This window comes from Rhizobium sp. RSm-3, from assembly GCF_001854685.1.
In the GTDB taxonomy this organism is placed as follows: Bacteria; Pseudomonadota; Alphaproteobacteria; order Rhizobiales; family Rhizobiaceae; genus Rhizobium; species Rhizobium ecuadorense.
The window spans coordinates 556,846-611,830 of sequence record NZ_MAWZ01000001.1 but is presented as its reverse complement, the minus strand read 5'-3'; the positions used below and the strand labels follow the sequence as shown (position 1 = coordinate 611,830).

55 protein-coding genes, 1 tRNA gene and 1 riboswitch (2 of these 57 running past the window's edge) are annotated in these 54,985 nt (G+C 62.0%); of the genes, 30 read left to right on the top strand and 26 right to left on the bottom strand.

What is annotated here, in order from left to right:
• Together BBJ66_RS03000 and BBJ66_RS02995 are read right to left on the bottom strand one after the other, a co-directional pair.
• A protein-coding gene (locus tag BBJ66_RS03000; protein WP_071084867.1) for a methyl-accepting chemotaxis protein crosses the window boundary here: on the bottom strand, positions 1-2,270 show its 5' portion. The gene continues 88 nt to the left of window position 1, outside the view; the window shows 2,270 of its 2,358 coding nt (coding positions 1-2,270); it begins with the start codon at positions 2,268-2,270; its stop codon lies beyond the left edge, outside the window.
• Positions 2,271-2,551: 281 nt separating this feature from the next.
• Positions 2,552-3,100 (bottom strand): NUDIX domain-containing protein, encoded by a 549-nt coding sequence (locus BBJ66_RS02995; RefSeq protein WP_071085005.1) that lies wholly within the window; start codon positions 3,098-3,100, stop codon positions 2,552-2,554.
• 323 nt (positions 3,101-3,423) lie between these two features.
• Between BBJ66_RS02995 and BBJ66_RS02990 the strand changes: the two genes are divergently transcribed.
• Positions 3,424-4,515 (top strand): GHMP family kinase ATP-binding protein, encoded by a 1,092-nt coding sequence (locus BBJ66_RS02990; RefSeq protein ID WP_083335513.1) that lies wholly within the window; start codon positions 3,424-3,426, stop codon positions 4,513-4,515.
• Positions 4,516-4,535: 20 nt separating this feature from the next.
• Complete coding sequence (locus tag BBJ66_RS02985) at positions 4,536-5,711, top strand: MFS transporter (protein WP_161492666.1); 1,176 nt, start codon at positions 4,536-4,538, stop codon at positions 5,709-5,711.
• Between the two features lie 196 nt (positions 5,712-5,907).
• On the opposite strand, the gene BBJ66_RS02980 is transcribed toward BBJ66_RS02985, so the two are convergent.
• Both BBJ66_RS02980 and BBJ66_RS02975 read right to left on the bottom strand, forming a co-directional pair.
• Complete coding sequence (locus BBJ66_RS02980) at positions 5,908-6,372, bottom strand: YybH family protein (RefSeq protein ID WP_071084861.1); 465 nt, start codon at positions 6,370-6,372, stop codon at positions 5,908-5,910.
• An 83-nt stretch (positions 6,373-6,455) separates the two neighbouring features.
• Positions 6,456-6,860, bottom strand: a complete 405-nt coding sequence (locus tag BBJ66_RS02975; protein ID WP_071085003.1) for a GFA family protein — start codon at positions 6,858-6,860, stop codon at positions 6,456-6,458.
• Between the two features lie 57 nt (positions 6,861-6,917).
• On the opposite strand from BBJ66_RS02975, the gene BBJ66_RS02970 reads away from it, so the two are divergent.
• Complete coding sequence (locus BBJ66_RS02970) at positions 6,918-7,418, top strand: MarR family winged helix-turn-helix transcriptional regulator (RefSeq protein ID WP_082336818.1); 501 nt, start codon at positions 6,918-6,920, stop codon at positions 7,416-7,418.
• Positions 7,419-7,613: 195 nt separating this feature from the next.
• Here BBJ66_RS02970 and BBJ66_RS02965 read toward each other — a convergent pair whose 3' ends face one another.
• The 5 genes from BBJ66_RS02965 to BBJ66_RS02945 all read right to left on the bottom strand — a co-directional run bounded on the left by BBJ66_RS02965 (position 7,614) and on the right by BBJ66_RS02945 (position 13,919).
• Positions 7,614-7,823 (bottom strand): cold-shock protein, encoded by a 210-nt coding sequence (locus tag BBJ66_RS02965; RefSeq protein WP_003545273.1) that lies wholly within the window; start codon positions 7,821-7,823, stop codon positions 7,614-7,616.
• Positions 7,824-8,195: 372 nt separating this feature from the next.
• Entirely contained in the window at positions 8,196-10,409 is a 2,214-nt protein-coding gene (locus BBJ66_RS02960) for a 3-hydroxyacyl-CoA dehydrogenase NAD-binding domain-containing protein (protein ID WP_071084859.1), read from the bottom strand.
• 16 nt (positions 10,410-10,425) lie between these two features.
• Positions 10,426-10,809 carry a cupin domain-containing protein gene (locus tag BBJ66_RS02955; RefSeq protein ID WP_049732342.1) on the bottom strand — a complete coding sequence of 128 codons (384 nt, stop codon included), beginning with the start codon at positions 10,807-10,809 and terminating at the stop codon, positions 10,426-10,428.
• A gap of 2 nt (positions 10,810-10,811) precedes the next feature.
• Complete coding sequence (locus BBJ66_RS02950) at positions 10,812-12,020, bottom strand: acetyl-CoA C-acetyltransferase (protein WP_071084857.1); 1,209 nt, start codon at positions 12,018-12,020, stop codon at positions 10,812-10,814.
• A gap of 102 nt (positions 12,021-12,122) precedes the next feature.
• On the bottom strand, positions 12,123-13,919 hold the full coding sequence (locus BBJ66_RS02945; protein ID WP_071084855.1) for an acyl-CoA dehydrogenase C-terminal domain-containing protein: 1,797 nt from the start codon (positions 13,917-13,919) through the stop codon (positions 12,123-12,125).
• A gap of 241 nt (positions 13,920-14,160) precedes the next feature.
• Between BBJ66_RS02945 and BBJ66_RS02940 the strand changes: the two genes are divergently transcribed.
• The 7 genes from BBJ66_RS02940 (at position 14,161) to BBJ66_RS02910 (ending at position 23,259) form a co-directional block, all read left to right on the top strand.
• Positions 14,161-14,868 (top strand): DNA-3-methyladenine glycosylase I, encoded by a 708-nt coding sequence (locus BBJ66_RS02940; RefSeq protein WP_049732339.1) that lies wholly within the window; start codon positions 14,161-14,163, stop codon positions 14,866-14,868.
• 54 nt (positions 14,869-14,922) lie between these two features.
• Positions 14,923-15,624 (top strand): SDR family NAD(P)-dependent oxidoreductase, encoded by a 702-nt coding sequence (locus BBJ66_RS02935; protein WP_071084853.1) that lies wholly within the window; start codon positions 14,923-14,925, stop codon positions 15,622-15,624.
• A gap of 85 nt (positions 15,625-15,709) precedes the next feature.
• The gene (locus BBJ66_RS02930) at positions 15,710-16,075 is read left to right on the top strand and encodes a VOC family protein (protein ID WP_071084851.1); all 366 of its coding nucleotides are present in this window, start codon (positions 15,710-15,712) and stop codon (positions 16,073-16,075) included.
• A gap of 328 nt (positions 16,076-16,403) precedes the next feature.
• Positions 16,404-20,186 (top strand): peptidoglycan-binding protein, encoded by a 3,783-nt coding sequence (locus BBJ66_RS02925; protein WP_071085001.1) that lies wholly within the window; start codon positions 16,404-16,406, stop codon positions 20,184-20,186.
• A gap of 669 nt (positions 20,187-20,855) precedes the next feature.
• A complete protein-coding gene (locus BBJ66_RS02920; RefSeq protein ID WP_071084849.1) occupies positions 20,856-21,779 on the top strand; it encodes a sulfite exporter TauE/SafE family protein in 924 nt (307 codons plus the stop codon).
• Positions 21,779-22,579 carry a TIGR02186 family protein gene (locus BBJ66_RS02915; protein ID WP_049732335.1) on the top strand — a complete coding sequence of 267 codons (801 nt, stop codon included), beginning with the start codon at positions 21,779-21,781 and terminating at the stop codon, positions 22,577-22,579. Before BBJ66_RS02920 ends, BBJ66_RS02915 begins: the two co-directional genes overlap by 1 nt.
• A 98-nt stretch (positions 22,580-22,677) precedes the next feature.
• The gene (locus BBJ66_RS02910) at positions 22,678-23,259 is read left to right on the top strand and encodes a transglycosylase SLT domain-containing protein (RefSeq protein ID WP_049732334.1); all 582 of its coding nucleotides are present in this window, start codon (positions 22,678-22,680) and stop codon (positions 23,257-23,259) included.
• 42 nt (positions 23,260-23,301) lie between these two features.
• Here BBJ66_RS02910 and pdeM read toward each other — a convergent pair whose 3' ends face one another.
• The 3 genes from pdeM to BBJ66_RS02895 form a co-directional block, all read right to left on the bottom strand.
• A complete protein-coding gene (gene pdeM, locus BBJ66_RS02905) occupies positions 23,302-24,027 on the bottom strand; it encodes a ligase-associated DNA damage response endonuclease PdeM (RefSeq protein ID WP_071084999.1) in 726 nt (241 codons plus the stop codon).
• 26 nt (positions 24,028-24,053) lie between these two features.
• Entirely contained in the window at positions 24,054-26,579 is a 2,526-nt protein-coding gene (locus BBJ66_RS02900; protein WP_071084847.1) for a ligase-associated DNA damage response DEXH box helicase, read from the bottom strand.
• Positions 26,580-26,690: 111 nt separating this feature from the next.
• Positions 26,691-27,323 carry a YitT family protein gene (locus BBJ66_RS02895; protein WP_071084845.1) on the bottom strand — a complete coding sequence of 211 codons (633 nt, stop codon included), beginning with the start codon at positions 27,321-27,323 and terminating at the stop codon, positions 26,691-26,693.
• Between the two features lie 129 nt (positions 27,324-27,452).
• On the opposite strand from BBJ66_RS02895, the gene BBJ66_RS02890 reads away from it, so the two are divergent.
• On the top strand, positions 27,453-27,953 hold the full coding sequence (locus tag BBJ66_RS02890; protein WP_049732331.1) for an RrF2 family transcriptional regulator: 501 nt from the start codon (positions 27,453-27,455) through the stop codon (positions 27,951-27,953).
• Positions 27,954-27,974: 21 nt separating this feature from the next.
• A complete protein-coding gene (locus tag BBJ66_RS02885) occupies positions 27,975-28,436 on the top strand; it encodes a carboxymuconolactone decarboxylase family protein (protein WP_049732330.1) in 462 nt (153 codons plus the stop codon).
• A 372-nt stretch (positions 28,437-28,808) separates the two neighbouring features.
• Here the strand turns inward: BBJ66_RS02885 and BBJ66_RS35590 are convergent, their stop codons facing one another.
• From BBJ66_RS35590 to BBJ66_RS02875, 3 genes are all read right to left on the bottom strand, one after another.
• Positions 28,809-28,943, bottom strand: coding sequence for a hypothetical protein (locus tag BBJ66_RS35590; protein ID WP_274534063.1), 135 nt, complete (start codon positions 28,941-28,943; stop codon positions 28,809-28,811).
• A gap of 394 nt (positions 28,944-29,337) precedes the next feature.
• On the bottom strand, positions 29,338-29,973 hold the full coding sequence (locus tag BBJ66_RS02880) for a YitT family protein (RefSeq protein ID WP_071084843.1): 636 nt from the start codon (positions 29,971-29,973) through the stop codon (positions 29,338-29,340).
• Between the two features lie 212 nt (positions 29,974-30,185).
• Positions 30,186-31,118, bottom strand: coding sequence for a class I SAM-dependent DNA methyltransferase (locus BBJ66_RS02875; RefSeq protein WP_071084841.1), 933 nt, complete (start codon positions 31,116-31,118; stop codon positions 30,186-30,188).
• Positions 31,119-31,261: 143 nt separating this feature from the next.
• Here BBJ66_RS02875 and BBJ66_RS02870 point away from each other — a divergent pair, with 143 nt between their 5' ends.
• The 3 genes from BBJ66_RS02870 to BBJ66_RS02860 are packed head-to-tail and all read left to right on the top strand — an operon-like array spanning position 31,262 to position 33,402.
• Positions 31,262-31,528 (top strand): DUF6460 domain-containing protein, encoded by a 267-nt coding sequence (locus tag BBJ66_RS02870; protein ID WP_049734395.1) that lies wholly within the window; start codon positions 31,262-31,264, stop codon positions 31,526-31,528.
• 1 nt (position 31,529) lies between these two features.
• Complete coding sequence (locus BBJ66_RS02865; RefSeq protein WP_071084839.1) at positions 31,530-32,027, top strand: CAP domain-containing protein; 498 nt, start codon at positions 31,530-31,532, stop codon at positions 32,025-32,027.
• Positions 32,028-32,055: 28 nt separating this feature from the next.
• Entirely contained in the window at positions 32,056-33,402 is a 1,347-nt protein-coding gene (locus tag BBJ66_RS02860; RefSeq protein ID WP_071084837.1) for an MATE family efflux transporter, read from the top strand.
• Here BBJ66_RS02860 and BBJ66_RS02855 read toward each other — a convergent pair.
• Entirely contained in the window at positions 33,378-34,466 is a 1,089-nt protein-coding gene (locus BBJ66_RS02855; RefSeq protein ID WP_071084835.1) for a quinone-dependent dihydroorotate dehydrogenase, read from the bottom strand. The genes BBJ66_RS02860 and BBJ66_RS02855 overlap by 25 nt on opposite strands.
• Complete coding sequence (locus tag BBJ66_RS02850) at positions 34,463-34,816, bottom strand: DUF952 domain-containing protein (RefSeq protein WP_071084997.1); 354 nt, start codon at positions 34,814-34,816, stop codon at positions 34,463-34,465. Before BBJ66_RS02850 ends, BBJ66_RS02855 begins: the two co-directional genes overlap by 4 nt.
• Before the next feature lie 118 nt (positions 34,817-34,934).
• Here BBJ66_RS02850 and BBJ66_RS02845 point away from each other — a divergent pair, with 118 nt between their 5' ends.
• The 10 genes from BBJ66_RS02845 (at position 34,935) to BBJ66_RS02800 (ending at position 40,786) form a co-directional block, all read left to right on the top strand.
• Entirely contained in the window at positions 34,935-35,333 is a 399-nt protein-coding gene (locus tag BBJ66_RS02845) for a hypothetical protein (RefSeq protein WP_049734384.1), read from the top strand.
• A 92-nt stretch (positions 35,334-35,425) separates the two neighbouring features.
• Positions 35,426-36,073, top strand: a complete 648-nt coding sequence (locus tag BBJ66_RS02840) for a response regulator (protein WP_049734385.1) — start codon at positions 35,426-35,428, stop codon at positions 36,071-36,073.
• Positions 36,074-36,160: 87 nt separating this feature from the next.
• A complete protein-coding gene (locus tag BBJ66_RS02835; protein ID WP_071084833.1) occupies positions 36,161-36,442 on the top strand; it encodes a hypothetical protein in 282 nt (93 codons plus the stop codon).
• A 14-nt stretch (positions 36,443-36,456) separates the two neighbouring features.
• A complete protein-coding gene (locus BBJ66_RS02830) occupies positions 36,457-37,182 on the top strand; it encodes a hypothetical protein (protein ID WP_128146114.1) in 726 nt (241 codons plus the stop codon).
• On the top strand, positions 37,179-37,628 hold the full coding sequence (locus tag BBJ66_RS34515) for a hypothetical protein (protein ID WP_128146115.1): 450 nt from the start codon (positions 37,179-37,181) through the stop codon (positions 37,626-37,628). Before BBJ66_RS02830 ends, BBJ66_RS34515 begins: the two co-directional genes overlap by 4 nt.
• 126 nt (positions 37,629-37,754) lie before the next feature.
• Positions 37,755-38,207: a Panacea domain-containing protein gene (locus BBJ66_RS35845; protein ID WP_071084827.1), complete on the top strand. Its 453-nt coding sequence runs from the start codon at positions 37,755-37,757 to the stop codon at positions 38,205-38,207.
• Entirely contained in the window at positions 38,173-38,592 is a 420-nt protein-coding gene (locus BBJ66_RS02815; protein ID WP_071084825.1) for a hypothetical protein, read from the top strand. Before BBJ66_RS35845 ends, BBJ66_RS02815 begins: the two co-directional genes overlap by 35 nt.
• Before the next feature lie 286 nt (positions 38,593-38,878).
• The gene (locus tag BBJ66_RS02810; protein WP_071084823.1) at positions 38,879-39,568 is read left to right on the top strand and encodes a S24 family peptidase; all 690 of its coding nucleotides are present in this window, start codon (positions 38,879-38,881) and stop codon (positions 39,566-39,568) included.
• Positions 39,569-39,579: 11 nt separating this feature from the next.
• Positions 39,580-40,290 (top strand): thermonuclease family protein, encoded by a 711-nt coding sequence (locus BBJ66_RS02805; protein WP_071084821.1) that lies wholly within the window; start codon positions 39,580-39,582, stop codon positions 40,288-40,290.
• 82 nt (positions 40,291-40,372) lie between these two features.
• A complete protein-coding gene (locus BBJ66_RS02800; RefSeq protein WP_049734388.1) occupies positions 40,373-40,786 on the top strand; it encodes a tellurite resistance TerB family protein in 414 nt (137 codons plus the stop codon).
• Between the two features lie 10 nt (positions 40,787-40,796).
• Here the strand turns inward: BBJ66_RS02800 and BBJ66_RS02795 are convergent, their stop codons facing one another.
• The gene (locus BBJ66_RS02795; RefSeq protein ID WP_071084819.1) at positions 40,797-41,660 is read right to left on the bottom strand and encodes a transporter substrate-binding domain-containing protein; all 864 of its coding nucleotides are present in this window, start codon (positions 41,658-41,660) and stop codon (positions 40,797-40,799) included.
• A 531-nt stretch (positions 41,661-42,191) separates the two neighbouring features.
• On the opposite strand from BBJ66_RS02795, the gene BBJ66_RS02790 reads away from it, so the two are divergent.
• Entirely contained in the window at positions 42,192-44,195 is a 2,004-nt protein-coding gene (locus tag BBJ66_RS02790) for a methyl-accepting chemotaxis protein (RefSeq protein ID WP_071084817.1), read from the top strand.
• 205 nt (positions 44,196-44,400) lie between these two features.
• Here BBJ66_RS02790 and BBJ66_RS02785 read toward each other — a convergent pair whose 3' ends face one another.
• Entirely contained in the window at positions 44,401-44,781 is a 381-nt protein-coding gene (locus tag BBJ66_RS02785) for a VOC family protein (protein ID WP_071084815.1), read from the bottom strand.
• 334 nt (positions 44,782-45,115) lie between these two features.
• On the opposite strand from BBJ66_RS02785, the gene BBJ66_RS02780 reads away from it, so the two are divergent.
• Positions 45,116-45,394: a hypothetical protein gene (locus BBJ66_RS02780; RefSeq protein ID WP_003588766.1), complete on the top strand. Its 279-nt coding sequence runs from the start codon at positions 45,116-45,118 to the stop codon at positions 45,392-45,394.
• Positions 45,395-45,417: 23 nt separating this feature from the next.
• On the opposite strand, the gene BBJ66_RS02775 is transcribed toward BBJ66_RS02780, so the two are convergent.
• Both BBJ66_RS02775 and BBJ66_RS02770 read right to left on the bottom strand, forming a co-directional pair.
• Positions 45,418-45,491 (bottom strand) — tRNA-Gly (locus tag BBJ66_RS02775).
• A 59-nt stretch (positions 45,492-45,550) separates the two neighbouring features.
• A complete protein-coding gene (locus BBJ66_RS02770; protein WP_071084814.1) occupies positions 45,551-46,645 on the bottom strand; it encodes a 2'-deoxycytidine 5'-triphosphate deaminase in 1,095 nt (364 codons plus the stop codon).
• Between the two features lie 74 nt (positions 46,646-46,719).
• A riboswitch (SAM riboswitch) is annotated at positions 46,720-46,798 on the top strand.
• Between the two features lie 42 nt (positions 46,799-46,840).
• Here BBJ66_RS02770 and BBJ66_RS02765 point away from each other — a divergent pair.
• Both BBJ66_RS02765 and apaG read left to right on the top strand, forming a co-directional pair.
• Positions 46,841-48,025, top strand: coding sequence for an O-succinylhomoserine sulfhydrylase (locus BBJ66_RS02765; protein ID WP_071084813.1), 1,185 nt, complete (start codon positions 46,841-46,843; stop codon positions 48,023-48,025).
• Positions 48,026-48,281: 256 nt separating this feature from the next.
• Positions 48,282-48,674, top strand: coding sequence for a Co2+/Mg2+ efflux protein ApaG (gene apaG, locus BBJ66_RS02760; RefSeq protein WP_049732266.1), 393 nt, complete (start codon positions 48,282-48,284; stop codon positions 48,672-48,674).
• 401 nt (positions 48,675-49,075) lie between these two features.
• Here apaG and BBJ66_RS02755 read toward each other — a convergent pair whose 3' ends face one another.
• The 4 genes from BBJ66_RS02755 to BBJ66_RS02740 form a co-directional block, all read right to left on the bottom strand.
• Complete coding sequence (locus tag BBJ66_RS02755; RefSeq protein ID WP_071084811.1) at positions 49,076-49,663, bottom strand: hypothetical protein; 588 nt, start codon at positions 49,661-49,663, stop codon at positions 49,076-49,078.
• 187 nt (positions 49,664-49,850) lie between these two features.
• Positions 49,851-50,843, bottom strand: a complete 993-nt coding sequence (locus tag BBJ66_RS02750; RefSeq protein WP_071084810.1) for an Hsp33 family molecular chaperone — start codon at positions 50,841-50,843, stop codon at positions 49,851-49,853.
• A gap of 88 nt (positions 50,844-50,931) precedes the next feature.
• Positions 50,932-51,846 (bottom strand): ornithine carbamoyltransferase, encoded by a 915-nt coding sequence (argF, locus tag BBJ66_RS02745; protein ID WP_003570603.1) that lies wholly within the window; start codon positions 51,844-51,846, stop codon positions 50,932-50,934.
• Between the two features lie 36 nt (positions 51,847-51,882).
• On the bottom strand, positions 51,883-53,082 hold the full coding sequence (locus tag BBJ66_RS02740; protein WP_071084808.1) for an aspartate aminotransferase family protein: 1,200 nt from the start codon (positions 53,080-53,082) through the stop codon (positions 51,883-51,885).
• 425 nt (positions 53,083-53,507) lie between these two features.
• On the opposite strand from BBJ66_RS02740, the gene BBJ66_RS02735 reads away from it, so the two are divergent.
• Entirely contained in the window at positions 53,508-54,041 is a 534-nt protein-coding gene (locus BBJ66_RS02735) for a GcrA family cell cycle regulator (RefSeq protein ID WP_071084806.1), read from the top strand.
• 273 nt (positions 54,042-54,314) lie between these two features.
• Here the strand turns inward: BBJ66_RS02735 and phoB are convergent, their stop codons facing one another.
• Positions 54,315-54,985 carry the 3' portion of a phosphate regulon transcriptional regulator PhoB gene (phoB, locus tag BBJ66_RS02730; protein ID WP_003570612.1) on the bottom strand. Its footprint extends 13 nt past the window's final position, so 671 of the gene's 684 nt are visible here — the last part of the coding sequence; the start codon falls outside the window, past its right edge; the stop codon is at positions 54,315-54,317.

Below are 54,985 nucleotides of genomic sequence, written 5' to 3'. Positions count from 1 at the left end.
GCCGGCGAGGGAACCGGGATGGCCGCGTGCGACGATACGATTTTCGGAGCGGCGAGCGGACGCGGCGCATTGGACCGCGATAGCGCCGGCGTCATGCCCGTGCCCGCATCGAGGCGAAACTGGCCCAATCGCCCGGACAGGGCAGAGACCTCGGTCGCAAGCGTGTGGGCTGCCGCATTCGACTCCTCGACCATCGCCGCATTCTTCTGCGTCGCCTGATCCATCTGATTGACGGCGGTGTTGATTTCCTGCAGGCCGGTCGACTGCTCGCGGGCGGATTGAACGATCGCGTGAACATTGCGGTCGATCTGCTGCACCTCCTGAACGATCCCCTCCAAGGCATCGCCGGTCTCACGCACCAGGGCCACACCATGGCGCACCTGGCCGCCGGAAGCGCCGATCAGCGCCTTGATCTCCTTGGCCGCGCCGGCCGAGCGCTGCGCCAGCTCCCGGACCTCCTGAGCGACGACGGCAAAGCCCTTGCCGGCTTCCCCGGCGCGCGCGGCCTCGACGCCGGCATTCAGCGCAAGCAGATTGGTCTGGAAGGCGATCTCGTCGATGACGCCGATGATATTGGAGATCGACTTGGAGGACTGTTCGATGTCGTTCATCGCTTCGACAGCCCGCTGCACGATCTGGCCGGAGCGTTCGGCATTTTCCTTCGTGCGAACGACCATCGACCCGGCTTCTTCGGCACGCGCCGTGGAATCCTTGACGGATGTGGTGATCTGTTCGAGCGCTGCGGCCGTTTGCTCAACGGAGGCAGCCTGCTGTTCCGTCCGGCGCGCAAGATCGTCGGCCGCGGAACGGATTTCCTCGGTGCCGCTTTGGATGACCTCGGCATTTTGCGAGAACGACACCAGTGCCGAGCGCAGTTTGACGACCGACTCGTTGAAATTGATGCGGGTCTCGTCAAGCGTCGCCGCGAAAGGATGCTCGAGCGCACTGGTCATGTCGCCTTCGGCAAGCTTGGCCAAACCAAGCGCCAATTCACCGACGGCAAATTTGACGTCCGCTTCCTGGGCCTCGTCGATCCGGGCGCGCTCGGCACGCTCCCTTTCCTGCAGCGCACGGTTTTCCTCCGCCTCGGCCTCCAGACGCGCCCTGTCGCGATTGCTCTCCATCAGCGCCTTCAGCGAGCGCGAGAGATCGCCGATTTCGTCCTTGGCGTCGCCATCCTTGAGGGGCACATCGAGTTTGCCTGCGGCAATCTCGGCAGTCTCGGCGATGACGCTGGAAATCCGGCCGACGAAGCGGCGGGCGATCAGCCACACGGCAAGGCCGAGCAGCACCGCCGCCAGGCCCGTCGCGACGATCGCATCCCGCACGACGGCATAGAGCGGCCCGAACAGTGTTGCCTTCGGGACCGAAACGATCGCATACCAATTGGGGCTCTCGGCAAGCTTGACGGCGCTGGCAATCGCCAGCGAGACGCTGCCGTCCTCGTTGGTCACCTCACGCTCAACCCCGGGATTGGCGATCAGACGGTCCCAATCCGCCGTCTTCGCCCCGGTCTCGGAAAGGCTCTTGCCGATGAGGCCTGCATCCGGGTGACTGACGATCTTGCCGGCGCTGGTCACCAGGCCGAGGAAGCCCGCACCCATCGGTCGAACGGCTGACAGCGCCTTGTTGGTGTCCTGAAGCGAAAGGTCAAGGCCGGCAACGCCGACCGCTTTGCCGTCGATGACAATCGGCTTGGTGACAGAGGTCATCAACACGTCTTTGCCATCGATCGCATAGGAATACGGCTCGATGATCACAGTTTTGCGCTGCGTGAAGGGCAGCTGATAGTAGTCGCCCGCTCCAGCCACTGTGTAATCGGTCAAAGCCGTATGGGTGATCTGGCCGCCGCTGCGCACCCAATAGGGCACATAGCGGCCCGTCGCGTCGTGTCCTTCCTTGCCGACATAGTCCTTGTCCTTGCCGTCGAAAGCATTGGGCTCCCATCCGGTCCATGTCCCAAGGACTGGCGGGTTGGCTTGCAGCATGTTGAGCAGGACCTTGTCCGCCTTGGCGCGATCGGTGTCTCCCAGCTCCTTCATCGTCGTCAGCACGGTGTCAAGTCCGTTGACGATATGCACAGTGCCGCCGATATCGCTTTCGACTTTCAACGCCTCTGATGTCGCGATCTGGCGCATCTGCTCGATGCTGCCGCTGCGAATTTCGGTATAGGACCGATAGAAAATGACGCTGGAAGCGACAATAACGGCAATGACGCCGCAGGCCGCCACAGAGAAAAGATTGCGACTTGTCGTAGACTTGAAAAGCATGTTCCCGCCCGCCTTCGCTGCTGTACTGGCGCACGCCTTCAGTCCCATTCGCCGGCGCGTTTAGACAATCGTCATCCAGCAAAAACTGAAGGCCTCCCAATATTCATGCTGGCAAAATTTGATTAAAAGAAGGTTCTTATTGTCTAAGTGCCTGACCGGAAAAGAGCTAACCGAAATCAGCCAGTTGCGATTCTGTTTGTTTGCTTAGGACGAATGGAGACCACAATGGACTTGACTGATTTCACAACCGTTTCAGCTCGGCAAGATCGGGCCAAGACCCGCTATAAGAGCTGCCGCAAGCGAGCCAATCCCAAGACGGCGACCGTATTCGCATCCTGTATTTCACCGGTGAGGATCATCGTTTCGACTACGGACAACGGAAAAGCGGCCGTAACGAGATCCTGTTCCTCGTGATCTGGAGAGCTGATCCCGGCTTCGAGTTCCGTCGCCAGATAGGCCCGGTATTTCTGCGTTGCGGTGCCGTATAAGGGATATAGTTCGCCAATCAATTTAATCGCGCCCGCCAGGAGACCGGTTTCCTCTAGTAACTCGCCTCGCGCCAAATCTTCGGGCATTGCATTTGGATCTTCCTCCCAGCTTCCCTGCGGCAGCTCCCATTGCCGCCGTTTAATTGGGTAGCGGTATTGCTCGACGAGGTGGACCACCCCATCATGGATGGGCAAGATGATTACGAAGTCCGGCTTTTCAACAACGCCATAAATGCCGTCAGAGCCGTCGGCGCGACGGATGGCGTCTTCGCGGACTTTCATCCAACGGTTTTCATAGACAAGTCGGCTTTCAAGCGTTTGGATGGCTGCGGGTTTGCTCATTCGTAGGTCCTTTTGGCTGTCTATAAGGCTAGCGAACTCGATTCCAACCAGAGCGCGATTGATCACGCTTACTCGGCTGGCGGCACATAGACGGCTAGCCATAAGCAATTTACGGTATTGTTCAGGGCAGTATTGCAACCGTCATAAATCTGCCTTAAAATTCAACTGGAGAAGACATGGAGAGCGAATTGCACGCTTCGGCTGTATTAGGCCGCCTGTCGTCAGGCTGCCCTCCTATTACCGCCGGGAAACATAACGCCTTCTCTGATCTCGTAAAAGCCGGCTGTATGACTCCATCGCTTGATAGCCACAAGATCTGACTGATGGTTTTTCTCTATCCAATTAATTTTCAAACCAGGGAGAATTTTATGAAAATTACTGTAGCGAATGCGCCAGCAAAGGCTTGCCTCGCAGGTGAATATTCCGACTGGATGGGTGGGCAAGCGCTAGTGGCTTCTCTAGCTTCGCTGACGACGCGAACAGAGGTCTCAGACATCAGCGGGTCGGTTCATCTAATTAGTTCAGCGTCCGACCAGGGCTTCTTCAGCACGCATGCTCCGTTGAGTATGGATATCTCCATCAATACAGATAACCCCCTTCGCTATGTGTTGGGAGTGATGCAGGAGTTTGAAAACCGTTTTGGATTTTATGGGCCGCTGCAAGTGAAGATTGAAAGCACGATTCCAACGGTTGGCGGGCTGTCGTCTTCGGCTGCGGTGTGCGTCTCGGTCGCAGCGGCTCTCCTCAGCCATCTTGATATCAACGACAATGCCGGTGAAAAGGCCGTCGATATCGCTTTCAAAGCGGAACGAGACCGCATCAACACGGGATGCGGCACCCAAGACCAGATTATCGTCAACAAAGGTGGATTGCTGCTGTTGGAATTTGCACCATTCCGGGATTATCCAAGGACGATGACCGGCACATCGAGTGATATCGATTACTATGTCACCGTCGCCAGCCCAGGGGGCCGGACTGGCTACAATGATATTTCAGGCGACCTGATATCACGAAATGGCTCGAATGAATCGAGAATTTCCACGTACCGGGATCTGAATAAAACCGTCCCATCTAAAATTTTTAACGCCCTAATCGATCGCGATATACCGACCCTGATCGGACTATCCAGGTTCTCAACCGAAGCTATTCGCCATCTCGTGAGCATCGATAATAACGCGATACTCGAAATGATCAAAATTGCTGAGCAGAGCGGCTCTTTCTACGCTCGTCCTAGCGGCCCAAGACCCTCGGGTGGCGTGATGGTCGCGTTGTCTGAAGATCTAGTTACGGCTCAAAAGATAGCGGAAGCTCTGAGGCCTTACGCGTCGTTTGTGGCGATCGACAGGTTCGGAAAAACGGGAACACAAGTATTCACGAGCGTGGACACGGATGCCAAGGTAGGCGTGCCCGCATGAGTATCCCGGCGAGCCTAGCCGTGACGATCAGACGCAATTCATCCGCACTTCATCTCTTTTTACCCCTGCTTTTGTTCGGAATGGCTCAATCGATGTTAGGCGCTAGCACGCCTTTACTGAAAGCGGCGCTCTCGCCTTCAGACTTTATAATAAGTGCCCATTTTTTTGTTTACGCGGCCGGGCGGATAATTTCTGGCCCCGTCGCGTCTACATTGAGGGATCGAGGATCAACGCGCAGCGCACCAGCCCTAGAGGGCTGGGCAGCTGCGGGTTTAGGCAGCGCAATGTGCGGCCTTTTCTCATTACAGTCACTCGGTGTCACATTGGGGTCGGCATTTCTGATCGGCCTGTTCGCAGGTTCGCTCCACGTTTTGATTCAAATCCGGATCAATCAAGAAAGCTCTGAATCGTCTTCATCCAAATTCGCCGCAGCCTACCTATGGGTTAGCATCGGAGTATTCTTGTTTCCCTTTATACTCGGGTTGATTCTTTCGAAGGATTGGACTTCCCTCTCGAGCTTAATCATGCCGCTTGCTCTCGTCGGGGCAACCATTGTGTTTTTTCTTTTGGGAAAATACAAAATCAATACCACCGAACATTCACCTCTAATTGCGAAGTCAGACAGGCTATCTTCGCTCGGTTGGAAGCTCTTGTGCCTGGTCGCGGTTAATAGCTGTTTCGAGTGGGCTTTTGGATTCTGGGGCAGCTATTATGCCCAAAGCCGGTTCGGTTTCACAACTTCCACAAGCCTGAGTATCATGTCAGCTTATCTTCTGATGACGATCGTTGGCAGGCTGTTGAATATTTTCGTGCTCAAAGTTCTTCGGCCAATTGTCGCCTACAGGATTTACGCTGTTACAAGCATGATCGTGCTCGTGACGATTTTCATGGCGCCGTCGCCAGCATTATTTACGCTGCTATTTCCGGTGATCGGATTTTTTGCGGGATGTCTATTTCCCACAAATCTAGCACTGGCGAATGCATACATACAGAAAGAGTTCTCCGCATTCATTGCTCGGTCGACCGTTGTAGGCGGCTTAGCTCTCCTTATTTTCCCCGTGACGCTCGGTTCGCTTGCTCAAATGACGAGCATCGAGCTTTCTTTCGCAGCGGTTTCGATCACGGCAATGCTGATTGTGATCGGCATTTTGTTTTCGTTGAAGGCGCAAGAACGCCGGCTTGACGCATCGGAATAAGAACCGCTTGAAAGTGTACGTTGAGCCGAACGGGAAACCAATGAGCTGAACTGATTTCACCGCCAGCATGCCCGACGCGCAAATAGCAAGCGATCTGACGGATAAGAAAAGGGGATTATCTCGCCTTGCCTGCTCGAACCGCGGTGGCTGTCTTTGCCGCAGACCGCTGCACGGTTCTGCGCGGCATGTAGCAGAATTATTCGACAGGGCCTGCAGTTTGCGGCTTCAGATCAAGCAGCGCGCGGCCGCTGCCGTCCATGGCGAAGGGCACGGATGCATGCTGATGGGCGACCAGCCAGCGGCCATCCCGCTTGACGAGGCCGAGCGTCTGGCGGAACCAAAGATCGACCTCGGCGCCATCGGTCTTGGTCCCGGTCATGCGCAGGAGACCACTCCAGAAGGCGACATCGCCGCCGAGCGTCAATCTGGCATCGCGCACTTCGCCGCCGATCGGGCCTTCCCAGCTATCGAACCAGGTCTGCAGGCCGGCTGCGTCCTTGCCATTGCTGACGAGCGGCGGCGCCAGCGAAAACTCGACGGAATCCTCGGCCTCATAGGAAAGCGCCTCCTCGGCGTTCTTTTCGCCGATCGCCTTGGCCCGCATCATCAGCATGGCGATGATTGCCTCTTCTTCGTGCCTGGCATTGGTTTCGTCTTTCACAACCGTTCTCCTTTCCACTACGGCCAGAGGACGAACGAGAGGAGGACGGTCCGACAACCGCCGCACAATTTGCCGGAATTGCTTCAGAGATAACTCGTCACTTTAGGCTCGTTCCACCAGGCATCGTGCCTGCCGTCGTAATAACGGACTGGTAAGGCTGCCAGTTCCTCAGGGGTGAGATCGTCGAGGCAGGCGATGTTGATCGAGACATAGGCGCCGCCGATCGCTTCGACATAACCGTCGCCGAAGGCAGGCACGCCGCAGGTGCGGCAGAAGCGGTGGTGACCGCTCATCGTGTTGAACTGGTAATCCGATGTCTCGGCCTCGTCGCACATCAGCCGGAAATCCTCCGGCTTGACGTTGGCGCCCCAGTAGCGCCGCTTCGTGCAGATCGAGCAATTGCAGCGGCCGGTTCCCTCTTCGAGGTCCATATCCACCTCGTAGTGCACTTTGCCGCAATGGCAGCTTCCCTTGTAGGTCTTCTTCACGATGCGCTCCTCCTTGCCGTTGCATCCGTCGTCTGCATATGACAATATGTTGTCATTATGGATGAGATACAAAATAGACAACATGTTGTCAAACAAAATCGACCGGAGCGGACGATGGAGGGGAATGCCTTTTCCGCTTTCGCAATCACCGCCCTTCGCCTCGCCGGCCATCTGACGGCGGCGGGCGACCAGCTGGCAAAGCCGGCGGGACAGACAAGCGCGCGCTGGCAGGTACTGGCCGCGGCAAGGCGCGGCGACATGTCGGTGGCACAGATCGCCCGCGCGCTCGGCCTCGCCCGCCAGGGTGTGCAGCGGCTTGCCGATGTGCTGGAGGGAGAAGGGCTGATCGCCTATGCCGACAACCCGCAGCATCAGCGCGCCAAGCTGGTGCAGTTGACCGCGGAAGGTGCCGCCCGGCTCGGCGTCATCGAGGTGGCGCAGGCCGGATGGGCGGATGGGCTGGGTGCTGCGTTTACGTCAGCCGAGCTCGATGCGGCGCGGGCGGTGATGGCGCGGGTGATGGAGATGCTGGAGGGTGGTGAGGCGGCTGGCGGCTGAGCCGGCGGCGAAACAAAAAAAGGCCGGGCTAACCCGACCTTCCCTGCCATCTCGACGAACCGTGCCAGTACATCCGTGGTCACGATCCGGAGATGATATTCAAAGCCCCGCGCGTCCAAGAGGACGCGCTGCTTTTGTCTTTAACGCAATTCCGGACGGAAAACCGCTTCGCACTTTTCCTGGAATTGCTAGGCCTTAGGCCGCCTGGAGGCGGTCTGCCGACATCTTGCCGGACTTGTTGTCGCGGACGAGCTCGTAAGACAGCTTCTGGCCATCCTTGAGATCGCGCATGCCGGCGCGTTCAACGGCCGAGATGTGGACGAAAACGTCGGCAGCGCCGTCATCCGGCTGAATGAAGCCGAAGCCCTTGGTTGCGTTGAACCACTTTACGGTACCAGTGCTCATGACGATATCCTTTTCGAATCGCTCATAGAAGATTGCCGCGCGAACCGAAGCACGAGCGACGATGAAAACCGATTTTGGAGGAAGTTCGCCAGGAACGACGCGAGCGCCGTTTCAAAGTCCATCTAGCAAGATCGATGCGAGAACGTTTAATCGGGAATTGTGTCCGTGACAAGGCGTCCATAAGGGAAAGTCGAAACATCTCGAATGTCGTACCGTGGTCGCCCCCTCTGGCTTGACGGACAAGATCCGGGGGAAGCCATCGCGCCCAGCCAATCTCCCCACCTGTGGGGGAGATGCCCGGCAGGGCAGAGGGGGGCCTACACGGCACAACGGTAGAGATAGTCCCGTTAAAACCAAGGCCGCGAAAACAGCTTACGCCGCCGCCCCCATCTTCGCATAGGGATCAAACCGCCCATAAAACGTCTCGCCCTTGGCAGCCATGTCCTTCAGCAGCGGCGTCGGCTTAAAGTGATCTCCGTAAGCGGCTGCTAACTTCTCCGCCAAGTCCACGAAAGCCTTTGCGCCCATCCCGTCGATATAGCTCAGCGCGCCGCCAGTGTAGGGGGCGAAGCCGAAGCCGAGGATCGAGCCGACGTCGGCTTCGCGCGGGTCGGTGACAATGCCTTCCTCGACGGTGCGGGCGGCTTCCAGCGCGATGGTGACGAGGAAGCGCTGCTTGAGGACGGCGATGTCGACGTCATCCGCCTTCTTCTGCGGATAGAAATTCTTGAGATCGGGCCAGAGCGACTTCTTCGCCGGTTTCGGCGGATAGTCATAAAAGCCCTTGGAATTCTTGCGGCCGAAGCGGCCCTCCTTTTCCACCATGCGGGAGATCAGCTCCATATGCCTGGGGTCGATGGCCTTCTCGCCGAGATCGGCGGCCGTGGCCTTGAGGATTTTCAGCGAGAGGTCGATCGCCACCTCGTCATTCAAAGCCAACGGTCCCACAGGCATGCCCGCCATCTTGGCGGCATTTTCGATCATCACAGGCGGCACGCCCTCGATCAGCATGTCGTAACTCTCCGACATATAGCGCAGCACGCAGCGATTGACGAAGAAGCCGCGGGTGTCGTTGACGACGATCGGCGTCTTCTTGATCGCTGCGACATAATCGAGCGCGACGGCGATCGCCTTGTCGCCGGTCTCCTTGCCGAGGATGACCTCGGTCAGCATCATCTTTTCGACGGGCGAGAAGAAATGGATGCCGATGAAATCGGCCGGGCGCCTGGAGTTCTTCGCCAGGCCCGTGATCGGCAGGGTCGAAGTGTTGGAGGCGAAGATCGCCCCTTCCGGCAGTACGGCTTCCACAGCCTCGATCACCGATTTCTTCACCTCGCGATCCTCGAACACCGCCTCGATGACGAGACCGGCGGCGGCGAGGTCAGCATAATCGGCGGAGGGCGTGATGCGGGAAAGCAGCGCTGCCGCCTCGTCCTGCGTAAACCTTCCCTTACCGACCGAATCCTTGACGAGACCTTCGCAGACGGCCTTGCCCTTGGTGGCAGCTTCCATATCACGGTCAATCAGCGTCACCGGAATGCCGGCGGCCGCCGTGACATAGGCGATCGAGGCGCCCATGAAGCCGGCGCCGACGACGCCGACATGTTTCAGTTCCGTCTTGGGAATGCCGGCCGGGCGGCGGGCGCCCTTGCCAAGTTCCTGCATCGAGATGAACAGCGAGCGGATCATCGAGAAGGCTTCACGGGTCTGCAGCACCTCGGTGAAATACCGCTGCTCGATCTTCAGGCCGGTATCGAAGGGCACCTGCAGGCCTTCATAGACGCATTTCAGGATGGCGAGCGCGGCCGGGTAATTGCCGGAGGTTTCACGGCGCAGGATCGCGGGTGCGGCCGGCCAGAGCTGGGCGGAGGCCGGCGTCCAGATGCCGCCGCCCGGCAGCTTGAAGCCCTTCTCGTCCCAGGGGGCGACCGGCTTCAGGCCATCTTTGATCATCTGCTTGGCGGTCGGGATCAGCTGATCCGGCTCGACCACCTGATGCACGAGGTTCATCGCCTTGGCGCGGGAGCCGCTCAGCGACTGACCTGTCGTCATCATCTGCAGCGCATCCTGGGCATTAGCCAGCCGCGGCACGCGCTGGGTGCCGCCGGCGCCAGGGAAGATGCCGACCTTGACCTCGGGCAGCGCGATCTTGACGCTCTTGGCATTGGAGGCGACGCGGCCGTGGCAGGCGAGCGACAGTTCGAAAGCGCCGCCCATGCAGGTACCGTTGATCGCCGACACCCAGGGTTTGCCTGAGGTTTCAAGCTTGCGGAACAGGCCGGACATGCGGCCGACCAGGCCGAAGAGCGTCTGCACCGCCTTTTCCGGGCTCTTTGCCTTCTCCTCCTGATAGGAGCTGAACATCGACTTGATCATCGAGAGGTCGGCGCCACCGGAGAAGGAGGATTTGCCCGAGGTGAAGACGACACCCTTGACGGCTGCGTCAGCGGTCGTGGCGTCGATGATGGCGTTGAGTTCTTCCATCACTTCTGATGTGAAGACGTTCATCGATTTGCCGGGCATGTCCCAGGTGACGAGAGCGATGCCGTCGGCGTCGGTTTCGAGCGTGAAATTGGTGTAGGTCATTGGGTTTCCTCCCCGATCAGGCCGGCAAATGGCTGCGCTGCGCGTCGACTGTCTTCGTCTTTTCGGTGACGACGTCGCCGGTATGCTTGGTCTGCGACGGCTCGAAAAGCACGATCCAGCATTCCTCCTCCGCCACCGGATTATGCTCGACGCCCTTCGGCACGACATGAAAATCGCCAGCGTTCAGGTGCACATGCGGGCGGTCGCGATATTCGATGGTCAGCGCGCCCTTCCAGATGAGAAAAAGCTCGTCCTCGTCGCGGTGGGAATGCCAGGCGAGCTGGCCCCGCACCTTGGCGAGCTTGACGCTCTGGCCGTTGAGATCGGCGATGACGCGGGGCGACCAATGCTCGGTAACCTCGGCATATTCGGTTTCGATCGTGCCGGTGTTGAAGCTCATCGTCAGACCCTTTCGATAACCGTCGCGGTGCCCATGCCGGCGCCGATGCAGAGCGTCACCAGCGCGGTGTTGAGGTCGCGGCGTTCGAGCTCGTCGAGCACCGTGCCGAGGATCATCGCGCCGGTGGCGCCGAGCGGATGGCCCATGGCGATGGCGCCGCCGTTGACGTTGATCCTGTCGTGGTCGATGTCGAAGGCCTGCATGTAGCGCAGCACCACGGCGGCGAAGGCCTCATTCAGCTCGAAGAGGTCGATATCGGCAAGGCGCATGCCGGTCCGCTTCAACAGCTTCTCGGTGACATCGACAGGCCCGGTCAGCATCAGGGCCGGATCGGAGCCGATATTGGCGAAGGCCTTGATGCGAGCGCGCGGCTTCAGCCCCATGCTCTCGCCGCCGGCCTTCGAGCCGAGCAGGACGACGCCGGCGCCATCGACGATGCCGGAGGAATTGCCGGCATGGTGGACATAGTTGATGCGCTCGATTTCGGGATGCGCCTGGATACCGACGGCTTCGAAGCCGCCCATCTCGCCGGGCATCTGGAAGGAGGGATTGAGGGAGGCGAGCGCCTGCATGTCGGTGCCGGGGCGCATATGCTCGTCCTTATCCAGGATCGTCAGGCCGTTCTGGTCCTTGACCGGGACGACCGACTTGTCGAACCAGCCCTGCGCCCAGGCATGTCCGGCGCGCTTCTGGCTCTCGACGGCGTAGGCGTCGACATCGGTTCTGGTGAAACCGTATTTCGTGGCGATGAGATCGGCCGAGACGCCCTGCGGCATGAAATAGGCCGGGAAATTCACCGAAGGGTCCATGAACCAGGCGCCGCCGGACATGCCGAGACCAACGCGGGACATGCTTTCCACCCCGCCCGCGATGACGATGTCGTCAGCCCCTTGCGCGATCTTGCCGGCGCCGAAATTGACGGCATCGAGGCCGGAGGCGCAGAAGCGGGAAATCTGCATGCCCGGCGCCCGGGTGGAGTAACCGGCTTCGAAGGCGGCGGCCTTGGGGATGACGGCGCCGGCATCCATGACCGGATCGACGCAGCCCATGATAATGTCGTCGACCATCGTGGTGTCGAGCCCGTTGCGGTCGCGGATCGCTTCCAGCATCTTGGCGGCCAGGCGGACGGAAGGCACCTCATGCAGGGCGCCGTCCTTCTTGCCGCGGCCGCGCGGCGTGCGGACGTGATCGTAAATGAAAACCTCGGTCATTGTCTCGTCTCCCTGGCGGCAATCTATCTTGCCTCGAATCTTGGAAAGAGGAGAGAAGACCCCTCCCCAACCCTCCCCACAAGGGGGAGGGAGTCCGTTAGCTCAAAACGCTTCGGCGGCCAGTTCCATCATCGTGTCGGCGCCGGCTTCGATGCGGGCCTTGCGAAGGGCGGTTTCCGGCATGATGCGCTCCATGAAGAAACGGGCGGTCACCAGCTTGTTCCTCAGGAAATCCTCGCGGCTTCCATCGCCTGAAGCAAGGCCGTCCTCGGCGGCTTTCGCCATCTTTGCCCACATATAGCCGAGAACGACAAGGCCGAAGAGGTGCATGTAATCGGTCGAGCCGGCGCCGGCATTGTCGGGCTTGGCCATGGCGTTCTGCATGAACCACATGGTCGCGGCCTGGACGTCGTTCAAGCCCTTCTTCAGGTGCTTGGTGAAGAAGGAGAGCTTTTCGTCGCCGCGGTTCTCCTCGCAGAAATCGCCGATCTCCTTGAAGAGGGCCATGGCGGCGCGGCCGCCGTTCAAGGCGAGCTTGCGACCGACGAGATCGAGCGCCTGAATGCCGTTGGCACCTTCATAGATCATGGCGATGCGGGCATCGCGCACGTACTGGCTCATGCCGTGTTCTTCGATGTAGCCGTGGCCGCCGAAGACCTGCTGGGCCATGACGGCGTGATCGAAGCCCTTGTCGGTCATCACGCCCTTGAGGATCGGGGTGACGAGGCCGAGAATATCGTCGGCCGTCTGGCGCTCCTTGTCGTCGGTGGCGCGGTGGGCGATATCGGATTTGAGCGCAGTCCACAGCAGGAAGGCGCGGCCGGCCTCGTTGAAGGCGCGGATGGTCATCAGCGTGCGGCGGATATCGGGATGGACGATGATCGGATCGGCCTTCTTATCCGGTGCCTTGGGGCCGGACAGCGAGCGGCCCTGAATGCGATCGCGGGCGTAGGCGGCGGCGTTCTGATAGGCGATCTCGGAAATGGCGATGCCCTGCAGGCCGACCATCAGGCGGGCCTCGTTCATCATTACGAACATGGCGTTGAGGCCGCGGTTTTCGGCGCCGATCAGGAAACCGGTCGCCTCGTCGTAATTCATGACGCAGGTGGCGTTGGCGTGGATGCCCATCTTGTGCTCGATCGCGCCGCAGGTGACCGCATTGCGAGCGCCGAGCGCGCCGTCCGTGCCGACCAGGAATTTCGGAACGATGAAGAGCGAGATGCCCTTGGTGCCCTCGGGCGCGCCCTCGATGCGGGCAAGCACCAGATGGACGATATTGTCGGCGAGATCATGCTCGCCGGCGGAGATGAAGATCTTCTGGCCGGAGATCTTATAGCTGCCGTCGGCCTGCGGCACCGCCTTGGTGCGCAGCATGCCGAGATCGGTGCCGCAATGGGGCTCGGTGAGGTTCATGGTGCCGGTCCAGGCGCCGTCGACCATCTTCGGCAGATAGGTGGCCTTCTGCTCGGCCGAGCCGTGGACGAGGATCGCGGCGATCGCACCCTGCGTCAGGCCGGGATACATCATCAGCGACATATTGGCGGCGGACGTGTATTCGCCGACGGCGGTATGCAGCGTATAGGGAAGTCCCTGCCCGCCGAATTCCTCCGGCACCGCAAGGCCGATCCAGCCGCCATCGCGATAGGCCTTGTAAGCATCCTTGAAGCCCGTCGGCGTCGAGACGCTGGCATCGTCGTGGCGCCTGCAGCCTTCCTGATCGCCGGAATAATTCACGGGAAAGAGAACTTCTTCGGCGACCTTTCCAGCCTCGCCGAGGATCGCCTCGATCATGTCTGGCGTCGCATCGGCAAAACCCGGCAGGTTGTTATAGCGCTCGAGGCCCAGCACGTCGTTCAGGACGAAGAGGGTATCGTTCACCGGGGCCTTGTAGACTGGCATCTCTCAAATTCCTCCCATTCGACTGCCGGGTCGCGCCGGCCTTGGGAAACCGTCTTACAAAATATTGACGTTTGCGTAAACGTCAAAATCGACAGCTTTGCCGCCTTTCGCGAAAAAAATTGCGAGTGCCAATCTGCGGCTGCCGAAGGGGCTGACGAGACGTCATCTCCCCTTCCTTGTCCATCGTGGGACAGCGTATAAGCAGAAGTGTCTTTCAATCCGCAATTCAGGATGGCTTGAGATGATCAGTTTCGAGGCGATAAGGCAGCGTGCGGAGCAGCGGAAGGGCGGCGCGGCGGCGCTGCTGGCAATGCTCGACAAGCATCGGCCAGATCACGAGGCGCTGCGCGCCATGCCCGATGACCGCATCCTCGCCGATATGACCCGGCGTATCTTCTACAGCGGCTTCGTCCAGAAGGTGATCGATGCGAAGTGGCCGGGTTTCGAAGCGGCGTTTTCCGGTTTCGATCCGGCCATGCTCAATATCGCGCCTGACGATTATTGGCATGAGCTGACCTCGGACGAACGGATCATCCGCAACGGCGCGAAGATCATGTCGGTGCGCGCCAATGCCGGTTTCATCCGGGAACTGGCGAGGGAACACGGCAGCGCCGGCGCCTTTTTCGCCGATTGGCCGCGTGAGGACCAGATCGGCCTTCTCGACCTGCTGAGCAAACGCGGCAGCCGGCTCGGGGGCATGACCGGGCAATATTTCCTGCGCGGCATCGGCCGCGACAGCTTCGTCGCCACGATGGATGTGCTCGCCTGCCTGAGATCGGCGGGTGTGCCGCTGTCTGCCTCCGGCACGGCGAAGAAGGACCAGCCGCTGATCCAGCAGGCCTTCAACGATTGGGCCGAGGAGACCGGCCTTTCCTTCATTCACCTCTCGCGCATCAGTGCCTACTCGATCGATGCGGGAGAGCCGCACGGAAATTCGCGCGGGCAGTAGCGCAGGCCGCTCGGACTTCCTACGTCATCGGAACGATCCATCGAGGAGGATATCATGACCGACTTTCCCTATGAGAGCGCCCTCATCGTCGGCGCGGGCTCCGGCATCAGCGCGTCGCTCACCCGGCAATTGTCGGCGCTCGACGTCAAGGTCGGGCTTGCCGCCCGCAATGTCGAAAAGCTCCAGACGCTGATCGAGCAGACCGGCGCCAGCGCCTTTGCCGCCGACGTCTCGCAACCCGCAAGCGTCGCGGCGCTGTTCGAAGCGGCCAACGCCGCGATCGGCGGGCCTGACGTGGTGATCTTCAATGCCGGCGCCCGTCTGCGCGGGCCGCTCGCCGAACTCGACCCCGCCGATGTCGAAAAGGCGATGGCGACCACGGCCTTCGGCGGTTTTCTGGTAGCGCAACAGGCGGCGCGGCGGATGATCCCGCGCGGCCGTGGCGCCATCCTGTTCACCGGCGCTTCGGCCAGCGTGAAGGGCTATGCGCAATCGGCCCCATTCGCGATGGGCAAGTTTGCGCTGCGCGGCCTTGCCCAGAGTGCGGCCCGTGAACTCGGGCCGATCGGCATCCATGTCGCGCATTTCGTCATCGACGGCGCGGTGCGTTCGCAGATGCGGCCGGACCGGGCGGAGAAGCCGGATGGCACGCTCTCGCCGGAGGCGATCGCCCAGACCTATATCGACGTGCTTCGGCAGCACCGCAGCGCGTGGTCGCTGGAGGTCGAAGTCCGGCCCTGGACGGAGAATTTCTGAGCTGCCGTCTGCGTCGAAGAGGCCGCTTTTGCGGCGGCGGCGAACAGACTATGTTTCGTGGAAAGAGCTTGCTGGGAGGAACCCGATGCCGCGCCTGGACCACGTCACGATCGAAACACGCGATGCGCCTCGCATGATCGGCTTCTTCAAGACCGTGCTCGGCGTCGAGGAAGGCTATCGGCCGCCCTTCCCCTCGCCCGGCCACTGGCTCTATCTGGACGACCGCCCGGTCATCCATCTCAGCCTGAGATCGCGCGGCAGCGATTTCCCGCCCGGCATCTTCAACCACGTCGCCTTCAGCCTTTATGAATTCGCCCCGGCGCTGGAGCGCATCAAGGCGAGCGGCTATCGCTACGAATATTACGATATCCCCGACACCGATCTCGGCCAGGTCTTCGTTTACGGCCCCGAAGGCGTGAAGATCGAACTGCAGTATAAGCGGCCGGACTGAACGCACCGGCGTTCGTTGATCCGATGAATTGGCCGGAAATTGCCAGCAAAAACGGCGTTTGCAACATAAACGTTAAAAAATTCCCATCGATATTAACGGCTTGTTTACCACGTTTCGTGAAAGGTGCGGATTGAGCAGTAGCAATCCGCATTCCTTTTCCCAGTCTCGCGTTTCTCAGGGATGCCGCTACATCGTTCAGCTTGAGGAAAGTCTAATTGACTAACTTCTGATGAAGGATGCTCCGGTCGGCGTGAAGACGCTGGCCACAGACGGAAAAGCCACGGATCGAGCTCTGACGAGAGGTCGAGCAGTCGAAGCGAGCAAGAAGATGAACGGATCGCGATCAAATCCTTCCCGGCAGTCCGACAGGACTTCGCTCGATGCGCTGAACCGCACGATCGAAGGGCTGGAGGCGCGCATCGAAGGGCTGATGGGCAGCGGGCGCGAACAGCGGCCGCGCACGGCAACGGCCGAGCGCGATCCCTATGCCGGCTCCAATGCTCAGCGCCCGGCAAGGGCGCCGCTCGAACAGCGACCGGATCCGCTCGCCGAAATCCGCCAGCGCCAGCGCGCCCTCGAAGCCGGCCGCGAGCGGCCCTACACACGCGAACCGGCCCCGCAATTGCGCGACCCCGCACCGCGCGCCGCCGCACCGCAGCCGGCAGCAGCCTTCCGCGCCGGCGACGACACGATGACGGAGATCGCCCAGGCGCTGGTCAACCTGCGCCAGGACCTGAAGCGCGACATTTCCGAAGGCGTCACCCGCGAGATGAACGCGCTGCGCGCCGAACTGCGCGAGATCAAGACCAATGCCGGAGACGGCCGTTTCGCCGACGATATGCGCGCCGATATGGGCCGCCTTGCCCAGAGCATCACCCAGCTGACCGGCCGCGCCGCCGGACCTGAAGCTGCAGGCCTGCGCGAGGATTTCGAGGAGCTGCGCTCGCTGATGGACGGGCTGGCGCGCGAGGATTCGCTGCGCCATATGGAAAACCGCTGGGACGGCTTCGAAAGCCGGCTTGCCGCACTCGATACCGAGGGGCTGCAGGAAGAGCTGGTTTCGCTCGCCTACCGGCTCGACGACATCAAGCGTCATATCGGCGGCATGGGCGAGAGCCCGGCGGTCAGGGCGCTTGAGGACAAGCTCATTGCCATCGCCACGGCGATGGAGCAGTTCGGCAACATGATCCAGCCGCACGACCGGGTGATGTCGGAACAGTTCGCCGCCATGGACATGCGGCTCGACGAGATCAGCCGGGCAATCGCCGCCAGCGGACGCGCGGCCGCCACCAACGATCCGGCGCTGATGCAGCGGCTGGAAGGCCGGCTTTCGGCGCTGGCCGATCAGATCGACCTGATGAGCCACGATGCGGCCAACCGCGTGAACCCTGATGACGAGCTGGCGATGCGGCTGGAGGCGCTGACATCTCGCGTCGAGGAGCTGACGAAGGCGGAAGCGACGTCGCGGCTCGACGAACGGCTGGAACATCTGTCCTATCTGCTGGAGCACACGCAGAAGGCTGCGCCGCAGCCCGACCTCACCGGACCGCTTTCCGACATTTCCCGCAAGATCGATGCGCTCGAGAACGGCGCCGTCAACGACGTGCTGGCGCAACGGCTCGACCATCTCGCCCGGCGCATCGACGAGATGGCCTATCAGCAGCCGGCGCCTGTCGCGGCAGTCGACGACGGCGCCTTCCGGCGTCTCGAAGGCCGGCTGAGCGACATCGCCGCCCGGCTGGAAGAGAGCACGGCGGCGGCACCGACCGATCCGCACGCGCTGAAAAACCTCGAAGACCAGATCGCCAATCTTTCGGCACTGATGAGCGAGCCGCGCGAAAGCGCTGCGATCCCCGCCGATCTCGACCGGCGCATGGGCGCGATCGAAGATTATATGGCGACCAGCGACGAATATATCATCGAGGCCGCCCGCCAGGCGGCTGAGGCCGTCGTCGAGGCCTATTCGCGCAACGGCGCCGCGCAGGGCGGCGTGCCCGCTGCCGACATGTCGGCGCTGACGGCGCTGGCCGAGGATCTGCGTCACCTTGAGGATATCAGCCGCGACAGCGAGGAACGCACCCATAAGACCTTCAAGGCGCTGCACGAGACGCTGGTGCATATCGCCGACCGCCTCGACGGCATGGAAGAGCGCGGCGGGCGGATGAGTGCCCAGATGCCGGTGGCCGAGGTCGATTTCGATGTCGACCCCTATGCGCTGATGGTGGCCGAGGCCGAGATGAACAGCGCGCCGGCCGCCGCCATGACAGCGAAGGCCTCTCCTGTCATCCGCACCGCCGAGGTCGCCGCCGAACCTGCCGCCCCGGCGCAAGCCACCGCCATGAGCGGAACGAGCGCGATCGCCATCGAAGCCGCGACCAGGACGCCGGAGGCTGCCGCTCCAATACAGGCACTGGCGCAGGCGCCGGTAAAGGCCGGCCTGCTCGCCAGTCTCGGCAAGCGGCTGCGGCCCGGCAAGAAGGCCGAGAACCGGGCAGCCGAACGCCCGATGATCGACCCCGCGCCGTCGATCGACCCCACCGATGTGGTGCCGACGGATGCATCAAACGAACTGCTCGAGCCGGGCTCGGGCGCACCCGACGTCAAGAAGATCCTCGAGCGCGTCCGCGCCAGCCAGAGCGCGGCACGCGGCAAACCTGCCGCCGAAACCGATCGCGCCGATTATATCGCCGCCGCCCGCCGTGCGGCGCAGGCGGCCGCGATGGAGGTGGACGCCAATCCGAAGCAGGGCGGGAAGGCCGAGAAGAAGGCTGCCGACAAGGCCGGCAAGATTTCCGACAAGACGGATAAGACAGGCAAGACCAGCGCCTTTTCGCGCTACCGGCGGCCGATTCTGCTGGCGGTCGGCGCCGTGCTGCTCGCGATCATGGCCTTTCCGCTCGCCCGGACGCTGACGAGCGGCGAGCGCGCGCCGCAGCCGCCGGCCGAAGTTTCGGCCCTGACCGGCGCGACTGAGAACCCGCAGCCGGCCTTGCCTGAAGCGACATCCGCCCAGCCGGACAGCAATGCGGCAGAAACGGCCGCTCCCGCAGCGGCGGCGACGCCACCCGCCGGCGAACAGGCGCAGCCTGAGGCAGCCCCGCCGGTTGCCGGCGATCATCTGACCGACGCGACGCCGCTCGACGGCGAGGGGGCTGCGACGCTTACCCCCGGCGCACCGCAGGAGACATCGGGCTTCGTTGCCAATACGCCGGCGGCAAGCGCGCCGCAGGCCACCATCACCATTCCCGACACGATCCAGCCGAAATCGCTTGCCGATGCGGCACAGGGCGGCGATGCGCTGGCGCTGTTCGAGATCGGTGCGCGCTATTCGGACGGCCGCAACGGCATTACCGTCGATCAGAAGCAGGCCGCAGGCTGGTACCAGCTTTCGGCCGATAAGGGCTTTGCGCCGGCGCAATACCGGCTCGGCAGCATGTACGAGAAGGGCAACGGCGTCGAACGCGACATCGCCAAGGCCAAGGGCTTCTATGAGCAGGCGGCAAACCAGGGCAATGCCAGCGCCATGCACAATCTCGCCGTGCTCTACGCCTCCGGCGCGCTCGGCCAGCAGGATTATGCGACGGCCGCCTCGTGGTTCACCAAGGCCGCCAACCTCGGCATCACCGACAGCCAGTTCAACCTGGCGATCCTCTGCGCGAGGGGCAACGGCGTTCCGGCCGATCTCGAAGAATCCTACAAATGGTTTGCGATCGCCGCCAAGGCCGGCGACAAGGATGCGGCGCAGAAGCGCGACGAAGTGGCCAATGCCATGAAGCCCGACCAGCTCGAACGCGCCCGCGCCAAGGCCGATCTCTGGAAGCCGGAGCCGCTCGACCACCGCACCAATGCCATCGACATTCCCGACGAATGGGCGGGAACCGGCCTGAAGACGGCAAGCGTCGACATGAAGAAGGCGATCCGCAACATCCAGGCGATCCTCAACAATAACGGCTTCGACGCCGGCACGCCGGATGGCGAAATGGGTGCGAAGACGGTGACCGCGATCAAGACCTTCCAGAAGTCGATCGGCCAGGAGCCGGACGGCAAAGTGACCGACGCGACCGTCAAGGCGCTGCTCGAACGCAACAAGCAGACAGCCAAGGCGATCTGAGGGGCGCTGCGGCGTCTGGTTTCCCTATTCTTCTCTCGGTATCCGAAGGACGGGTCGGTGCCCTTTTGGCGGATGGGCTTTATCCGCGTTGGCAGAAAGTTGGGTGAAACGGCTACTACAATCTCCCTCATTCCTGTGCTCGTCACAGGAATCCAGTGCGCCCAAGTCCTTGGGCGCGAAAGACTTTTCCCGTTAGGATATTGATTCATTCACGGCGCGGACGCGCCGTGGCTGGATTCCTGTGACGAGCACAGGAATGAGGGAAGAGAGTGTGGGACCGGCGCCGTCTCCCGCACGCGGGGAGAAGGGATATGCCGTGACCTCTCCCTCCCTCACTGGCATCTCGCGAGGCACGCCCCTTGCCCCCGGGGGCAACCGTCGCGTACGAACCCCAAGATTCGGGCGGACTTTGTCCGCGATCCGAGCCTGGCGGCACTATGCCGCAAGGCTTTCTCCACTTTTTGCTCCCACCCGTCATGCAATCTGAAAAAAGCCGGATTATGCGGGACATATCCATCCGCGCATCCGGCGAATCTTCTGCCATCGATCTCCATCGCCAATCGGGGCCGATCGAAAGCCTCTGGCAACGATTTCACAGTATGGTGCGCATTCGAAACGGGGACGTGACAGAAACCGCCCGGCAGGGGCGGTCATCATTCGGGGTCGGCTGTGACAATCTATCTGCCCATCGCAGAATTGTCGGTGAACATTTTCATCATTCTCGGCATGGGAGCGGCCGTCGGATTCCTGTCTGGAATGTTCGGCGTCGGCGGCGGTTTTCTGATCACGCCGCTGCTGATCTTCTACAATATTCCCCCGGTCGTTGCCGTCGCCACCGGCGCCAACCAGGTCGTGGCGTCGTCGATCTCGGGGGCGATCACCCATTTCCGGCGCGGCACACTTGACGTCAAGCTCGGCACGGTGCTGTTGATCGGCGGCCTCACCGGCGCCACGGTCGGCATCTGGATCTTCTCGCTGCTGCGCGCCGTCGGCCAGCTCGATCTGATCATCTCGCTGATGTATGTCATCTTCCTCGGCACCGTCGGCGGGCTGATGCTGCTCGAAAGCATCAATGCCATGCGCCGCGCCGCACGCAACGAGCCGCCGGCGCCGCGCAAGCCCGGCCACCAGCACTGGGTGCACAGACTGCCGCTGAAGGTGCGCTTCAAGAAATCGAAGATCTTTCTCAGCGTTATCCCGATCGTCGCGCTCGGTTTTGCGATCGGCATCCTCACCTCGATCATGGGTGTCGGCGGCGGCTTCATCATGGTGCCGGCGATGATCTATCTCTTACGCATCCCGACCAATGTCGTCGTCGGCACCTCGCTGTTCCAGATCATCTTCGTCACCGCCTATACGACGATCGTGCAGGCGGCGACGAACTTTTCCGTCGACATCGTGCTCGCCTTCATCCTGATGGTGGCGGGTGTCATCGGCGCGCAATACGGCGTGCGCGTCGGCCAGAAACTGCGCGGCGAACAGCTGCGCGCCCTGCTCGGCCTGCTGGTGCTCGCCGTCGGCCTGCGTCTGGCGATCGCCCTGGTGGTGACGCCGGCCGACGTCTATTCGGTGGTGATGGGGGCCGGCAAATGATGCGCCTGCTTGTCGCCGTCATGACATTGCTTTGCCTGCTGCCGGCTGTTGCCGGGGCGCAATGGCTGCCGGGGCAGTCAGCCGAAGCGGTCCGTGAAGGGCTGGAGATCGGCACCTCGACCAGCGAAATCGCCATCACCTCGGATTTCCACGGCGCCGATCTAACCATCTTCGGGGCGCTGTCGAATACCGACCAGCTGCTGCTCGCCATCGGCCAGTATGACGTGGTCGTGGTGCTGGAGGGCCCGCGCCAGGATGCGACCGTGCGCAAGAAGGAGCGCGTCTTCGGCATCTGGGTGAATACCCGCTCGATGACCTTCGAATCCGTGCCGCACTCCTATTCGATGTCGAGTTCGCGGATGATCGACGACCTGACGACGCCGCTCGAACTGACCGATCAGGGGATCGGCATCGATCACATTCCGCTGACGCCGGTCGGCTTCGTCGGCGACGGCAGCAATCTCGGCGAATTCCGCGATGCCTTCCGGCGGCTGCAGCAGGGCGGCGGCTTCTACGACCGCAACCCGAGCGGCGTGCGCTTCGTTTCCTCGAACCTCTTCAAGGCGAGCCTGCGCCTGCCGGCAAACATTCCGAACGGCGTCCATACCGTGCGCGCCTATCTCTTCAAGAGCGGCAATCTGGTGACCGAGGAATCGCTGCCGCTGCGCGTCATTAAAACCGGCATCGAACAGATGATCACCGACGCCGCCCATGGTCAGCCGATCCTCTACGGCTGCGCGTCCGTGCTGCTCGCCCTCATCACCGGCTGGGGCGCCAGCCTGATCTTCCGCAAGGATTGATTGGTTAGCCCTGCCTTTCCAGAAAACTTCGTATTCGACTAAAAACCGGTCCTTAACATTTACGAGTTAGTAATCTCTCGGAAACGAGAGGTTTTGTCATGCGTACTCGTGTCATTCTGACCGCGGTGGGTCTCGCGCTGCTTGCCGGCTGCGCGACGGCGCCGAAGCAGACGCGGAATATCTGTGCCGTCTTCGATCAGCGCGACGGGCTCTTCTCCAGCTGGCAGAGTGCGGCCGAGCGGACGGAGAAGAAATACGGCGTGCCGGTGCCGATCCTGATGGCGACGATGTATACCGAATCCGGCTTCCAGCCCTATGCGCGGCCGCCGCGCACCAAGCTGTTCGGCTTCATTCCCTGGACGAGGCCGTCGACCGCCTATGGCTATTCGCAGGCGCTCGATGGGACATGGGACCATTATCAGTCGCAGACGGGAAACTGGACGGCACGGCGGGCGAACTTCGCCGACGCGATCGATTTCATCGGCTGGTACCACGCCCAGAACAGCGCCGAGACCGGCATTCCCCTGAACGATGCCTATAATCTCTATCTTGCCTATTATTCCGGTCCGACGGGATACAAACGTGGCGACTGGCGCTCGAACGGGCAATTGCAGCAGACCGCGCAGAAGTTCGCGCGGATGGCCGGGACGTATCAGCAGCAGTTGCAGGGGTGTGATTGATTTAAGGGTGTGCCAAGCAAGCCCCATCAGGGATAACAGGTCCTATCCCCGCAAATTCCCGTACCTGACCGAATAAATCCGATCGCGCCCCAGCAGATGCGCCACCAGCGATGCCTTGTCGAACAGGCCTTTCATCGCCTGATGGCCGAGATCCAACCCGCCGCTCATGACGCCGAAGGCCGGCATCAGCAGGCGGGCGCCGTCGGTGGCGAAACAGGGGCGGCGGATGGATCTGTCGCGGCGGCGCACCGTTGCCGACGGGTGCAGGTGGCCGGCGATTTCGCCGCTCTGCAGGCCGTTCCTCGGCTCGTGGCGGAAGGTCAGACCGGCATAGTGCATTTCGTCGACGGAGGCGCCGGGCAGATCGACGACGCCGTCGGGATCGTGATTGCCGTTGACCCAGATCCATTCGCGGCCGCGCGCCATGGCGACGATCAGCGCCCGAAAATTCTCCGGCAGGTATTTGGAGCCGATGCGGTCGTGGAAATTGTCGCCGAGCGAGACGACGAGCTTCGGATCGTAACGCGAGATGACAGCGGCCAGCACGGTCAGCGTCGCCAGCGTATCATAGGGCGGCAGCATCATGCCGCGGCGGGCGAAGGCGGCACCCTTTTCCAGATGCAGGTCGGAGACGACGAGCAGACCGGCATCCGGCAGATAGAGGGCGCCGAGCGGATCGCAGACGGCGGCAATGCCGTTCACCGATGTCTCGATGCCGGGGATCGAAGCCAATCCGGATATGTCGCGCGCCAGCGCCAGGCGGTTCATCACTATCGTCGATTCCAAAATCATCATCAGGCCAAAGCCTCGGCGATCAGATCGTCGGCGGCTTCGGCGAGCAGCGCGTCATGGGCCTCGCCCGGCACCGCCTCGCGTCCGATCTCCAGCATCACCGGCACGGCGAGCGGGGAGATATGGTCGAGCGGGCGATGGGTGATGTGGCCCCTGATTCGCTTCAGCATATCGCCAAGACGGCCAATATCCAAAAGTCCCGTCGCCGCATCCTGGCGCGTCGCCTGCAGCAGAATATGATCCGGCTCGTGGCTGCGCAACACGTCATAGATCAGATCGGCCGAGACGGTGATCTGGCGGCCGCTCTTTTCCTTGCCGGGATGGCGGCGCTCGATCAAGCCTGCAATCACGGCGCAATTGCGGAAGGTGCGCTTCAGCAGGAAGGATTCGTCGAGCCAGGCTTCGAGATCGTCGCCGAGCATGTCTTCGTCGAAGAGATCGGAGAGGCTGAGCCGGCCATTGCCGATCATCAGCCCGATATCCTCGAGACCCCAGACAGCCAGCGAATAATCGGTGGCGACGAAGCCGAGCGGCTTGGCGCCCGCCCGCTCCAGCCGGCGCGTCAGCAGCATCCCGAGCGTCTGATGGGCAAGACGGCCTTCGAAGGGATAGGCGACCATATAACCGCGGCTGCCGCGCGGAAAAGTTTCGATCAGGAACTCGTCGCGCTTCGGCAGCATCGACTTGTCGTTCTGCAAGGACAGCCAGTCGCGCACCTGATCCGGCAAATGGCGCCAGCGGTCGGGATCGGCGATCATCGCCCGCACCTGTTCGGCAAGATAGGTCGACAGCGGAAACTTGCCGCCATTGTAGGATGGGATCTTCGGATCGAGGGAAAAGGCCTGCGAGGCCAGGCATTCATTTTCGCGGATGCCCTCGAAACGCAGCACCTTGCCTGAAAAGACGAAGGTATCGCCCGGCGACAATTGCTCGAGGAAATATTCTTCGACCTTTCCGAGCGTAGCGCCGCCGCGGCCGATCCGGCCGCCCTCGCCGCGCTTGACCATACGGATGTTCAGCATCGGGCTTTCGACGATGGTGCCGAGGTTGAGGCGGTATTGCTGGGCGACACCAGGATTGGAGACACGCCAGCGGCCCTCCTTGGTCCTACGGATGCGGGCGTAACGCTCATAGGTGCGCAGCGCATAACCGCCGGTCGCGACGAAATCGACGATGCGCTCGAAGGTTTCCCAGCTGAGATCGGCATAGGGCGAGGCGCTGATGATTTCGTCGTAGAGTTCCAGCATGTCGAAGGGTTCGGCGCAGGCCATGCCGAGCACGTGCTGGGCGAGCACGTCGAGCGCGCCGCGGCCGACCGGCGGCGTGTCCTGGGCGCCGATATAATTGGCGTCGAGGGCTGCTTGACACTCCATCACCTCGAAGCGGTTGGCCGGCACAAGGATCGCCTTAGAAGGCTCGTCCATGCGGTGATTGGCGCGGCCGATGCGCTGGGCAAGGCGCGAGGCGCCCTTCGGCGCGCCGACATGGATGACCAGATCGACATCGCCCCAGTCGATGCCGAGATCGAGGGTGGAGGTGGCGACGACGGCGCGCAGCCGGTTTTCGGCCATCGCCGCCTCGACCTTGCGGCGCTGGGCGACATCGAGCGAACCGTGATGGAGGGCGATCGGCAGATTGTCGTCATTGATCGTCCAGAGTTCCCGGAACAGCATCTCGGCCTGGCTGCGGGTATTGACGAAGAGCAGCGTCGTCTGGTGTTCGAGAAGCTGGTTGTAGACGTCGGGAATGGCATATTTGGCGGAATGGCCGGCCCAGGGAATGCGCTCTTCGGTCGACAGGATCGAGATATCGGGCTTGGCGCCACCTTCGACGACGACGAGACCGGCATGGTGCTCCCGGCCCTCCTGCCCTATGCGCTCATGTTGCGCGACCAGCCATTTCTGCAGATCTATCGGCTCGGCGACGGTCGCCGACAGGCCGATGGTCTGGAGGTCCGGGGCAAGGCGGCGCAGACGGGCAAGGCCGAGCGACAGCATATGGCCGCGCTTGGAGGTGACGAGCGAATGCAGCTCGTCGAGCACGACATATTTCAGGTCCTTGAAGAACCGCTCGGCCTCGCGGTTGGCGAGAAGCAGGGCGACCTGCTCGGGCGTCGTCAGCAGAATATCCGGCGGGTTGAGTTTTTGCCGCTGGCGCTTGGCGTTCGGCGTATCGCCGGTGCGGTTTTCGACGGTGACCGGCAGGTCCATCTCCGCGACCGGCTTCATCAGATTGCGCTCGATGTCGATCGCCAGCGCCTTCAGCGGCGAGACATAGAGCGTGTGGATGCCGGTGAAGGCGGAGCCCGGCGGAATCCTGCCGCGGCGGGTGAGATCGGTGAGCGACGGCAGAAAACCGGCGAGCGTCTTGCCGGCGCCCGTGGGCGCAATCAGCAGCGTGCTTTCGCCGGCCTCGGCACGGGCAAGCAGCTCCAGCTGATGGGCGCGCGGCCGCCAGCCCTTTTCCGCAAACCAGCGGGCAAAGACGGCAGGCAGCAAAGCGCTGGTTTCGGAATCGATCTGGTCCACGCGCTGAAACTAGTGAAAGCTCAGGGAAAAAGAAGAGCCGCCATCCGCTTACGCGCATGATGCCGAAAAGTGTGAGCGGTTTTCGGGCGACATCATGCGCTGCCTCCTGATTTAGACTGCGATATAGCGGTCCTTGCGGTGGTTGATGGCGAGCGTGAGGTTGAACACGACGGCGCCGAGCACGGAGCAGGCGATGATCGAGGGGCTGGCGACCAGGAAGGAGAGCGCCAGGATGATGCAGTCGAAGCCGAGCTGGACGAGGCCGGCGCGCCAGCCGAGACGATCCTGGATATAGAGGGCGAGAATGCCGATGCCGCCGAGGCTGGCGCGGTGGCGGAAGAGCGCCAGCATGCCGGCACCGATGACGAGGCCGCCGAAGAGCGCGCCGGCGATCGGATTAACATGCCCGATGCCTATAAAGCCCGGCACGAATTCGGACAGGATCGAGGTCAGCGCGATGGCGGCGAAAGTCTTGACGGTGAAGGCCGGACCCATGCGGCGGAAGGCGAGATAGTAAAAGGGCAGGTTCACGGCAAAGAAGCAAAGGCCGAAGCTGAAGCCGGTCGCATAATGGGCGAGGAAGGCAAGGCCCGCCGTGCCGCCGGCAAGCAGCCCGGCGCCGGAGAGCAGCGAGACGCCCAGCACAGCGAGCATGCTGCCGGCGACGATGCCCTGGGCGTCGTCGAACAGCGAGTGGCGATCGGCGCTGGAATTCAGAAGGCCTGTAAAGGCATTGGCTGCCATGATGTTCCCCTGTCGTTTTCCCGTTTCTATCCGCCGTCGGGAGAAAGGCAAGCGGCAAGCCGCAGAGGCTGCTCTTGACAGCCGGCCTAATCGTGGATATTTTTTATCCATGATTAGGAGATTGCCTCAATGAAGATGAGCGATGGCGTCGAACAGGCCATTCACAGCGTTGCGATGCTTTCCGGCCTCTCCGAAGGCGGCGTGCTTTCGGCTGCGGCGCTGGCGGAATTCCACGGTGTGTCGACGAGCTATCTGCTGAAACATCTGCAGGCGCTTTCCGGCGCCGGCATCCTCGATACCGTGCCGGGGCCGAAAGGCGGATATCGGCTGGCGAAGGCGGCGGAAGAGATTTCGCTGCTCGATATCCTGCTCGCGGTCGAAGGACCGGCGCCCGCATTCCGCTGCGCCGAAATCCGCCAGCGCGGGCCGAACCCGGTCTCCGACCGCTTCTTTGCCAAGCCCTGCAACATCAGCGCGGCGATGCTCCGGGCCGAACGGGTCTATCGGGCCGAACTCGCCAAAACCAGCATTGCCGATCTCGGCATCGAATTGACCGCCCTCGACGACGGATCGATCGCAGCCCGAGGCTGCGCCTTTCTTGAAATCCATGAACGCAAGACGGCTCGCTGAGCCACAACCAAGGAGAAGATCATGCAACCGCGTTTCAACTTCGCCAAAGCCGCCCCCGATGCCTACAAGGCGGTCGCCGCACTCGAGCAATATGTCCAGACCAGCGGGCTGGAGCGCCGCTTCATCCACCTGATCAAGCTGCGCGCCTCGCAGATCAACGGCTGCGCCTATTGCGTCGACATGCATGTGAAGGAAGCCCGCCACGACGGGCTCTCCGAGCAATGGATCAACCTGATGTGCGTCTGGCGGGAATCGCCTGTTTATGACGCCCGCGAACGCGCCCTGCTCGGCTGGGTCGACGCCGTCACCAACATCGCCAAGTCAGGCGCGCCGGACGCCGATTACGAGACGCTGAAGGCGCATTTCTCCGAAGAGGAGATGACCAAGATCACCGTGGCGATCGGCGCCATCAATGTCTGGAACCGGCTGGCGGTCGGCTTCCGCTCGCAGCATCCGATCGATGCGGCAGTGAAAGCAGCTTGAGACCTGCCACGGGGTTGAGGCCGGTGCCTCAACCCAGGCAAACATCGGGGCCACACGGCACCGCGTTGAGCCAGGGAGTGCGACGTGTCATCCGCTGCATCAACGGCGAGTTTGGCAAATCAGCCCCCAAGTTCCGTCATCCCAGGCCTTGAGCCTGGGATCCATGGCCCCGTCTGACGGAGGCTGGCGTGGATCCTCGGGTCAAGCCCGAGGATGACGGAGTGTGGGGTGGTTTGTGGAGCAAGGACAGCGAGGAATAGGGACGCGGCGGCGATTTTTACGGGGGCTTCTCAACCCGATCTGCCCTGCGGGCGCCTTTATGATGGCATCCCAACAACCGACCCGAAAATCTCGGGTCGGTTGAATGTCCCGTTACTCGCGATCGGTCGTGGCGCGCACCGCGACGGCATCAAAGCCATCGCCCGAAAGGTCGATGCTGTTGAAGAGGTCGCGGACGACTTTCGCGATTTCCTCTGCGGAAGCGCCCTTGGCGTATTCTTCCTGCATGCGGCGTCTCACAAGCTTTTCCAAATCTGACATAACTCACCTCATCAAATCCGGCGCGGGAAGAAGTGTCGCGCCGTGGCTGAGCTGAGGCAAGTTACGTTTTGTTTAGAATGGCTTACGGATTTGTAATGTCAGAGCTTGGCGTGTGTCGCGGGCCCTGAGAGAACTGCCATTTATCCGGTTCGGGCAGGGCGATTAGCGATGGCGTGCCGTGTGGCTTGCCCCTCACCCTAACCCTCTCCCCGTAAAACGGGGAGAGGGGACGTGCCCTACGAGATGTGTGCGAGGGACGGAGAGGTAGCGGCCATCCTCCTTCGCCCCGTTTACGGGGAGAAGGTGCCGGCAGGCGGATGAGGGGCAAATGACACGCGGATACGGGGCTTGGGACACCACCCTACAACGCGATGTACCTGTCGGCGCGGTGGTTGATGGCGACGAAGAGGTTGAGGACGACGGCGCCAACGACGGAATAGAAGACGGTGGGCGGCGTGGTGACGAGGAAAGCGGCGGCGAGCACGCATAGGTCGATGGCGAGCTGGACGAGGCCGGCGCGGATGCCGAAACGCTCTTGGACATAGACGCCGAGAATGCCGACGCCGCCGAGGCTGGCGCGATGGCGATAAAGCGCCAGCACGCCGAAGCCGAGCAGCAGGCCGCCGAGAAGTGCCGCCCAGGCCGGATGGATGCTGGAAATGGAGAAGAAGCGCGACTGCACGTCTGCCAGCACCGAGGTCAGGCCGATGGCGACGAAGGTCTTGATGGTGAAAGCCATGCCGAGACGCTTCCACGACAGCCAGAAGGACGGCAGGTTGAGCAGGAAGAAGGCAAGGCCGAAATTGATGCCGAAAGCATAGTGCAGAAGGAAGGCAACGCCGGCGGTGCTGCCGGTGAGAAGCCCGGCGCTGGCGAGCACGTAGAGGCCGAGGGCGGCAACAAGGCTGCCGGAGAAGATGCCCTGCACGTCTTCGGCCGGGGCATGGCGCGTGGCGCTGGTATTCCAGAAGCCGAGGGCATTGATGAGCTGTGTCATGTCGCCAGTCTCCAACAGCAGACGCGTTCGGGAACACGTCCGGAGGAAAAGCCGGACGCGGTGGATTTTTGATTGTGAAATGAACAGGATCGCCCGGCGTCTTATCGCCGCGCTCTCTGCGGATATCCGTGCAATATCAGTCTTCTTGCGTGCCGATCAAGCGAAATAGGTAAGCAATGCTGTCCTATTAAAAAATCGCAAGAAATATTCGCTCAGGCCGGCTTGCGCGTAAGGAACAGAATGCCGGCAACCGGTTTGCCGCCATCTTTGCGAATGACCGTCTTGACGATGTCGAGGATGTCGAAGCCGTGGCGGGCAGCGAGCAGCCCGACATAGGCTTCCGAATGGGCATACCGCAGCGACGGAGCGAGATGAAAGCCATCGCCCTCCCCCGCATCCTCGACGGAAAAGGCGAGATCGGCGCCTGATGCGGCGAGCTCTTCGATGATGGCAAAGACGCTTTCGAGATTGCCGAGATACATCAGCACGTCGGCGGCCGTCACCAGGTCGGCGCGATGGCGCGCGGCATCGGAAAACAGACCGGAGAGATCCGGCGCCAGCGAGAGATCGGCCTGGGCGAGGTGATCATAGACCCCCTTCTCCGCGGCTTTGGCCAGCATGTTCTGCGAGAGGTCGAAGCCTTCGAGGCGGCTGACACGGCTATGGATTTCCGGGCCGAGCAGGCCGGTGCCGCAGCCGAGATCGACGGCGCATTCATAATGCCTGCCGGTGGAGGCGACGAGGGCTGCGAGCTTCTGCGGGACGGTGTAATCGAGTTTTTCGACGAGCGCCGATTCGAAACGGTCGGCATAATCGTCGAACAGGCGCTCGACATAGCGGCTCGGCGGCCGGTCGGGCGTGGCGGCGTCGCCGAGAAGGGCGAGCTTGAGGGCGGCGCCGAAAATGTCTTCGGGGTCGAGGGCAAGCGTGTTGCGATAGGCTTCGATCGCGGCTTCGCCCCTGCCCGCCTTTTCGCGGTAGCTGGCAAGGCGATACCAGCCGGCGGCCCAGCCGGGCACGAGTTCGAGGGCCTGCTCCATCAGCTCGGCCGCCGCTTCCGGCTCGCCGCCCTCGTCGAGCATGCGGGCATAATCGGCGCGGCGGTCGGCGATGACATCGCCGGAGGAAAGCTGGTGGGGCTGCATCAATGAACCTGTTGTTTGATTGGCATCTGGCCGCGGCCACAAAAAAACTCAAGTCCTATTTCAGAGGCGAAGCGGCCAATTCCGGAAAGGGCTTGCGGGCAGAACGCGGCAACCTTATTCCAAGGGCAAACAGGAGATGGCGCATGTCCGATCAGGTGAACAAGTTCCTCGGCGATTCCTTCGCCCGCACATTGATAAAGCTTGTCGTCGTGTCGCTGATCGTCGGCTTCGTCATGACCGTCTTCGGCCTGACGCCGTGGAACATCATCTATGGGTTCCGGGATTTCATCCTGGAAATCTGGCATCGGGGTTTTTCGGCGCTCGGGCGCGTCGGCGACTATCTTCTGCTCGGGGCGACGATCGTCATCCCGCTCTTCGTCATCCTTCGCCTTTTCAGCTATCGCCGGTAACATGACATCGATCGACCTTTCCAGGCGCAGCCTGCTCATCCTTTCCGGACTTTCGCTTGCCGCCGGCATCGCCGGCTGCACCACCACCCCGCGCCTTGCCGGCACGCCCTCGAACGGCGAGGACGAGACGGCGAGCGTGCTGCCGCTGGTCAACCAGCTGCGGGCGAAGAACGGCCTGCCGCCGCTTCGCTCCGATCCGGCAGCGAGCACGGCCGCCCTCTTCCAGGCCAAACGCATGGCAAGCGCCGGCAAGATGGCGCATCTGATGGGAATGACCGACAGTTTCGGCGCCCGCGTCAAGGCGAGCGGCGTGCAACTGCCGGCGGCTGAGAATATCGCCTCCGGCCAGCAAAGCGTCGATGCGGTGGTGACCGCCTGGATCAACTCGCCGCATCACCTGGAAAACATGCTCGGGCGTTATGACGGCCTCGGCGTCGCCGTCGCCCACAATGCATCTTCCCGAAACCTGCCCTATTGGGCCATGGTGCTTTCCAGCTGAGGCGATTCGGCCTCGAGATCAGGCCATCATGGACACGCGCGGTAACGACAACAGGTTCGCCTTCGAGGTGACGCACCGGCTGGTGCTGGCGATCGCCATTCCGATGACGCTCGGCTTCGTGACGACGCCGCTGCTCGGGCTGACGAGCACCGCCGTCGTCGGCCATATGGGCAACCCGCAAGCGCTTGCAGGGCTGGCGATCGGTGCGATGCTGTTCGATCTCATCCTCGGCAGTTTCAATTTCCTGCGGGCATCGACGACAGGACTGACAGCGCAGGCCTATGGCCGGCGGGACCAGCACGAGCAACAGGCCGTCTTCTCCAGAGCACTGATCTCGGCGCTCGGCAGCGGGTTGGCGCTGCTCTGTCTTTCGCCGCTGCTCAAGGCGGCCGGCTTGCGGCTGATGGGCGCGGACGGTGCAATCGCCGAAGCGACCGCCACCTATTTCTCGATCCGCATGCTGGCGGCGCCGGCAGCGCTGGCGAATTACGCCATCCTCGGCTTCGTGCTCGGGCGCGGACAGGGCGGTGTCGGGCTGCTGCTGCAGGCGCTGATCAACGGCATCAATATCGTGCTGTCGATCTATCTCGGCCTGACGCTCGGCTGGGGCGTGGCCGGTGTCGCCTGGGCAACGATGGCCGGCGAGGCGACCGGCGCGCTCGCCGGGCTGTTCATCGTGCTCAGCGGCTTTGCCAAATCAGAGCGGCCGGCATGGTCGGAGATCTTTTCCCGGCACCGCTTGGCCGAGCTTTTCGCACTCAACCGCGACATCCTGATCCGCACCTTCGTGCTGATCGGCGCCTTCGCCATCATGACGCGGATCGGCACCGGTTTTGGCGCGGTGACGCTTGCCGCCAATGCCGTGCTGATGAATTTCTTTCTGCTGTCGGGCTATTATCTCGACGGGCTTGCCAATGCCGCCGAGCAGATCACCGGCCGGGCGGTCGGCGCCCGTTACCGGCCGGCCTTCGACCGCGGGCTGAAACTCACCACCCTCTGGTCCTTCGGCCTGGCGGCAATCGTTTCCGCCTTCTTCTTCCTCGCCGGGCCCTGGCTGATCTCGGTGCTGACGACCTCGCCCGAGGTGCGGCAGGCCGCAGAGACTTACCTGCCCTGGGCGGCGGTGACCGGGCTGACCGGCGCGCTCGCCTTCCTGATGGACGGGGTCTTCATCGGCGCGACATGGTCGGCCGAGATGCGCAACCGGATGCTGTTGTCCTTTGCCGGCTATCTCTTGATGCTCGCCGTCTTCGTGCCGCTCTTTCACAATCACGGCCTATGGCTGGCGATGAACGCCTTCCTGCTGTTCCGCGGTTTCTTCCTGGCGGTGCTGGTCAAGCCGCGGGCCGATCAGACCTTTCGGGCCGCCCAGTAATCCAGCCTGCTGTCGCGCAACTCGCCGATCCCGGCCGCCTTTTCGCGGTCCATGAGCTTGGAGAGGCCGCGGACGATATCGCCGGGCAGACCGGGGCCTTCATAGACCATGCAGGAATAGAGCTGGACGAGATCGGCGCCCGCCCTGATCTTCTCCAGCGCGGTTTCGGCCGAGGAGACGCCGCCGACGCCGATGATCGGCAGCGCCGGACCGACGCGCTTGCGCATCCTGGCAAGCACGGCCGTCGATTTTTCGAACAGCGGCACGCCGGAGAGACCGCCCGCCTCCTTGGCCTGGCGCTGATCCTTGAGACCGTCGCGCGACAGCGTGGTGTTGGAGACGATCAGCCCATCCAGCGCATGCGACAGCGCCTCGGCCGCGATATCGTCCATGCCTTCCTCGGTCAGATCCGGGGCGATCTTCAAGAAGACCGGCACCTTGCGGCCTGAGGTCACTGCTGCTTCATCGCGCGCCGCCAGCACGGATGATAGCAGTGCGGCCAGGCTTTCGCGCGCCTGCAGGTCGCGCAGGCCCGGCGTGTTCGGCGAAGAGATGTTGGCGGTGAAATAACGCGCGACCGAATGGAAGCGGCGGATGCCGGCGACGTAGTCGGCGATGCGATCCTCACTGTCCTTGTTGGCGCCGATATTGACGCCGACCATGCCCTGGCCGCTCAGCGCCGCAAGGCGCGCGAAAGCGGCGTCATGGCCTTCATTGTTGAAGCCGAGGCGATTGATGACCGCCTCATCCTCCACCAGCCGGAAGATGCGCGGGCGCGGATTGCCGGATTGCGGCTTCGGCGTCACCGTGCCGATCTCGGTAAAACCGAAGCCGAGCTTCAACAGCGCCTCCGGCACCTCGGCATTCTTGTCGTAGCCTGCCGCCATGCCGAGCGGATTTTCGAAGGTGAGGCCGGCGACGGTCTGGCTGAGGCGCGGATCGGGCGTAATCTGGCAGGCCGGCACCAGGCCGGATTTCAGCGCGGCGATCGACATGCCGTGCGCCATCTCAGGATCGAACAGGAAGAGACCCTTGCGGGCGAGACGCTTAAAGGGATCGATCATGGCTGCAGCTCCGGAAAGACATGGGCGCCGGCTTGGTCGAGCGGCAACGGCGCTTCCCAGAGCACGGCTGCGAGCGGCAAATCGGCATAAAGATGCGGGAAGAGATCGCCGCCGCGCGAGGCTTCGAACACCAGCTTGTCACCGAAGCTCCCGCCATCGACGGCAATCAGCAGCAGGCCGGCCTGGCCGGCAAAATGCAGCGCCGCGGTCTGCTTGACCTGGCCTGCCGTCGAAAAATGGATGAAGCCATCCTTGAGATCGATGCCGGCGCCATGAAAAATGCCGGTTTGTCTGGCTTGCTGCCAGAGCGTTTCCGTCACGATCTTGTAAAGGGTCGGTGTCACGCTCATCATGGCCTCGCCATTGCTGGTCCTCGATCACCAGCGCTTTGCCGGAAAGAGGCGGCGATGTCCACGCCCCGGCAGTTAAAAACAGAGCTACCACAGGCAAAATCAGGAGGATGAGATTATGAAGATTTTGGTTCTGACACTTGGCGTTCTTCTCCTGCCGCTTGGCGCCGTGGCGGCCGAGGCCGATGCAAGTCGGTTCCAGCTGGAAAGGAGCGGCGACCATTTCGTCCGGCTCGACCGGCAGACCGGGGCGATGTCGATCTGCCAGGACAAGGACGGCGCCCTCGTCTGCCGCATGGCGGCCGACGAACGGGCGGCCTATGAGGACGAACTCGATCGGCTTTCCGAGCGGGTGACGAAGCTGGAACAGGGCGGCCCGATCCAGCGGGCGCTGCCAAGCGATGCGGAAATTGACCGCTCGATCGGCATCATGGAAAAGATGATGAAGAGTTTCATGGGGATGGTGAAGGAGTTCCAGACCGAGGAAAACGCCAATCCCCTTCCGCAGAAGACCTGATCTGATATAGTCCTATCAGCAGGCAGGCATGAGAACGCCGAGGGGACGGCGGCGTATGCGGGCACGATCGGGCTCTTGGGAGGGAGTTTTCGATGCAGGAACAAACCATTATCATTGCGGACGACCATCCGCTGTTTCGCGATGCGCTGCGCCAGGCGGTGATCGGCATGGAAGGCCGGCAGGCGATCGTCGAGGCCGGCGATTTCGCTGCCGCCCGCAAGGCGGCAGGCGCCCATGCGGAGGCCGACCTGATGCTGCTCGATCTCGCCATGCCCGGCGTCAGCGGCTTTTCCGGCCTGATGGCGCTGCGCTCGGAATTTGCCAGCCTGCCGATCATCATCGTCTCGGCAACCGACGATGCGACGACGATCCGCCGGGCGCTGGAACTGGGCGCCTCCGGCTTCATTTCCAAATCCGCCGGCATCGACGACATTCGCCGCAGCATCCAGACGGTGCTTGCCGGCGATATCGCCACACCCGAAAACTACCGCGACGGCCAGGAGCAGGATCCTGATGTCGCCGACCTGATCCACCGCCTGCACACGCTGACGCCGCAGCAGAGCCGGGTGCTGACCATGCTCGGCGAAGGACTTTTGAACAAGCAGATCGCCTATGAACTCGGCGTCTCCGAGGCGACGATCAAGGCGCATGTCTCGGCGATCCTCTTGAAACTCGACGTCGACAGCCGGACGCAGGCGGTCATCCAGCTCGGCAAGATCAACATGGCGATGGTGGCTTGACCCGTCAGCCGAAACAGCGCCGGGAGGATTTTATTCCCAGCGCCATCTTGGACAAATCCTCCGCGTCTGGTAAGACTTGGTGCTGACATGCCAGCTTTGTCGAGGGAATATTTTCATAGCGAGGCTTCGCCCCGCGAGCACTTCCTCTACGGCGAAGCGGTGATTCATTCCAATACGATTGAGAACTACTTCTCAATGTATAAGAGCGGCATGAAGGGGTTTTGCATCGTTGCGCCAAGAGACATATGTATAGCCACCTTGACTTTGATTTCCTCTACGATCGGCGAATTGGCCTCTGCGTGTGACAAAGAAGGTGCAAACGAAGCGTATCGTGGTATCGTCGGAAAAATACTTCTTTATCGGGAGTAATTGGAGGTGTGAGGGTGCAGCCAACAAATCCATTGATGGTGGGCTTTTACACGGTTCCAGAAGCGGCGCGGCTAATTAGAGTAGGTAGCGCCCGACGGATCTACGGATGGCTGCGAGGCTATAAGCAAAGAAATGTCGGGCCGCTCCTTGCGCGTGATTTCAATCCGATAGATGATCAAGAAGAGCTGAGTTTCCTCGATTTGATGGAGGTCAGGTTCGTTGAGCACTTTCGGGAGCATGGGGTTAAGGTTGGAAGCTTGCGCCGTGCGGCTCATTCGCTAAGGCAAGACTTTGATACCAGCCATCCATTCGCCCTCAGCACGGTTCTTTTGGCAGCAGACAAAGCCGACGTTTTCGTGGTTGAGACGCTGAGGAAGGCGGCAGAAGCTGAAGACGATTACAGGCTGAGATCGCTCACGACACGAAATTACGTCATGTACGAAGCGATACGGCAGGCGCTGGTGCCGGGTATCGAGTTCGATGCCAACTCCAAACTTGTTAAAGAGTGGCGACCGTTACCTGAGCAGTTTCCGACAGTTTCTGTTAGCCCGCTACGAGCGTTTGGGCGACCGGTAATCGAGCGCGGAATTCCGACTGAAACTTTGAGGGACGCCTATCTGCGCGAAGGCAAACGGCCCGACCCGGTTGCGGATGCTTACGGAATTTCGGCAAAAGATGTTGTCACGGCTGTTGAATTTGAGACGCATCTTGACCACCCCGACCGGAGAGACGCGGCGTGAGCCGCGTTAAAGTGGCATTGGACGCCAATGTGCCGGAGCGAGTTGTCCGGATGCTGAACAGTGGGTTCGGCGGCACGAGTTATGAGTTTCATTGGGAGCCGGATTTCGCCCCAGCCAATTCGCCAGATGAATTTTGGGCGATAGCTTTTCAGCGATTTGGTGGCTCAGTCATCATTACAGGAGACAAGAATATCGCTAAAAGGCCACACCAAATCAACGCATTCCGACAATGCGGGTTGGTAGGGTTCTTCTGCTCTAAAACATGGAATGAGTTTGATTTGGCCTACAAATGCGCCCATCTAATTCGCTGGTGGCCTGTCATTCAGGCCAAGATTGAAGAGGGGTATGGTGCCAGCTGGTGGCTGCCTGGCGGCCTTTCTGGCGACTTCAAAGAGGTTAGGGTTCCCGGTGGTCTCAGCAAACAAAATTCAGTCTCAGGTGGATAAGTTCCGCGAAGACGCCTTCCAGCTGAAGGCGGACAACAACAAAAAGCGTTTCGACGACCCGCTTGGCAAGACCGCTGAGAGAAAACTCGATAACGCACTAATCAAAGGACGGGGGGAGGGTCGATAGTGGCCGCACGGCTAGATTCCGTCGCCAGGTATATTTGCGACAAAGCTGACTGGGATGTCACCCACCTCCAACTGCAGAAGCTCCTTTATCTTGCCCAGATGTTTCACATGGGTAGGACGGATGGGCAGCGCCTGTTTGACGGCACTTTCGAAGCTTGGGACTACGGCCCAGTTGAACCCACACTCTATCACCGAGCCAAGATGTTCGGCGCAGAGCCGATGAGAGACATCTTTTTTTACGCGCGAACGTTCCGGGACGGGGATCCTCGACGAAAAGTCATGGACGACATTTGCCGAAAATTCTTGCCGTATAGCGCGGGTGACCTCGTGGAAATTACTCATGCGGACGACGGCGCTTGGGCGACCCATTACGTTCCCAAAGCGAGGAATATACGGATCCCCGACGAGGATATTTTTAATGAGTATAGACGACGTCAGCGCGCCGGAAACTGAAAAGGACGATCTTGAGGCATTTAGACCGGCGCCGCCAGCTCGTCGGATCGACGATAAGGCCGCATCGTTAGAGCAAGACATTCAAGGACTTAAAGCTAATTTCAACCGTGAACGGTTCGCCTACTATTTTGTCATGGTGCTGCTGTTCAACATACTTATCGCCTCGATAGGCAATAACCCCGCTATCTACATTTGCATTATAGGCAGCCTGCTGATCATGATTGGGTTGGCGAAATGGCTCGATTTCCCGTGGGTCTCCGCTCACTTAGAGAGGTGGCACGACTTGTTTTACCAAGCCTGCGAACGCTGGCTTTTGAAGAGCAAGCAGCCGGAAGTCGAGCCGCTCCCTATAGAGGAAAAATCGGAAAAGCAGCCAGCCGATTGAACGGGCTTTTTTACTGGATACGATATTGACCTTACTCGCGTTGGATGCTCTGACCGTGGCATTGGCAAACCGCAGCCATAAATTGACGATAGAAGATACCGGCTCAGTTATTTCGAGGATACCAATTCCAAGCCGTCCGCAATCTCTAACCCACCCGATTCTCGCGTGGGTGCATGAACTATAACATTGGGACTTTATTCCTCCCTTGCCTTTACTCGGGCGGCACGGTCGGTTAATATTCCGCCCGGCTGACGCGCGGATGTGCCGCGCGCGGAATCGGGCGCCTATGCTGTCACACGACCAAATCTGGGGGGCGATCGACAGGCTTGCCGAGCGGCACGAGCTGACGCCATCCGGTCTTGCGCGCCGCGCCGGGCTCGACCCCACCTCCTTCAACAAATCGAAACGGCTTTCCGCCGATGGCCGGCTGCGCTGGCCCTCGACGGAATCGATCGCCAAGGTGCTCGACGCCACAGGGGCGAGCGTCGAGCAGTTCCTTGCCTTCCTGCAGCCGGATGCGGGTTTTTCCAGGAAGCCGGCCGGGCAGCTGGGCGCACAGCCTGACGGCGCCTTTCCGCCGCAGGGCAGCTCTATTCCGCTGCTCGGCTTTGCCCAGGCCGGCGCCGGCGGCTTCTTCGACGATGGCGGTTTTCCGGCCGGCCAGGGCTGGGACGTCGTGGAATTTCCGGCAACCCCGTCGCAGAAATCCGCCGTCTATGCGCTGGAGGTGCAGGGCGAGAGCATGATGCCGCTCTACCGCGACGGCGACGTGCTGATCGTCGAGCCCGGCGCGCAGGTGCGCCGCAACGACCGCGTCGTGGTGCGCACATGCGAGGGCGAGGTGATGGCCAAGGTGCTGCTGCGGCAGAGCCCGCGCTCGATCGAGCTCCTGTCGCTCAATCCCGAACATCCCAACCGCACCCTCGAGCTTTCCGATGTCGATTGGATCGCCCGCATCATCTGGGCCAGCCAATAGGAAGATATTCCATGCGCCCTGCCGCCGTCTTCACAGGCCTCACAGGGATAGTGGTGGTGGCCGGCCTGCTGATGGCGGGGGAGGCAAGGCTGCGGGGCGGCACCGCCGGGGATGAGACCGTGTCTGCCGAGGAGACAGCGACGCCCGCCGCGCAGGCCGGTGAACCGGCTGCGATTTCGGACGAGCGTGCCGAAGTGATCGTCCGCTCGACGGAACCGGCGGCGCAACCGCCGGCGCCGCCCTCGCCCGGTCCAGCCAGTGGCACGGCGCCCAAACCCGCCGATCGCGAGCCACGCGCCGAGACGGCCGCCGCGCAAGCCGCAGGTCCGGCCGCGAAGACGCCGATGGAGCTGGCGCGGCCGGCGGTCGACAATGCCGGCCTTCTCTCCTTCGGCGAGCGCAAGCTTCAGCTTGCCGGCGTGGTGCCGACGCCGGCCGACAGGATATGCGGGCCGACAGGCCGGCAATGGCCCTGCGGCATGATGGCGAAGACGGCGCTGCGCCAGCTATTGCGCAACCGCAGCATTGCCTGCGATCTCGACGCGGCCGTATGGACGGAAACGGCGACCGCCGCCTGCCGGCTCGGCACTCAGGATCTCAGCGCATGGCTTGTCGAAAACGGCTGGGCCGAGGCTGCGGCGGGCTCACCGCTTGCATGGGCTGCCGAAAAGGCCAGGCAGGCGGGAAAAGGTCTTTATGGCGACGATCCGCGCCGGAGATAACCGGCGGCCTTGACAGGGAGCCGATCCCTTGTAATGCCGGCTGCCAATTCCCACTCTGGGCTGATCGAAAAAGGAATCAGAGATGAACAAACCGCTTTCCGCCCATGATGCGCTGATCTACGTGATGGTGATGGCCTCAGCCGTCGACAGCACGATGAACGACCGGGAGATGGAAAGGATCGGACAACTGATCGGGTTCCTGCCGGTTTTCCGGGATTTCGACGACGACAAGCTGATTTCGGTGGCGCGCGACTGCGCCTCGCTGCTTTCAGGGCCTGAAGGCCTCGACGTCGTTCTCGAAACTGTGCGCGACACTCTGCCGGCAAAACTCTACGACACGGCCTATGCGCTGGCCGTCGAAGTCGCCTCCGCCGATCTCTCCGTCAAAGCCGAGGAATTGCGGCTGCTCAGCCTGCTGCGCGACCGGCTCGGCCTCGACAAGCTCACCTGCGCGGCGATCGAGCGCAGCGCCATTGCCCGCTTCCGCAAGGGATAAGCTCGAAAGTTCAATAGAGCCCGTAAGGAAAATAGCGCAGATAGATTTCCTGAAGACGGCCGTTGCGCGACAGCGTGGCGAGCGCATGGTCGATCGCCGCCGTCAGCACGCTGTCCTTCTGCCGCAGCATGATCGTCATGCCCTCGCCCAGGAAATGCTCGGAGAGGTAGGGCCCGTCGAACAGGGCACAGCATTTGGCCGAGGCCGGGGATGAAACCCAGAAGGAAAGCTGCAGCGCATCGGCGAAGGCGGCATCGACCTTGCGCTCCTTCAGCGCCGCAAGCACGGCATCCTTGGTGTCGAAGGCTTGGGCATTGATCGCAGGGAAGAAGGCGGCCAGCATCGCCTCGTGCACTGTGCCCTTGACGACACCGACCGGGTGGCTGGAAAGCGCGTCAGCCGTCTTGCCGTCGAGCGGCACAGCGAGATTGCGCACGAAACGGGCCGGCAGCATCAGATATGGCCGGGAAAAAACGAACCGCCGGCGCAGCTCCGGCGTCACGGCAAGACCGGCGATCACGGCATCGCCCTGCGAGGCGGCGAGCGCATCTTTCAGGTCGGCGAAAGGGAGCGCCTGGATCTGGCACTTGTCCGAAATCTCCAGCTCGCTGCAGATTTCGCGGGCGAGATCGACGTTGAAACCGGAAAGCTTGCCGTTCTGATCGGTGAAATTGAACGGCGGAAAATCGACCGAGGTCAGGAAGCGCAGCCGCACCAGCGAGGAGAGATCGGGCCGCGCCAGACGTTCACGGGCATCGAAAAGCAGCGGCAGCGACGGTGTTGCCTGCTGGGCGGATGCGGGAAGGCCCGAAAACAGCACTGCGAACGCGAGAAGAGCCCTCAGAATCGGAAATGCCTGTTTGGATTCGATCATCGTGGTCTCGGGTTAAAGCGCGAAGCGTTGCCGCGAGATGTAACAGAGTCATGCGGGACGGGGAATATCTATGGGACGGATCGTGCCGCATCCGCCCCTCATCCACCTGCCGGCACCTTCTCCCCGCCTGCGGGGCGAAGGGGATTTGCCGCGACCTCTCCGTCCCTCTCCAACGTCTCGCAGGGCACGTCCCCTTGCCCCGTTTTTACGGGGGTCCGAAGGACGGGTCGAGACCAGTGGCTCGACCCCGGCAAGGGTTAGGGTGAGGGGCAGCCTTCGGCGCGGTGGCAGCCGTGGCGGCTTGCCCTCCTTGTCCCCAAAAATCACCGCATCACCACCCCGCCGTTAGCGCGGAATTAAAGAATATCGCCTCTATTTGTGACGACGACACGGACCCGCCGGCCGATTGCATGATGCATGCGTCAACTCCGCCATAATCCCTGAGCCGCGACACTCACGCGGCGCTCTGTTTGAAACAATTCATTTCAAAGCACCGGGCGCGCGACGCCCGGTCAACCGGGTGACATTTCCATGTTGAAGCATCTGAAAATCCGCACGAAAATGATATCGGTCGTGGCGCTGCTCGGGCTGATCACGATGGCCGGGCTGGTCTATGTCATCGCCGAGTTCCGCCGTGCGGACGCCGCCTACAGCGCCTTCATCGATCATGAAGCGCTGGCCTCGATGCAGGGCGCGCGCGCCAGCGCCTCGCTGGTGGCCTCGGTGCTGCAGGTCACCCTGCTTGCCGAGATGAAGCCCGATACGCCGGCTTTCGACACAGCGCTCGCCGCGCCGAGCAGGCTGCCGCAGGCCCGTGACCGGATGAAAGATGCGCTGGCGCTGGTGCCCAGCCGCAAGGCGGCGATCGATGACATTCAGGCCGGCATCGATGAGATCGAAACGCTGGCGAACAAGATTATCGAGCAGAGCAAAGCCAAGGACAGCGCCGGGGCGCTGGCGAATGTTGCGCTGATCAATGCCAAGCTCAATGCGCTGATACCGAAGTTGACCGCCAACAATGATGCGATGATGGCGATGCTCAACGACGGCGGCGATGCGCTTTCGGCTTCGGTCAACGAGCGGATCGTCTTCTGCCTCTTTCTGATCGGCATTGCCGTGCTCGCCGCCGTCGGCTTCAGCGTCGTCGTCGCCCAGATCGGCATTGCCGGCCCGATGACGCAGTTGCGCCAGCGCATGACCCGGCTTGCCGAGGGCGATACCACAAGCGATGTCGGCGGCCTCGACCGCGGCGACGAAGTCGGTCAGATGGCAAAGGCCGTCTCGATCTTCCGCGACAATGCGATCGAGCGTGGGCGGATCGAGGCGCGCGCCGAGGCCGACCGTAACCTCAGTGACAGCGAACGCCGCGAACGCGACGCGCAGAGAACCCGAGAAGCAGCCGAACTCGAAGGCGCCGTGACCGCGCTCGGCGACGGTCTGCGCCGGCTTGCCGCCGGCGATCTCGCCTCGCATATCGACCAGCCTTTCGTCGCCCATCTCGATGCGCTGCGCGAGGATTTCAACAACTCGGTCGAGAAGCTCAACGAGGCGCTGCATACGGTCGGCGCCAATGCCCGGGCGATCGGCGCCGGCGCCAACGAAATTCGGTCTTCGGCAGACGAGCTTTCCCGGCGGACGGAACAGCAGTCGGCCTCCGTCGAAGAGACGGCGGCGGCGCTGGAGGAGATCACCACCACGGTGCGCGACGCCGCCAGGCGCGCCGAGGAGGCGAGCCAGCTCGTCGCCCGCACCCGCCTCGGCGCCGAAAAGTCCGGCGAGATCGTCCGCAGGGCCGTCTCCGCCATGCAGCAGATCGAAAAATCCTCGGGCGAGATTTCCAACATCATCGGCGTCATCGACGACATCGCCTTCCAGACCAATCTTCTGGCCTTGAACGCCGGCGTCGAAGCCGCGCGCGCCGGCGAAGCCGGCAAGGGCTTTGCGGTCGTCGCCCAGGAGGTGCGCGAGCTCGCCCAGCGCTCGGCCAAGGCGGCAAAGGAAATCAAGGACCTGATCACCAATTCCGGCACGCATGTGCAGACCGGCGTCTCGCTGGTCGGTGAAACCGGCAAGGCGCTCGATTCGATCGTCCAGGAAGTGCAGGAAATCAACCAGCACGTCCACGCCATCGCCGAAGCCTCGCGTGAACAGTCGATCGGCCTGCAGGAGATCAACACCGCCGTCAACACCATGGACCAGGGCACACAGCAGAACGCGGCGATGGTCGAACAGTCGACGGCCGCCAGCCACAGCCTCGCCACGGAAGCGACGGCGCTGAACAACCTGCTCGGCCAATTCCGGCTGACGGGCACCGCGGGCTTTGCCGCCGCTGCACCGATCGCCTCGACCCGGCCGTCAGCACCCGCACCACGCACCGCCGCGCGCCCGGTGGCCAAGGCACCCGCAATCCGCGTCGCTCGGGAAGGTGCGGCCCGCCCGACCGCCTCGCCCGCCCGCGCCCTCGGCCAAACCCTCGCCAACGCCTTCGGCGGCGGCGCGCCGAAAAGCCAGGATGGGGACTGGACGGAGTTCTGAGGCACGGCCGTTCAGTTCGCGCCCGAAGCCTGCCCCTCACCCTAACCCTCTCCCCGTAAACGGGGCGAGGGGACGTGCCATGCGCGAGGCTAGCGAGGAACGGAGAGGTTGCCGCTTTTCCCCTTCGCCCCGCTAGCGGGGAGAAGGTGGCGGCAGCCGGATGAGGGGCAAGCGGCGGCCGCCGCCCTTCCTTTTCGGATCTCGTCTAACCCGGCCGCCACCCCACCTCGACAAGGATATTCCCCGGCGCCGTGCAATAAAACAGCCAGCCGCCGCGCATGGCGGCCGGCGGGCCGGAGAGTGCCGCGCCGGCGGCGACGAGCCCGGCATGGACCGCATCGACATCCGCCCTTTCGGGCAGGATGAAGCCGATATGATAGGTTTGGCGTCCTATCTCCACTTGGTCGGCGGCGCCGAACTTGGCGATGGCGTGGCTGAGGACGATTTCGAGGCCGGCATCGTCCTCCATGATCGCCAGGCCGTTGTTGCCGCGCATATCCTTGAGCGTCAGGCCGAAATGGCGGATGAAGAAATCCGCCGTCTCAGTGATATCGGGTACGTGAAAATCGAGATGGTTCAGGCGCATGACAGTCTCCGTTCAAAAAAATCCCGGGACTGCCTTTTGCCGTCTCCGCACGCCGCCGGGATCCCGCATTGCATGCGGATCACGTCGCGGGTTCTCGTGCCAAGGGCCACGGAGCAGAGCTTCTAGAGAGCGCTGATGACGCCCTGACGGAAGGGATCGGGCTTACCTCAACCGATCCTGCCTTTTTCGACGCTGCCGATCTAGCAGACAGCTCCAGTTTCGGCAATGGAAGCGGTGCTTCTCGAAGGATTGCAACTTGCCACGCCGTTTGCATGATGCGCCGGCGCCAATAGAGAGTAAGATCGCATCGCTCGGCGCACCGGAAGGGATGAACATGAAACCCGCACTCATCGGCCTCATCGGCATCCTCATTCTCAGCGGGTGCAGCACCGTAACCTACAGCGGCCCCGGCCTTGAGCCGATCCCGGGAAGCATCACCTATAGTGGCCAGCCGCGCAGCAAGCTCACCAAATCACCTGTTGGTTCGGCCTTTCCGCATGATTTCATCGACCAATACGGCCAACAGGTTGAAGAAACCTACATCATCCAGCCCGATCGCAGCCTGATCATCGCGCACCGCCGATACAAGCCGATCCGGTTTTTTGGGGATTAGAAGAAGCTCGTTGGAAAGGTCGCTGGAGCGGGTGAAGGGAATCGAACCCTCGTATTCAGCTTGGGAAGCTGCTGCTCTACCATTGAGCTACACCCGCGATGCGCTGAGATTTCCAACAGATGGGGGCCGCTGTCAAGTCGCGTCGAGTGCTGCTTGTCAGATGCGGAAGTGCTTCGAGAGTTTGAGGCCCTGGGCCTGGTAGTTGGAGCCGAGGCCGGAGCCGTAGAGGCTCGCCGGTTTTTCCTGCATGTGTTCGTAGACCAGGCGGCCGACGATCTGGCCGTCTTCGAGGATGAAGGGCACTTCGTGGCTGCGCACTTCGAGCACGGCGCGGCTGCCGCGGCCGCCGGCCGGCGCGTGGCCGAAGCCCGGGTCGAAAAAGCCGGCATAATGGACGCGGAATTCGCCGACCAGCGGGTCGAAGGGGGTCATTTCGGCGGCATAATCCGGCGGCACATGCACGGCCTCGCGCGAGACGAGGATATAGAACTCATCAGGATCGAGGATCAGTTCGTTGCGGCCGCGGCTATAGAGCGGCTCCCAGAAGTCGAAGATATCGTGCTGATCTTTCTCGTCGACATCGACGACGGCGGTGTGGTGCTTGCCGCGATAACCGATCAGGCCGTCCTTGTCTCCGCTGAGATCGATCGACAGCGCGATGCCGCCGCCCGAGACGTTCGGCTGCTTGCTGGCGACCAGCGTCTCGCTTTCATGCAGTTTCAGAAGTTCCGGCTCGCCGAGCAGCGAATGGCCGACGCGGAAGCGGATCTGCGACAGGCGCGAGCCGCGGCGCACGACGATCGGGAAGGTGCGCGGGCTGATTTCCAGATAGAGCGGGCCGGCATAGCCAGCCGGGATCTTGTCGAATTCCTGGGCGTAATCGGTGATGACGCGGGTGAAAATGTCCAGTCGGCCGGTCGAGCTCTTCGGGTTGGCCGAGGCGGACATTTCGGCCGGCAGTGCCAGGCTCTCCATTAGCGGCACGATGTAGACGCAGCCGGTTTCGAGCACCGCGCCTTCGGAAAGGTCGATCACATGCAGGCTGAGGCGATCGAGCTTGTCCGACACCAGATGCGAGGGGCCGGGCATGAAGCTGGCGCGCACCCGAAAAGCCTTGGCGCCTAAGCGCAGGTCGAGGCTTGCCGGCTGGATCTGGTCGCGGTCCAGCTCCCGTTCGGAGATCAGACGCCCCGTTTCGAACAGCGCCGATATCGCGCGGTCCGCCAGAATTCCCGTTTCACGAGCCATCATGCCTCATCCATCATTTTGCCGCCGACAAAACCAAATACGGGGAATTGACGCAAGCAGCTAACAGCAGTATTGCAGAATTATCCCGTGGTGATTTGGCCGGTCGGCTTGCAGCCACGTTAAACAAGTGGCTAAAAAGACCGGGTTGAAACCGGTCTGCTTTTGCGACCGGTTTTTTTGTTATGTGAAGGTGATGGCATGAGCAAGACCTGGCGCCCGGCAACCCAACTCGTCCACGGCGGAACCTTGCGTTCGCAATATGGCGAGACATCCGAGGCAATCTATCTCACGCAGGGCTTCGTCTACGACACGTCCGAGGCGGCCGAAGCCCGCTTCAAGGGCGAGACGGACGGTTACATCTACGCCCGCTACGGCAGCCCGACCAACGACATGTTCGAAAAGCGCATGTGCATGCTCGAAGGCGCCGAAGACGCCCGCGCCACTGCCTCCGGCATGGCTGCCGTCAGCGCGGCCATCCTCTGCCAGGTCAAGGCGGGTGACCATATCGTTGCCGCGCGCGCCCTCTTCGGCTCCTGCCGCTGGGTGGTGGAAACATTGGCGCCGAAGTACGGCGTTGAATGCACGCTGGTCGACGGCCGGGATCTTGCCAACTGGGAAAAGGCGATCCGGCCGAACACCAAGGTGTTCTTCCTGGAAAGCCCGACCAACCCGACGCTTGAGGTGGTCGATATCGCAGGCGTTGCCAAGCTCGCCAACCAGATCGGCGCCAAGGTCGTCGTCGACAACGTTTTCGCGACACCGCTCTTCCAGAAGCCGCTGGATCTCGGCGCCCATATCGTCGTCTATTCCGCCACCAAGCACATCGACGGCCAGGGCCGGTGCCTCGGCGGCGTCGTTCTGGCCGACAAGGACTGGATCGACGAGAACCTGCACGACTATTTCCGCCATACCGGCCCGGCCATGTCGCCGTTCAATGCCTGGACCCTGCTGAAGGGCATCGAGACGCTGCCGCTGCGCGTCAAGCAGCAGACGCAGAATGCGGCGAAGATCGCCGATTTCCTCGCCGAGCAAGGCAAGGTCGCCAAGGTGATCTATCCCGGCCGCAAGGACCATCCGCAGGCCGATATCATCGCCAAGCAGATGACCGGCGGCTCGACCCTCGTCGCCTTCGAGCTGAAGGGCGGCAAGGAGGCGGCCTTCGCGCTGCAGAACGCGCTCGAGATCATCAAGATTTCCAACAATCTCGGCGACAGCAAGAGCCTGATCACCCATCCGGCGACGACGACGCACAAGAACCTGTCGGAAGAGGCGCGCGCCGAACTCGGCATTTCCCCGGGCACGGTCCGCCTTTCGGCCGGCATCGAGGATACCGACGACCTGATCGAGGATTTCGCCAAGGCGCTTGCCAAGGTCTCGGCCTGATCGACGACAATGGCGGCCGGACCTCATTTGGGGTTCGGCTTGCCAGGGTTCGGCCGGGCCGGACTTCTCGAAGATCCGGCCGGGGGAACAAGTTCGGCCGTGCCGGCGTTCGGAATTGGAATTAACGCTGACAATTAGGCTTAACGATCGAAACACCTTCGATCATGACCGTTTTATTCACGATCAACGTTCCGTTTCTTGACGGACAGGCCCTCTTATAAGATACGGGTAACATATCTTGACTAAGGTGCAAGGCATGTATCGCGCCCTCACAAAAGATATCGAAGTCGTCGTCGAACCATTCTATCTGGAGGAGCAATCCGATCCGGACGACGATCGCTATGTCTGGGGTTACCGGATTGTCATCAGCAACAATTCCGGCATCGCCGTCCGCCTGGTCAACCGCTACTGGAATATCACCGACCAGAACGGACAAGTCGACGAGGTGACCGGCCCCGGCGTCGTCGGCGAACAGCCGCGTCTCAGCCCCGGCGACACCTACGAATATTCCTCCGGCTGCCCGCTCGACACCCCCTCCGGCCTGATGTTCGGCCACTATCAGATGGAAACGGACGAAGGCGAGATGTTCGATGTCGACATCCCCGCCTTCTCGCTGGATTCACCAGGGCTGCTGCGCGTGCTGAACTGACGTGCGTAGGTTCGCGGTCGCTTCGTGAGCGCGAACATGAATGCCGTGCTTGCCGCATGGGTCCTCGGGTCAAGCCCGAGGACGACGGAGGGTGGGGACACCGACCGGCAAGAGGCGGGAGCTGGGAGCAAATTCATCAAAAGTGTGCAGCGGTTTTGTTGGGAGTGGTTTGCTTTACCTGCTTCTCACGCACAATCGCTTGCGCATTTTGCTGGAATTCCGAGACGTCCCGCCTCTTGCCGCTCGTTTCTCGCCACCTTCCGTCGTCCTCGGGCTTGACCCGAGGACCCATGCGGCAAGCACTGCGCGTAGATGCGGCCGAATGCAGCCTTCCAGTCAGTGCCAACATGGACGCCGTACCCGCGGCCGCGGATCCTCAGCCTTGACCGGTCAACAACCGACTAAAGGTCAAAAGGATCCGAGGCCTGGGTGCCTGGCTTTGCTTCGAACGGATCTTTTGATTGGGGCGGTGCCGGCTGTTTTGCGACCGCAGCGTTTACCGCCTTCTGGCAGGTGAGCAACTCACCCGTTGCCCTGACGGAGTTTTTCAAACTCAGGGCAACAATCTGTTTTCCGTTAAAGGTGGCGCGAAAACTCAGTTTACGAGCGAACTCGGCAATGAGACCGGAATCCTTGAAATCGATCCATAGTCCCTTGAAGCCATCAAGATCGAGAGCGCTCGCATTCGCCGTCCATTGAGAACGATCTAACGACAGTTCGATGGGATATTGCTTTCCCACTTCCAAGGATTTCCAGTTCGGATTTGCGAACACTATGTAAAAGGGGCTTTCCTTTTTTGAATAATTGAGGCCCAGACGAAAAACGGTGCCGTCATCAAAGGACGTGAGAACAAAACAGCCGTTGCCTAAGGTCGGATCGACAGCCACAGTCCAGCCGCCAACCTCTTTCCATTTGATTGTTTCGTCGTCAGCCAAGACAATTCGTGGCATCGCAGCCATGAATGCGAGTACAAAATACAAAAGACGCATTGAGGCCCCATCCCCCAAGAACCAGCTGGGATAATAGGGGCACAGTGACTACCAAAAGTCGAGTCACCGTGCTGCATCATCGCCAATCTTTTGTATCGGTTCTAAAGCTCTTTGTTTTGATGCATGTCGTCATCCCGGAACCGCTGCACACTTCCGGGCGACATGCATTAAACGTGCTCAACCGAGCCTACTCAGCCGGCTGAAGTTCGACCGGCTCGAAGCGGTAGGTGGTCGAGCAGAATTCGCAGGTGACGGCGATCTCGCCGTCTTCCTGGCTGGCCTCGATCTCCTCGGCGGTGAAGCCTTTCAGCACGCCCTTGATCTTGTCGCGCGAACAGCTGCAGCGGTCGAAGACCGCGCGCGGTTCGTAGACGCGAACACCGCGCTCGTGGAACAGGCGGAACAGCAGCCGCTCGGTGCCGACCTGGGGGTCGGTCAACTCGTCGGCATCTATGGTTTCGACCAGCGAGCGCGCTTCGGTCCAGGCATCGTCCTCGCCATGCGGGCGGCTGCCGGTGTCGCCGTCGCCTCCATGCAGATCGGGCTGGCGCATGCGCTCCGGCGCCTCCGGCAGGAACTGGGCGACAAGGCCGCCGGCCCGCCAGCGATGGCGCGGCTTGCCCGCCTCGTCGCGGTCGAGCAGTTCGGCCGCGGCCAGGCGCACGCGCGTCGGGATCTGCTCCGACTGGCGGAAATAGACGCCGGCGATCTCCTCCAGCGAGGTGCCGTCCAGCGCGACGATGCCCTGATAGGGCTGGCCGAACTTGCCCTGGTCGATGGTGAAGGCGAGCACGCCACGGCCGAGCAACTGCTCCGGTTCGGTTTCGCCAGCTTCAACGGCCTTGTTGAGCAGCGCCTGATCGAAACGGGCATAGGCGCGGACATTTTCCGGCGTCGAGAAATCGGCGACGAGAAGATCGACCGGGCCATCGCCCTTGGTCTGCACCGTGAACTTGCCGTCGAACTTCAGCGATGTGCCGAGCAGCACCGTCAGCACCACGACTTCGGCGAGCAGCCGGGCGACGGGGGCGGGGTAATGATGGCGCTCGAGGATCGCATCGAGCATCGGGCCGAGCTGGACGGCGCGGCCGCGCACATCCAGACCCTCCACCTGAAAGGGGACGACATGGTCATCGCCGGCGAAATCGAACTGGCCGAGGGCGGCTGCAGCTTCTGCCATGGATTCACTCCTAGTTTTCAAGCGAAAGGACAGGGTGCCCTTCGCTCGCGCGGCCGCGCGTTTTTCACACGCGGCGTCCGATTATGGTTCAGATCGCGCCCAGGCACCAAGCAAGAATCGACTTCTGCGCATGAAGACGGTTTTCCGCCTCATCGAAGACCACGGATTGCGGGCCGTCGATCACCTCGTCCGTCACTTCCTCGCCGCGATGCGCGGGCAGGCAATGCATGAACAATGCATCGCTGCCGGCCTTCGCCATCAAGGCCGCGTTGACCTGGTAAGGCTGGAAGACGTTGTGACCCCGGGCCCGATGTTCCTGATTCATGGAGACCCAGGTATCGGTCACCACGCAATCGACGCCTTCGACCGCTCGGTCGGCATCATGGCAGAGCATGATTTCGGCGCCCTCATTGCGGGCCCAGTTCAGATAGTGATCCTTGGGCTCCGAACCAAGGGGTACGGCCATGTTCATGCGATAGCCGAAACGCGCAGCACCCTCGACCAGCGAATGCAGCACATTGTTGCCGTCGCCGGTCCAGGCGATGGTCTTGCCCTTGATCGGGCCGCGATGCTCTTCGAAGGTCATAATATCGGCCATGATCTGGCAGGGATGGGTATCATCCGTCAGCGCATTGATCACCGGCACGGTGGCATGTTCGGCAAGCTCCTTGAGCCTGGAATGCTCGGTGGTGCGGATCATGATCGCATCGACATAACGCGACAGCACCTTGGCGGTGTCGCCGATCGTCTCGGCGCGGCCGAGCTGCATCTCGGTGCCGGATAGAAACAGCGTTTCACCGCCGAGCTGGCGCATGCCGACATCGAAGGAGACGCGGGTGCGCGTCGACGGTTTCTCGAAGATCATCGCCAGCATCTTGCCGGCGAGCGGCTTGTCGCCCTTGCCGGCCTTGAAGGCCTGCTTGCGGGCGAGCGCATCGTTCATGATGGTTCTGAGGTCGGCTGAGGTGACGGCCGAAAGATCGAGGAAATGTTTAGGAGCCATGTTCTTACCTGTCGTGCGCCCGCAGGCACAATCCTTTCAAGCCGTCTTCTTGACCTTGGAGGCGCGGATGCTCTCGGCGGCGCGTTCGATGCGGGCAAGGCCCTCGCGGGCTTCCTCGGCGGTGACGACGAGGGGCGGGAGAAGGCGGATGACGTTGTCGCCGGCGGGCACGCCGAGCAGATGCGCGGCGCGGATCGCCTGCAGCAGTTCAGCCGAGGGAATAGCGGCCTTGACGCCGAGCAGCAGCCCCTCGCCTCGGATATCCTCGATCACATCGGGATAACGATCCTTCAGCGAGGCGAGGCCCTGGCGGAAAACGAGTGCGACGTCGCGCACCTGCTGGAGGAAGCCTTCGGCGAGGATGATGTCGAGCACGGCGCCACCGACGGCCATGGCGAGCGGATTGCCGCCATAGGTCGAGCCGTGCGTGCCGGCCTGCATGCCGGAGGCGGCCTCTGCGGTGGCCAGGCAGGCGCCGAGCGGGAAACCGCCGCCGATGCCCTTGGCGACCGCCATGATATCGGGCGTCACGCCCGACCACTCATGGGCAAAGAGCTTGCCGGTGCGGCCGACGCCGGTCTGGACCTCGTCGAGGATCAGCAGCAGGCCGTTTTCGTCGCAGATCTGGCGCAGCGCCCTCATGAATTCGGGGGTGGCGGGGCGCACACCGCCCTCGCCCTGCACCGGCTCGATGAGGATGGCCGCCGTCGCATCGGTGATGGCGGCGCGGACCGCTTCGATATCGCCGAAAGCCACCTGATCGAAACCCGGCGCCTTTGGGCCGAAACCTTCGAGATATTTCTCCTGGCCGCCGGCGGCGATGGTCGCCAGCGTGCGCCCATGGAAGGCGCCTTCGAAGGTGATGACATGGAAGCGCTCGGGATGGCCCTTGGAAAACTGGTAGCGGCGCGCCGTCTTGATCGCGCATTCAAGCGCCTCGGCGCCCGAATTGGTGAAGAACACCTTGTCAGCGAAGGTCGCGTCCGTCAGCCGCTTGGCCAGGCGCTCCTGGCCGGGGATTTCATAGATGTTGGAGAGGTGCCAGACCTTGTCGGCCTGCTCCTTCAAGGCGCCGACCACATGCGGGTTGCTGTGTCCGACCGAGGTGACGGCGACGCCGGCGCCGAAATCGAGATAACGCTCGCCGCCTTCGGTGATCAGCCATACGCCCTCGCCTCGCTCGAACCGCAGCGGGGCACGAGAATAGGTGTCATAAAGCGGCGCGGCTTCGGCCATGGCGCGGGTCTCCCGATCAGCGTTATCTAGCAACGGACTCCGGCTAAGAAAACCAGGCCCGAAAAATCAAAAATGCCGCCTTGCGGCGGCCAGCGGTACTATTTCCTTTTCGCGCTGCAATGTCAACAAAACTGCGCCCTTAGCGCATGCAGCAAGCTTGTACAGCGGTGTTTTCGACCTTCAACAGGCAATATTGCAGAAATGACACGCCGGGGCAGCAAGTTGGGGAAAACTCCGAATTCGATTCATCCGGATTCATGCGACTCTTGTCACGGAGTCAGGCTCACACTAGGTTAAAGTTCAATTACTAGACTGCATGCGGCGGAACTAGTCACCAAAATTGATCAGGCGTTTCTTGTTTCGGAGGCTTCCGGGACAACGGTGAGGGATTCTGCCATCACCAACGCGAAAGGTGGAGACAGGGCATGAACTGGACAGACGAGCGGGTCGAGAAACTCAAGAAGCTTTGGGCCGAAGGACTGAGCGCCAGCCAGATCGCGGCACAACTTGGCGGCGTCAGCAGAAACGCCGTGATCGGCAAGGTACACAGGCTGAGCCTTCCCGGCCGCGCCAAGGCCGGCGGCACCGCCGCCACGGCGCGGACGCCGAAACGCAATACATCTGCGCCGCGCGCGCCGAACTACGCCTCCCGGATCGCCACCCGCACCGTTACCCGCCAGCAGGGCGCGACGATGCTGAAGGAAGAGATCGAGATCGAAACGGTCGAGGAAATGGAATACGTGCCGAAGGGCAACGTGGTCGTGCCGATCTCGCGCCGCCTCGGCCTGACGGAACTGACCGAACGCACCTGCAAATGGCCGGTCGGCGATCCGCTGAAGGACGACTTCCACTTCTGCGGCTGCGAGTCCCCGGACAATTCGCCCTATTGCAGCTACCACCAGAAACTCGCCTACCAGCCGATCAACGAACGCCGCCGGGCAGCGGCGCGGGCAAGCTGAGCGGGTAAGGCATTATCGAGATGCAAAAACGGGCTGCAAGGCCCGTTTTTTTGTGAGTGCGTTGGGTGTGGCTGCCCCTCCGCCTGCCGGCACCTTCTCCCCGCGCGCGGGGCGAAGGGGATATGCCGCAACCTCTCGGCCCTCACCCACCTCTCGCAGAGGCACGTCCCCTCGCCCCGTTTACGGGGGTCCGAAGGACGGGTCGAGACGCGTGGCTCGACCCCGGTCGGTTAGGGTGAGGGGCGGAGCTTGCTCGACTTTGTCAGATACCCCTCAGGCTTCCATTGAATAGCCGGCGCCGCGGACGGTACGGATGACGTCTTGCATGTTGGAGAAGTTCAGCGCCTTGCGCAGGCGGCCGACATGGACGTCGACGGTGCGTTCGTCGACATAGATGTCGTGGCCCCAGACGCCGTCCAAGAGCTGCGAGCGGGAGAAGACCCGGCCGGGCGACGACATCAGGAATTCCAGCAGGCGGAATTCGGTGGGGCCGAGGCGGACTTCGCGGCTCTTGCGGTGGACGCGGTGGGTTTCGCGGTCGAGTTCGATATCGCCGCATTTCAGCACGGTCGACAGCACCTCGGGGCGGGCACGGCGCAGCATCGCCTTGACGCGGGCAACGAGCTCGGGGGTCGAGAAGGGCTTGACGACGTAATCGTCGGCTCCGGTCGACAGTCCGCGGACACGTTCGCTCTCTTCGCCGCGCGCCGTCAGCATGATGATCGGCAGGCGCTCGGTTTCCGGCCGCATGCGCAGGCGCCGGCAAAGCTCGATGCCGGAGACGCCGGGCAGCATCCAGTCGAGGATGAGAAGGTCGGGCGTGCGCTCCTGAAGCCTGATTTCGGCCTCGTCGCCACGAAGGATGGTATCGACCTCGAAGCCCTCAGCTTCGAGATTGTAGCGGAGAAGCACGCTCAGGGCTTCCTCGTCTTCAACAACTGCAA

Bases quoted from the DNA above. Each gene is read 5' to 3' on its own strand.
- BBJ66_RS02995 (WP_071085005.1), bottom strand. From the start codon at position 3,100: ATGAGCAAACCCGCAGCCATCCAAACGCTTGAAAGCCGACTTGTCTAT.
- BBJ66_RS02990 (WP_083335513.1), top strand. From the start codon at position 3,424: ATGGTTTTTCTCTATCCAATTAATTTTCAAACCAGGGAGAATTTTATG.
- BBJ66_RS02970 (WP_082336818.1), top strand. From the start codon at position 6,918: ATGGATGAGATACAAAATAGACAACATGTTGTCAAACAAAATCGACCG.
- BBJ66_RS02965 (WP_003545273.1), bottom strand. From the start codon at position 7,823: ATGAGCACTGGTACCGTAAAGTGGTTCAACGCAACCAAGGGCTTCGGC.
- BBJ66_RS02960 (WP_071084859.1), bottom strand. From the start codon at position 10,409: ATGACCTACACCAATTTCACGCTCGAAACCGACGCCGACGGCATCGCT.
- BBJ66_RS02955 (WP_049732342.1), bottom strand. From the start codon at position 10,809: ATGAGCTTCAACACCGGCACGATCGAAACCGAATATGCCGAGGTTACC.
- BBJ66_RS02950 (WP_071084857.1), bottom strand. From the start codon at position 12,020: ATGACCGAGGTTTTCATTTACGATCACGTCCGCACGCCGCGCGGCCGC.
- BBJ66_RS02945 (WP_071084855.1), bottom strand. From the start codon at position 13,919: ATGCCAGTCTACAAGGCCCCGGTGAACGATACCCTCTTCGTCCTGAAC.
- BBJ66_RS02940 (WP_049732339.1), top strand. From the start codon at position 14,161: ATGATCAGTTTCGAGGCGATAAGGCAGCGTGCGGAGCAGCGGAAGGGC.
- BBJ66_RS02935 (WP_071084853.1), top strand. From the start codon at position 14,923: ATGACCGACTTTCCCTATGAGAGCGCCCTCATCGTCGGCGCGGGCTCC.
- BBJ66_RS02930 (WP_071084851.1), top strand. From the start codon at position 15,710: ATGCCGCGCCTGGACCACGTCACGATCGAAACACGCGATGCGCCTCGC.
- BBJ66_RS02925 (WP_071085001.1), top strand. From the start codon at position 16,404: ATGAACGGATCGCGATCAAATCCTTCCCGGCAGTCCGACAGGACTTCG.
- BBJ66_RS02915 (WP_049732335.1), top strand. From the start codon at position 21,779: ATGCGCCTGCTTGTCGCCGTCATGACATTGCTTTGCCTGCTGCCGGCT.
- BBJ66_RS02910 (WP_049732334.1), top strand. From the start codon at position 22,678: ATGCGTACTCGTGTCATTCTGACCGCGGTGGGTCTCGCGCTGCTTGCC.
- pdeM (WP_071084999.1), bottom strand. From the start codon at position 24,027: ATGAACCGCCTGGCGCTGGCGCGCGACATATCCGGATTGGCTTCGATC.
- BBJ66_RS02895 (WP_071084845.1), bottom strand. From the start codon at position 27,323: ATGGCAGCCAATGCCTTTACAGGCCTTCTGAATTCCAGCGCCGATCGC.
- BBJ66_RS02890 (WP_049732331.1), top strand. From the start codon at position 27,453: ATGAAGATGAGCGATGGCGTCGAACAGGCCATTCACAGCGTTGCGATG.
- BBJ66_RS02885 (WP_049732330.1), top strand. From the start codon at position 27,975: ATGCAACCGCGTTTCAACTTCGCCAAAGCCGCCCCCGATGCCTACAAG.
- BBJ66_RS35590 (WP_274534063.1), bottom strand. From the start codon at position 28,943: ATGCAGGAAGAATACGCCAAGGGCGCTTCCGCAGAGGAAATCGCGAAA.
- BBJ66_RS02880 (WP_071084843.1), bottom strand. From the start codon at position 29,973: ATGACACAGCTCATCAATGCCCTCGGCTTCTGGAATACCAGCGCCACG.
- BBJ66_RS02875 (WP_071084841.1), bottom strand. From the start codon at position 31,118: ATGCAGCCCCACCAGCTTTCCTCCGGCGATGTCATCGCCGACCGCCGC.
- BBJ66_RS02870 (WP_049734395.1), top strand. From the start codon at position 31,262: ATGTCCGATCAGGTGAACAAGTTCCTCGGCGATTCCTTCGCCCGCACA.
- BBJ66_RS02865 (WP_071084839.1), top strand. From the start codon at position 31,530: ATGACATCGATCGACCTTTCCAGGCGCAGCCTGCTCATCCTTTCCGGA.
- BBJ66_RS02860 (WP_071084837.1), top strand. From the start codon at position 32,056: ATGGACACGCGCGGTAACGACAACAGGTTCGCCTTCGAGGTGACGCAC.
- BBJ66_RS02855 (WP_071084835.1), bottom strand. From the start codon at position 34,466: ATGATCGATCCCTTTAAGCGTCTCGCCCGCAAGGGTCTCTTCCTGTTC.
- BBJ66_RS02850 (WP_071084997.1), bottom strand. From the start codon at position 34,816: ATGAGCGTGACACCGACCCTTTACAAGATCGTGACGGAAACGCTCTGG.
- BBJ66_RS02845 (WP_049734384.1), top strand. From the start codon at position 34,935: ATGAAGATTTTGGTTCTGACACTTGGCGTTCTTCTCCTGCCGCTTGGC.
- BBJ66_RS02840 (WP_049734385.1), top strand. From the start codon at position 35,426: ATGCAGGAACAAACCATTATCATTGCGGACGACCATCCGCTGTTTCGC.
- BBJ66_RS02835 (WP_071084833.1), top strand. From the start codon at position 36,161: ATGCCAGCTTTGTCGAGGGAATATTTTCATAGCGAGGCTTCGCCCCGC.
- BBJ66_RS02815 (WP_071084825.1), top strand. From the start codon at position 38,173: ATGAGTATAGACGACGTCAGCGCGCCGGAAACTGAAAAGGACGATCTT.
- BBJ66_RS02810 (WP_071084823.1), top strand. From the start codon at position 38,879: ATGCTGTCACACGACCAAATCTGGGGGGCGATCGACAGGCTTGCCGAG.
- BBJ66_RS02805 (WP_071084821.1), top strand. From the start codon at position 39,580: ATGCGCCCTGCCGCCGTCTTCACAGGCCTCACAGGGATAGTGGTGGTG.
- BBJ66_RS02800 (WP_049734388.1), top strand. From the start codon at position 40,373: ATGAACAAACCGCTTTCCGCCCATGATGCGCTGATCTACGTGATGGTG.
- BBJ66_RS02795 (WP_071084819.1), bottom strand. From the start codon at position 41,660: ATGATCGAATCCAAACAGGCATTTCCGATTCTGAGGGCTCTTCTCGCG.
- BBJ66_RS02790 (WP_071084817.1), top strand. From the start codon at position 42,192: ATGTTGAAGCATCTGAAAATCCGCACGAAAATGATATCGGTCGTGGCG.
- BBJ66_RS02785 (WP_071084815.1), bottom strand. From the start codon at position 44,781: ATGCGCCTGAACCATCTCGATTTTCACGTACCCGATATCACTGAGACG.
- BBJ66_RS02780 (WP_003588766.1), top strand. From the start codon at position 45,116: ATGAAACCCGCACTCATCGGCCTCATCGGCATCCTCATTCTCAGCGGG.
- BBJ66_RS02770 (WP_071084814.1), bottom strand. From the start codon at position 46,645: ATGATGGCTCGTGAAACGGGAATTCTGGCGGACCGCGCGATATCGGCG.
- BBJ66_RS02765 (WP_071084813.1), top strand. From the start codon at position 46,841: ATGAGCAAGACCTGGCGCCCGGCAACCCAACTCGTCCACGGCGGAACC.
- apaG (WP_049732266.1), top strand. From the start codon at position 48,282: ATGTATCGCGCCCTCACAAAAGATATCGAAGTCGTCGTCGAACCATTC.
- BBJ66_RS02755 (WP_071084811.1), bottom strand. From the start codon at position 49,663: ATGCGTCTTTTGTATTTTGTACTCGCATTCATGGCTGCGATGCCACGA.
- BBJ66_RS02750 (WP_071084810.1), bottom strand. From the start codon at position 50,843: ATGGCAGAAGCTGCAGCCGCCCTCGGCCAGTTCGATTTCGCCGGCGAT.
- argF (WP_003570603.1), bottom strand. From the start codon at position 51,846: ATGGCTCCTAAACATTTCCTCGATCTTTCGGCCGTCACCTCAGCCGAC.
- BBJ66_RS02740 (WP_071084808.1), bottom strand. From the start codon at position 53,082: ATGGCCGAAGCCGCGCCGCTTTATGACACCTATTCTCGTGCCCCGCTG.
- BBJ66_RS02735 (WP_071084806.1), top strand. From the start codon at position 53,508: ATGAACTGGACAGACGAGCGGGTCGAGAAACTCAAGAAGCTTTGGGCC.